This is a genomic window from Ectothiorhodospira lacustris, from assembly GCF_022227785.1.
Classification (GTDB): Bacteria; Pseudomonadota; Gammaproteobacteria; order Ectothiorhodospirales; family Ectothiorhodospiraceae; genus Ectothiorhodospira; species Ectothiorhodospira lacustris.
Map to the genome: position 1 here is coordinate 1 of NZ_JAJNQM010000007.1, position 57,671 is coordinate 57,671.

47 protein-coding genes are annotated in these 57,671 nt (G+C 64.5%); 20 read left to right on the forward strand and 27 right to left on the reverse strand.

Going from position 1 to position 57,671, the window contains the following annotated elements:
* Both glyS and glyQ read right to left on the reverse strand, forming a co-directional pair.
* Positions 1-1,170: glycine--tRNA ligase subunit beta (gene glyS / locus LQ952_RS02485; protein WP_238621083.1), on the reverse strand; the 1,170-nt coding region annotated here is incomplete at its 3' end.
* 19 nt (positions 1,171-1,189) lie between these two features.
* Positions 1,190-2,110, reverse strand: coding sequence for a glycine--tRNA ligase subunit alpha (gene glyQ / locus LQ952_RS02490; protein WP_238621127.1), 921 nt, complete (start codon positions 2,108-2,110; stop codon positions 1,190-1,192).
* Positions 2,111-2,329: 219 nt separating this feature from the next.
* Here glyQ and LQ952_RS02495 point away from each other — a divergent pair, with 219 nt between their 5' ends.
* The 5 genes from LQ952_RS02495 (at position 2,330) to ntrC (ending at position 8,462) form a co-directional block, all read left to right on the forward strand.
* Entirely contained in the window at positions 2,330-3,481 is a 1,152-nt protein-coding gene (locus LQ952_RS02495; RefSeq protein WP_238621084.1) for a cation diffusion facilitator family transporter, read from the forward strand.
* Between the two features lie 255 nt (positions 3,482-3,736).
* Positions 3,737-5,146 (forward strand): glutamate--ammonia ligase, encoded by a 1,410-nt coding sequence (glnA, locus tag LQ952_RS02500; RefSeq protein WP_238621085.1) that lies wholly within the window; start codon positions 3,737-3,739, stop codon positions 5,144-5,146.
* 103 nt (positions 5,147-5,249) lie between these two features.
* Positions 5,250-5,789, forward strand: coding sequence for a DUF4124 domain-containing protein (locus tag LQ952_RS02505; RefSeq protein ID WP_238621086.1), 540 nt, complete (start codon positions 5,250-5,252; stop codon positions 5,787-5,789).
* A 197-nt stretch (positions 5,790-5,986) separates the two neighbouring features.
* Positions 5,987-7,054, forward strand: a complete 1,068-nt coding sequence (gene glnL, locus LQ952_RS02510; protein WP_238621087.1) for a nitrogen regulation protein NR(II) — start codon at positions 5,987-5,989, stop codon at positions 7,052-7,054.
* Positions 7,047-8,462 carry a nitrogen regulation protein NR(I) gene (gene ntrC, locus LQ952_RS02515; RefSeq protein WP_238621088.1) on the forward strand — a complete coding sequence of 472 codons (1,416 nt, stop codon included), beginning with the start codon at positions 7,047-7,049 and terminating at the stop codon, positions 8,460-8,462. Before glnL ends, ntrC begins: the two co-directional genes overlap by 8 nt.
* Positions 8,463-8,468: 6 nt before the next feature.
* Here ntrC and LQ952_RS02520 read toward each other — a convergent pair whose 3' ends face one another.
* A complete protein-coding gene (locus tag LQ952_RS02520; protein WP_238621089.1) occupies positions 8,469-9,416 on the reverse strand; it encodes a dihydroorotate dehydrogenase in 948 nt (315 codons plus the stop codon).
* On the opposite strand from LQ952_RS02520, the gene LQ952_RS02525 reads away from it, so the two are divergent.
* Entirely contained in the window at positions 9,415-9,882 is a 468-nt protein-coding gene (locus LQ952_RS02525; protein WP_238621090.1) for a tRNA (cytidine(34)-2'-O)-methyltransferase, read from the forward strand. The two genes, LQ952_RS02520 and LQ952_RS02525, sit on opposite strands and share 2 nt — an antisense overlap.
* 277 nt (positions 9,883-10,159) lie before the next feature.
* Here LQ952_RS02525 and LQ952_RS02530 read toward each other — a convergent pair whose 3' ends face one another.
* From LQ952_RS02530 to LQ952_RS02550, 5 genes are all read right to left on the reverse strand, one after another.
* Positions 10,160-11,161, reverse strand: a complete 1,002-nt coding sequence (locus LQ952_RS02530) for an NAD(P)H-dependent glycerol-3-phosphate dehydrogenase (RefSeq protein WP_238621091.1) — start codon at positions 11,159-11,161, stop codon at positions 10,160-10,162.
* 12 nt (positions 11,162-11,173) lie between these two features.
* Positions 11,174-11,698: a protein-export chaperone SecB gene (gene secB, locus LQ952_RS02535; protein WP_238621092.1), complete on the reverse strand. Its 525-nt coding sequence runs from the start codon at positions 11,696-11,698 to the stop codon at positions 11,174-11,176.
* Positions 11,699-11,804: 106 nt separating this feature from the next.
* Positions 11,805-12,095 (reverse strand): glutaredoxin 3, encoded by a 291-nt coding sequence (grxC, locus tag LQ952_RS02540; RefSeq protein ID WP_347402040.1) that lies wholly within the window; start codon positions 12,093-12,095, stop codon positions 11,805-11,807.
* A gap of 9 nt (positions 12,096-12,104) precedes the next feature.
* A complete protein-coding gene (locus LQ952_RS02545) occupies positions 12,105-12,533 on the reverse strand; it encodes a rhodanese-like domain-containing protein (protein WP_238621093.1) in 429 nt (142 codons plus the stop codon).
* Positions 12,534-12,630: 97 nt separating this feature from the next.
* Complete coding sequence (locus LQ952_RS02550; RefSeq protein WP_238621094.1) at positions 12,631-12,936, reverse strand: ArsR/SmtB family transcription factor; 306 nt, start codon at positions 12,934-12,936, stop codon at positions 12,631-12,633.
* A gap of 167 nt (positions 12,937-13,103) precedes the next feature.
* Here LQ952_RS02550 and LQ952_RS02555 point away from each other — a divergent pair, with 167 nt between their 5' ends.
* The 5 genes from LQ952_RS02555 to LQ952_RS02575 all read left to right on the forward strand — a co-directional run bounded on the left by LQ952_RS02555 (position 13,104) and on the right by LQ952_RS02575 (position 17,558).
* Entirely contained in the window at positions 13,104-14,261 is a 1,158-nt protein-coding gene (locus LQ952_RS02555; protein WP_238621095.1) for a murein hydrolase activator EnvC family protein, read from the forward strand.
* Positions 14,262-14,358: 97 nt separating this feature from the next.
* Positions 14,359-15,666 (forward strand): S41 family peptidase, encoded by a 1,308-nt coding sequence (locus LQ952_RS02560; RefSeq protein WP_238621096.1) that lies wholly within the window; start codon positions 14,359-14,361, stop codon positions 15,664-15,666.
* A gap of 20 nt (positions 15,667-15,686) precedes the next feature.
* Positions 15,687-16,505: a divergent polysaccharide deacetylase family protein gene (locus LQ952_RS02565; protein WP_238621097.1), complete on the forward strand. Its 819-nt coding sequence runs from the start codon at positions 15,687-15,689 to the stop codon at positions 16,503-16,505.
* Entirely contained in the window at positions 16,445-16,996 is a 552-nt protein-coding gene (locus tag LQ952_RS02570) for a DJ-1 family glyoxalase III (protein ID WP_238621098.1), read from the forward strand. The genes LQ952_RS02565 and LQ952_RS02570 overlap by 61 nt, the downstream gene beginning before the upstream one ends.
* A 112-nt stretch (positions 16,997-17,108) precedes the next feature.
* A complete protein-coding gene (locus LQ952_RS02575; RefSeq protein ID WP_238621099.1) occupies positions 17,109-17,558 on the forward strand; it encodes a cytochrome c in 450 nt (149 codons plus the stop codon).
* Positions 17,559-17,886: 328 nt separating this feature from the next.
* On the opposite strand, the gene LQ952_RS02580 is transcribed toward LQ952_RS02575, so the two are convergent.
* Positions 17,887-18,258, reverse strand: a complete 372-nt coding sequence (locus LQ952_RS02580; RefSeq protein ID WP_238621100.1) for a DUF6746 family protein — start codon at positions 18,256-18,258, stop codon at positions 17,887-17,889.
* 63 nt (positions 18,259-18,321) lie between these two features.
* Positions 18,322-19,374 (reverse strand): LbtU family siderophore porin, encoded by a 1,053-nt coding sequence (locus LQ952_RS02585; protein WP_238621101.1) that lies wholly within the window; start codon positions 19,372-19,374, stop codon positions 18,322-18,324.
* A gap of 314 nt (positions 19,375-19,688) precedes the next feature.
* On the opposite strand from LQ952_RS02585, the gene cobF reads away from it, so the two are divergent.
* Positions 19,689-20,465: a precorrin-6A synthase (deacetylating) gene (gene cobF / locus LQ952_RS02590; protein ID WP_238621102.1), complete on the forward strand. Its 777-nt coding sequence runs from the start codon at positions 19,689-19,691 to the stop codon at positions 20,463-20,465.
* Positions 20,466-20,475: 10 nt separating this feature from the next.
* On the opposite strand, the gene LQ952_RS02595 is transcribed toward cobF, so the two are convergent.
* Positions 20,476-21,510: a GGDEF domain-containing protein gene (locus LQ952_RS02595; RefSeq protein WP_238621103.1), complete on the reverse strand. Its 1,035-nt coding sequence runs from the start codon at positions 21,508-21,510 to the stop codon at positions 20,476-20,478.
* A 106-nt stretch (positions 21,511-21,616) separates the two neighbouring features.
* Here LQ952_RS02595 and LQ952_RS02600 point away from each other — a divergent pair, with 106 nt between their 5' ends.
* Positions 21,617-22,045, forward strand: a complete 429-nt coding sequence (locus tag LQ952_RS02600; protein WP_238621104.1) for a cobalamin biosynthesis protein — start codon at positions 21,617-21,619, stop codon at positions 22,043-22,045.
* Here the strand turns inward: LQ952_RS02600 and LQ952_RS02605 are convergent.
* The gene (locus LQ952_RS02605; RefSeq protein ID WP_238621105.1) at positions 22,013-23,941 is read right to left on the reverse strand and encodes a methyl-accepting chemotaxis protein; all 1,929 of its coding nucleotides are present in this window, start codon (positions 23,939-23,941) and stop codon (positions 22,013-22,015) included. The two genes, LQ952_RS02600 and LQ952_RS02605, sit on opposite strands and share 33 nt — an antisense overlap.
* 192 nt (positions 23,942-24,133) lie before the next feature.
* On the opposite strand from LQ952_RS02605, the gene LQ952_RS02610 reads away from it, so the two are divergent.
* From LQ952_RS02610 to LQ952_RS02630, 5 genes are all read left to right on the forward strand, one after another.
* The gene (locus LQ952_RS02610; RefSeq protein WP_238621106.1) at positions 24,134-24,487 is read left to right on the forward strand and encodes a hypothetical protein; all 354 of its coding nucleotides are present in this window, start codon (positions 24,134-24,136) and stop codon (positions 24,485-24,487) included.
* A gap of 154 nt (positions 24,488-24,641) precedes the next feature.
* A complete protein-coding gene (locus LQ952_RS02615) occupies positions 24,642-25,895 on the forward strand; it encodes a TolC family protein (RefSeq protein ID WP_238621107.1) in 1,254 nt (417 codons plus the stop codon).
* Entirely contained in the window at positions 25,892-27,352 is a 1,461-nt protein-coding gene (locus LQ952_RS02620) for an efflux RND transporter periplasmic adaptor subunit (RefSeq protein ID WP_238621108.1), read from the forward strand. Before LQ952_RS02615 ends, LQ952_RS02620 begins: the two co-directional genes overlap by 4 nt.
* Positions 27,349-30,486, forward strand: coding sequence for an efflux RND transporter permease subunit (locus LQ952_RS02625; protein ID WP_238621109.1), 3,138 nt, complete (start codon positions 27,349-27,351; stop codon positions 30,484-30,486). Before LQ952_RS02620 ends, LQ952_RS02625 begins: the two co-directional genes overlap by 4 nt.
* A gap of 32 nt (positions 30,487-30,518) precedes the next feature.
* On the forward strand, positions 30,519-30,866 hold the full coding sequence (locus LQ952_RS02630; protein WP_238621110.1) for a copper-binding protein: 348 nt from the start codon (positions 30,519-30,521) through the stop codon (positions 30,864-30,866).
* Between the two features lie 12 nt (positions 30,867-30,878).
* On the opposite strand, the gene LQ952_RS02635 is transcribed toward LQ952_RS02630, so the two are convergent.
* The 5 genes from LQ952_RS02635 to LQ952_RS02655 form a co-directional block, all read right to left on the reverse strand.
* Positions 30,879-32,312: an efflux transporter outer membrane subunit gene (locus tag LQ952_RS02635; protein ID WP_238621111.1), complete on the reverse strand. Its 1,434-nt coding sequence runs from the start codon at positions 32,310-32,312 to the stop codon at positions 30,879-30,881.
* A gap of 5 nt (positions 32,313-32,317) precedes the next feature.
* The gene (locus tag LQ952_RS02640; protein WP_238621112.1) at positions 32,318-34,252 is read right to left on the reverse strand and encodes a MacB family efflux pump subunit; all 1,935 of its coding nucleotides are present in this window, start codon (positions 34,250-34,252) and stop codon (positions 32,318-32,320) included.
* The gene (locus tag LQ952_RS02645; RefSeq protein ID WP_238621113.1) at positions 34,252-35,574 is read right to left on the reverse strand and encodes an efflux RND transporter periplasmic adaptor subunit; all 1,323 of its coding nucleotides are present in this window, start codon (positions 35,572-35,574) and stop codon (positions 34,252-34,254) included. Before LQ952_RS02645 ends, LQ952_RS02640 begins: the two co-directional genes overlap by 1 nt.
* A gap of 65 nt (positions 35,575-35,639) precedes the next feature.
* Positions 35,640-38,126 (reverse strand): PepSY domain-containing protein, encoded by a 2,487-nt coding sequence (locus LQ952_RS02650; RefSeq protein WP_238621114.1) that lies wholly within the window; start codon positions 38,124-38,126, stop codon positions 35,640-35,642.
* Positions 38,127-38,319: 193 nt separating this feature from the next.
* Positions 38,320-40,575, reverse strand: a complete 2,256-nt coding sequence (locus tag LQ952_RS02655) for a TonB-dependent receptor domain-containing protein (protein ID WP_238621115.1) — start codon at positions 40,573-40,575, stop codon at positions 38,320-38,322.
* A 236-nt stretch (positions 40,576-40,811) separates the two neighbouring features.
* Between LQ952_RS02655 and LQ952_RS02660 the strand changes: the two genes are divergently transcribed.
* Positions 40,812-41,552, forward strand: a complete 741-nt coding sequence (locus LQ952_RS02660) for a response regulator (protein ID WP_238621116.1) — start codon at positions 40,812-40,814, stop codon at positions 41,550-41,552.
* Positions 41,553-41,604: 52 nt separating this feature from the next.
* Here the strand turns inward: LQ952_RS02660 and LQ952_RS02665 are convergent, their stop codons facing one another.
* Complete coding sequence (locus LQ952_RS02665) at positions 41,605-42,270, reverse strand: DUF4198 domain-containing protein (protein WP_238621117.1); 666 nt, start codon at positions 42,268-42,270, stop codon at positions 41,605-41,607.
* Between the two features lie 45 nt (positions 42,271-42,315).
* Positions 42,316-44,733 carry a TonB-dependent receptor domain-containing protein gene (locus LQ952_RS02670; RefSeq protein ID WP_238621118.1) on the reverse strand — a complete coding sequence of 806 codons (2,418 nt, stop codon included), beginning with the start codon at positions 44,731-44,733 and terminating at the stop codon, positions 42,316-42,318.
* Positions 44,734-44,989: 256 nt separating this feature from the next.
* Between LQ952_RS02670 and LQ952_RS02675 the strand changes: the two genes are divergently transcribed.
* Positions 44,990-46,405 carry an ATP-binding protein gene (locus tag LQ952_RS02675; RefSeq protein ID WP_238621119.1) on the forward strand — a complete coding sequence of 472 codons (1,416 nt, stop codon included), beginning with the start codon at positions 44,990-44,992 and terminating at the stop codon, positions 46,403-46,405.
* 476 nt (positions 46,406-46,881) lie between these two features.
* Here the strand turns inward: LQ952_RS02675 and LQ952_RS15965 are convergent, their stop codons facing one another.
* The 8 genes from LQ952_RS15965 to LQ952_RS02720 form a co-directional block, all read right to left on the reverse strand.
* Positions 46,882-47,940 carry a peptidylprolyl isomerase gene (locus LQ952_RS15965; protein WP_347402041.1) on the reverse strand — a complete coding sequence of 353 codons (1,059 nt, stop codon included), beginning with the start codon at positions 47,938-47,940 and terminating at the stop codon, positions 46,882-46,884.
* Between the two features lie 242 nt (positions 47,941-48,182).
* Positions 48,183-48,563 carry a hypothetical protein gene (locus LQ952_RS02685; RefSeq protein WP_238621120.1) on the reverse strand — a complete coding sequence of 127 codons (381 nt, stop codon included), beginning with the start codon at positions 48,561-48,563 and terminating at the stop codon, positions 48,183-48,185.
* Positions 48,560-48,769 carry a hypothetical protein gene (locus LQ952_RS02690; RefSeq protein ID WP_238621121.1) on the reverse strand — a complete coding sequence of 70 codons (210 nt, stop codon included), beginning with the start codon at positions 48,767-48,769 and terminating at the stop codon, positions 48,560-48,562. The genes LQ952_RS02685 and LQ952_RS02690 overlap by 4 nt, the downstream gene beginning before the upstream one ends.
* Positions 48,770-49,018: 249 nt before the next feature.
* Entirely contained in the window at positions 49,019-49,366 is a 348-nt protein-coding gene (locus LQ952_RS02695; protein ID WP_238621122.1) for a hypothetical protein, read from the reverse strand.
* 23 nt (positions 49,367-49,389) lie between these two features.
* On the reverse strand, positions 49,390-50,190 hold the full coding sequence (locus tag LQ952_RS02700; protein WP_008930851.1) for an undecaprenyl-diphosphate phosphatase: 801 nt from the start codon (positions 50,188-50,190) through the stop codon (positions 49,390-49,392).
* A gap of 530 nt (positions 50,191-50,720) precedes the next feature.
* Entirely contained in the window at positions 50,721-54,395 is a 3,675-nt protein-coding gene (locus LQ952_RS15835) for an AAA family ATPase (protein ID WP_274521938.1), read from the reverse strand.
* Between the two features lie 11 nt (positions 54,396-54,406).
* Entirely contained in the window at positions 54,407-55,642 is a 1,236-nt protein-coding gene (locus tag LQ952_RS02715; protein WP_238621123.1) for an exonuclease SbcCD subunit D C-terminal domain-containing protein, read from the reverse strand.
* Positions 55,643-56,130: 488 nt separating this feature from the next.
* The gene (locus LQ952_RS02720) at positions 56,131-57,381 is read right to left on the reverse strand and encodes a NupC/NupG family nucleoside CNT transporter (RefSeq protein ID WP_255721755.1); all 1,251 of its coding nucleotides are present in this window, start codon (positions 57,379-57,381) and stop codon (positions 56,131-56,133) included.
* Positions 57,382-57,671: the final 290 nt, after the last annotated feature.

A 57,671-nucleotide genomic window follows, 5' to 3' on the forward strand; every position in this document is an offset into this window, starting at 1 on the left:
GGCCCGGCGGGCCTGAGCGGCATCGGCACCCACGGCCTGGGCCAACAGGCCCGCCAGACGGGCCACCCGCTGGGTCTTGTCGTACAGGCTGCCCAGCTTGTGCTGGAACACCACCGTCTTCAGGGCCTCCAGATGGCTCTCCAGGGGGCGGCGACGGTCCTGGTTCCAGAAGAATTCCGCATCGGCAAAGCGTGGCCGAATCACCCGCTCATTCCCTTCCCGCACCCGCTCGGGCTGCCGGGAATCCACGTTGCTGATGGTGATGAAATGGGGCATCAGGCGCCCTTCCCCATCCACCACGGGGAAGTATTTCTGGTTGTCCTGCATGGTGGAGATCAGGGCCTCCTGAGGCACGTCCAGGAAGCGGGCCTCGAAATGGCCCACCACCGCCACCGGCCACTCCACCAGGGCGGTCACCTCATCCAACAGGTCCGCCTCGATGACCGCCCGGCCGCCCAGTGCCGCGGCGGCGGTCTCCACCTGGCCGCGAATGGCGGCACGGCGGGCCTCGAAATCCACCTTCACCCAGCCCTGGGTCTCCAGCAGCGAGGCATAATCCGACGGTGCGGACAGGGACAGGGCGGCAGGATGATGGAAGCGATGCCCGCGGGTCTCGCGGCCCGCCGGGATGCCCAGGATGGAGGCCTGGATGACCTCCGTGCCGAACAGCATCACCACCCAGTGCACCGGACGCACAAACTCCGCGTCGCCGTCACCCCAGCGCATGCGCTTGGGGATGGGTAGGGCCGACAGGGCGGCCTCGACGATGGCGGGCACCAGGGCGACGGTGTCACGGCCCGGTTCCAGGTGGCGGTGTACCAGCCAGGCACCCTTGTCCGTTTCCAGGCGTTCCAGGTCACCCACCGCCACGCCGCAGGAGGCGGCAAAACCCTGGGCAGCGCGGGTGGGGTTGCCGTCCCGGTCGAAGGCGGCGGCCAAGGCCGGCCCCCGCCGTTCCATGGCCTGATCCGCCTGGCCCGGCGGTAGCCCCCGCACCCACACCGCCAAGCGGCGGGGCGCGGCATAAGCCACGTGGTCGACGGGGCCAAGGCCGGCATCCGCCAGGCCCTTGACGACCCCGTCCGCAAAGGCATCCCGCAACCCCTTGAGGGCCTTGGGCGGCAGCTCTTCGGTGCCGATCTCGATCAGAAGATCCTGTGTCTTACTCATGTTTTGATCCAGTCCCAGGTCAGGTGCGCTCGGCCTTGGCCGCGGCGGGGAGCATGGGGAAGCCCAGCTGTTCGCGGGCGGCGTAGTAGGCCTCGGCGACGGCGCGGGCCAGCTCACGCACCCGCAGGATGTAGCGCTGCCGCTCGGTGACGGAGATGGCGCGCCGGGCATCCAGCAGGTTGAAGGTATGGGAGGCCTTGAGCATCTGCTCGTAGGCCGGCAGGGGCAGGCCCTGCTCGATGAGATATTTGCTCTGCTGCTCGCAGGTCTCGAACCAGCCGAACAGGGCTTCTACATTGGCGTGTTCGAAGTTATAGGTGGACTGTTCCACCTCGTTCTGGTGGTAGACGTCACCGTAGGTGACCACACCCTGGGGTCCTCGGGTCCAGACCAGATCGTAGACGCTCTCCACACCCTGCAGGTACATGGCGATGCGCTCCAGGCCGTAGGTGATCTCACCGCTCACCGGCCGGCAGTCCAGGCCACCCACCTGCTGGAAATAGGTGAACTGGGTCACCTCCATGCCGTTGAGCCACACCTCCCAGCCCAGGCCCCAGGCACCCAGGGTGGGAGACTCCCAGTTGTCCTCCACGAAACGGATGTCGTGCACCAGCGGGTCGATGCCCAGGGCCTGCAGGGAGCCCAGGTAGAGCTGCTGGATGTCCGGCGGCGAGGGCTTGAGCAGCACCTGGAACTGGTAATAGTGCTGGAGCCGGTTGGGGTTTTCCCCGTAGCGGCCGTCGGTGGGCCGGCGGGAAGGCTGCACATAGGCGGTGCGCCAGGGCTCCGGGCCGATGGCCCGCAGGAAGGTGGCGGAGTGGAAGGTACCCGCCCCCATTTCCATGTCGTAGGGCTGGAGCAGCACGCAGCCGTGGCCTGCCCAGTAGTCCTGCAGGGCCAGGATCAGGCCCTGGAAGGTAGAGACATCGTGAGAAGACATGAGGATCGACCCGAGTGATTCGTGGATGGCGCGACCCTGATCGTGGGTCACGCAAAGCTCGTCAGTATAACGGTGCCTCGCCGTGGGCGCCCAGCCCCGCGCGTGTTCGGTCCCGACCAAACGCCCGATGACCGACGGGACTGGGCGCACGTGTCACCAGGGTTTACAATCCCGCTTCCCCAAGCCGTGCCCACCCGGGCCATGATCAACGAGGCCCCCATGTCAGCCGGGCTCCCCAGCGAACAGCGTTATCAGGCCATGCGTCGCGTCACCCTCATCGGCGCCATGACCAACGTGAGCCTGGCGACGGCGCAGATCGTCGGCGGCTGGATGAGCCACTCCCAGGCCCTGATCGCCGACGGCGTCCATACCCTCTCCGACCTGATCAGCGACATCATGGTCCTGTTCGCCGCCCGCAAGGCCAACGAAGCCGCTGACGCCAACCATCCCTACGGTCACGGCCGCATCGAGACCCTGGCCACCGTGGCGGTGGGACTGATCCTGGCCGGGGTGGCTGTGGGCATCATGGCGGACGCAGCCCGGCGCCTGCTCAATCCGGCAGAACTCCTGAACCCCACTCCCCTGGCCCTGGTCCTGGCGGCGATCGCTATCATCAGCAAGGAAGCCCTGTACCACTACACGATGCGCGTCGCCAAAAAGGTTCGCTCACGCATGCTGGAGGCCAATGCCTGGCACCACCGTTCCGATGTGATCTCGTCGGTGGTGGTGCTGGTGGGCGTGGGCGCCACCCTGGCCGGCATGCCCTTCATGGATGCGGTCGCGGCCATCCTGGTGGCCCTGCTCATCGGCCACATGGGGGTCAAGCTGATCTGGAACAGCGCCCGGGAACTCATCGACACCGGGGTGGAAGCGGAAGAACAGGAGCGCATGCTGGAAGCGGTCCGTCGACTGGACGGCATCCAGGGAGTCCATGACCTGCGCACCCGGCGCATGGCGGGCACCCTGCTGGCGGACGTCCATGTCCAGGTCGCGCCCCGCATCAGCGTCTCCGAGGGGCATCACATCGCGGATGCCGTCTGTGTGGCGATGCACGGGGTCCAGGACGAGTTGGGCGACATCCTGGTCCACATCGACCCCGAAGACGACCAGCAGAGTGCCCCCAGCAGCCATCTGCCCAACCGCACGGAGATGCTCAAACGCCTGCAGGCACAATGGCATGACTTACCGGCATCGCGGCATGTAGACCAGGTGATCATCCATTACCTGCAGGGACGGGTGCATCTGGAACTGCAACTGCCTCTGCAGGCGCTCGACAACCTGACCGAGGCCGATAGCATTGCCCGGGCCCTGGTAGCGTCCAGCCTGCAAGCAGAAGACGTCGGCCAGGTACAGGTCCTGTTCCGGCACTGAATGGTCTGCGGGCAAGCCGCGCGGACACCAGGGCCCACACCGCTCGCCCCATAACAGCGCAAAATACTTAAAAACGCACTAAGATTGTGCGTGCATTGATGGGCCGGACCCGAAAATCCGCCCCAAAAGGCCGCATCATCCCACTCAAACCCATGGCATGCTTCATGCTTGCTATGGATCGACCGAATTGAACGCCCGCTCAGGCGGGGATCCGTTTCAACAGGCCTCTCTCATTCAAGCCCTGGAGGAGTACGCATGTCAGCAGCAGATGTTCTGAATATGATCAAGGAAAACGGCGCGAAATTCGTCGATTTCCGCTTTGTGGACAGCCGTGGCAAGGAACAGCACGTGACCGTGCCCGCCCACGCCGTCGATGAAGACGTGCTGGAAGGCGGCAAGATGTTCGACGGCTCCTCCATCGCCGGCTGGAAAGGCATCAATGAGTCAGACATGATCCTCATGCCCGATGTGGACACCGCGGTCATGGACCCCTTCTTTGACGAGCCCACCCTGAATCTGCGCTGCGACGTGGTGGAACCGGCCACCATGCAGGGCTATGACCGTTGCCCCCGCTCCCTGGCCAAGCGCGCCGAGGCCTACCTGGCCAGCACCGGCATCGCCGACACCTGCCTGTGGGGCCCGGAAAACGAATTTTTCGTCTTTGACGACATCAAGTGGGGCAACTCCATTCAGGGCGCCTTCTTCAAGATCGACGCCGACGAAGCCTCCTGGAACTCCGAAAAGGTGTTCGAAGACGGCAATATCGGCCACCGCCCCTCCGTGAAGGGCGGCTACTTCCCGGTACCCCCGGTGGACAGCCTGCAGGACCTGCGTTCCGCCATGTGCCTGGTGCTGGAAGACATGGGTCTCAAGACCGAAGTTCACCACCACGAAGTGGCTACCGCCGGTCAGTGTGAGATCGGTGTCGGCCCCGGCACCCTGACCCGCAAGGCCGACGAAGTGCTGATGCTCAAGTACGTGGTGCAGAACGTGGCCCACAACTACGGCAAGACCGCCACCTTCATGCCCAAGCCCCTGGTGGGCGACAACGGCAGCGGCATGCACGTGCATCAGTCCCTGGCCAAGGACGGGCAAAACCTGTTTGCCGGTGACAAATACGGCGGCCTGTCCGAAACCGCCCTGTACTACATCGGCGGCATCATCAAGCACGCCCGCGCCCTGAACGCCTTCACCAACGCCTCCACCAACAGCTACAAGCGTCTGGTGCCCGGCTTCGAAGCTCCGGTGATGCTGGCCTATTCCGCCCGCAACCGTTCCGCTTCCATCCGGATTCCGTGGGTGTCCAGCCCGAAGGCCCGTCGCATCGAGGTGCGCTTCCCCGACTCCACTGCCAACCCCTACCTGGCCTTCGCCGCCATGCTGATGGCCGGCCTGGACGGCATCCAGAACAAGATCCACCCGGGCGAAGCCATGGACAAGAACCTGTACGACCTGCCCCCCGAAGAGGAAAAGCAGATCCCGCAGGTTTGTCATGCCCTGGACCAGGCCCTGGAAGCCCTCAACAAGGACCGCGCCTTCCTCACCGCCGGCGGTGTGTTCACCGACGACATGATCGATGCCTACATTGATCTGAAGATGGAAGAAGTCACCCGTCTGCGCATGACCACCCACCCGGTGGAGTTCGATCTGTACTACAGTCTGTAAGTACAAGACGGGTCAGCAGTCCGGAAGCACCGAACCCCCGGCTTGCCGGGGGTTCTTTTTTCCGTGCAAGCGACCTGGAACAGAGGATACAAAGGACACCGCCATGCCCCTGTTGCTCCTGCTGCTGATACTCGCCGTGCCCGTCCAGGCCCAGATCTACCAGTGGACTGACGAGCAGGGACGCCCCGCCTTCGGCGACACGCCACCGGACGGGGTCGATGCACGCCCGATCCGGGTTGACCGGCCCGCGACCCTCCCCGGCTTGCCCGATGCCCGACAGATCCTGCAGCCGCCCCCCCCTTCCGCAACAGAGGAATCGGAGGACGCCTATCAGCGGCTGACCATCAACCAACCGGAACAGGACGGCGTGGTACGCACCAACCTGGGGCAGGTCGACATCGCCGTGAATCTAAGCCCCACTCTCAAGACGGACCTGGGACACCGAATCCGGATCCGCCTCAACGGCGACGCCGCCGTCACCACCCAGGCCACCCAGACCACCCTGGAAGACGTGCCGCCGGGGACGCACACCCTGCAGGCAGAGGTCCTGGATGAGGGCGGCAGCGCCCTGATCCGCTCCGACACGATCACCTTCCACCTCCTGCGCACCACCGTACAGCAGCAATCCCGACCACGCCCCTGAAGCCCGCGCGCCAATCGCCGGCCCGGACCCGGCGCGCACCATCATGGTGCATACTATGCTCCAAAGGCGCCGGAACATCCCTCACGCCCTGACCGCCGATGCCCCGGAAGCGGCGCCCCGAAGCCGTCTTGCGGGATGAATGCGCGATTCCCGCGGGCGGCATCATTCTGGTTTGTTTCTTGCATTAGGGAATCCGTATGCCTCACGATCACAGCCTGCACCGACAACTGCTGGAGACCCTGACCACCGCCGTCCTGGTGGCAGATGATCAGCTGCGCCTGGTCTACATGAACCCGGCGGCGGAGATGCTGATGGAGATGAGCCTGAACCGGATCCAGGGCCTACCCATCCAGGGACTGTTCCGGGAAGACGAAACCTTTATCGCCAGCCTGAGGCAATCCCTGGACACGGGCCACCCGTTTACCGAGCGGGAACGACTCCTGGCCCTGCATTTCGCCCGGGAGGTGACCGTGGACCTGACCGCCTCCCCCCTCTCCGAGCCGGGGCACGCCAGACAGTTGCTGGTGGAACTGATCCAGGTGGACCGGCAGTTGCGCATCACCCGGGAAGAGCAACTCCTCAACCAGCAATCCGCCACCCGGGCCTTGGTCCGGGGCCTGGCCCACGAGATCAAGAATCCCCTGGGAGGGCTGCGCGGCGCGGCCCAGCTCCTGGAACGGGAGCTGCCGGACCCTGAGCTGCAGGAGTACACCCGGATCATCATCGGCGAGGCAGATCGCCTGCAGAATCTCGTCAACCGGATGCTGGGACCCAACAGCCTGCCCCACTCCCGCCCCCTCAACATCCACCGGGTGCTGGAGCATGTCCGCAGCCTGGTGAGCGTCGAAGCCCCGGAAGAGATTCACATCCGCACCGACTACGACCCCAGTATCCCCGATGTCAACGCCGACCAGGACATGCTGATCCAGTCGGTACTCAATATCGTGCGCAACGCGGTGCAGGCCCTGGATGATGGCGGAGAAATCCGCCTGCGGACCCGGGTGCGGCGCCAGTACACCATCGGCCAGATCCGTCACAAGCTGGTGGCCCTGATCCAGGTCATCGACGATGGGCCGGGTATCAGCGAGGACATCCGCGAGCGCATCTTCTTTCCCATGGTCTCGGGCCGCGCCGGGGGTACGGGGCTTGGGCTTTCCATCGCCCAATCCCTGCTCAACCAGATGGGCGGCCTGATCGAGTGTACTTCCCGTCCGGGGCAGACGGTGTTTTCACTGCTGATCCCCGTGGAGCTTATGGATGACTAGACGTGAACATATATGGGTCATTGATGACGACCGATCCATCCGCTGGGTGCTGGAACGGGCCATGAACAAGGCCGGCATCGAGGTCACCTCCTTCGCCTGTGCCGCCGAGGCCCTGGAATGCCTCGAACGCGACGTACCGGACGCGCTGGTGACGGACATCCGCATGCCGGGCATGGACGGCTTGGAACTGCTCAGCCGGCTGCAGCGGGAACACCCGGAACTGCCGGTGATCATCATGACCGCCCATTCGGACCTGGAAAGCGCGGTCTCCGCCTACCAGGGCGGCGCTTTCGAATACCTGCCCAAGCCCTTCGACGTGGACGACGCGGTCTCGCTGGTGAAACGGGCCTGTCAGGCACGGCGGGAGCGAGGCCGGGAGGAACCCTCCGGCAACAGCAAGACCCCGGAGATCATCGGCGAGGCGCCGGCCATGCAGGAGGTATTCCGCGCCATCGGTCGACTGTCGCGCTCCAACATCACCGTTCTCATCAACGGCGAGTCGGGCACCGGCAAGGAGCTGGTGGCCCACGCCCTGCACCGCCACAGCCCCCGGGCACACATGCCCTTCATCGCCCTGAACACCGCCGCCATTCCCAAGGATCTGCTGGAATCGGAACTGTTTGGTCACGAGAAGGGGGCTTTCACCGGTGCCCAGAGCGCCCGTCGCGGACGCTTCGAACAGGCGGACGGCGGCACCCTGTTCCTGGACGAGATCGGTGACATGCCGGCGGAACTACAGACCCGGCTGTTGCGGGTACTGGCGGACGGCGAGTTCTACCGGGTCGGCGGGCACATGCCGGTGAAGGTGGATGTACGCATCATCGCCGCCACCCACCAGAACCTGGAAAGCCGGGTCCAGGAAGGCCTGTTCCGGGAAGACCTTTTCCATCGGCTGAACGTGATTCGCATTCATGTCCCGGCCCTGCGGGAACGGCGCCAGGACATCCCCCTGTTGCTGAATCACTTCCTGGGGACGGCAGCGGCCGAGCTGAACGTGGAGCGCAAGGTCCCGTTGCCGGAGGTGATGGAGTATCTCTCGGCCCTGGACTGGCCCGGCAATGTGCGGCAACTGGAAAACCTGTGCCGCTGGCTCACGGTCATGGCCTCGGGCCGGGAGATCCACACCAACGACCTGCCGCCGGAACTGCACGAGCGCTCCGGCAACAGCCACGGCGGCGGCTGGGAGGAAGAGCTGGCTCACTGGGCGGAACAGGAACTGGCGCGGGGCAATGCCTCCCTGCTGGACCGGGCCACCCCGGCCTTCGAGCGCATCATGATCAAGGCCGCCCTGAAGAAGACCGGCGGGCGACGCCAGGATGCGGCAAAACTACTGGGCTGGGGGCGCAACACCCTCACCCGCAAGATCAACGAACTGAACATGGATGAGGGTGAGGATCTGGGGGCCTGATGCCCCTCAGTTCAGCTGCAGGGTCCCCGTCAGCTCCGACACATGGCCAAACCCGTGGCGCTTCAGGTAATCCTGAATACCCTGGTTGATCTTTTGGCACAGCAACGGATCATAGAACAGCCCCGTCCCCACCCCGACCGCTGTGGCCCCCGCCAGCAGGAACTCGATGGCATCGGTGGCACAGGCCACCCCGCCCTGGCCGATGATGGGCACCCCATGGGGCTTGGCCACCTGATAGACCTGATGCACCCGCAGCAGGGCCACCGGCTTGACGGCCGGACCGGACAGGCCGCCCTGGTTGTTGCCGATCACGGTGCGGCGACGCTCGGCATCGATGGCCATCCCCATCAGGGTGTTGATGGCGGAAAAGGCATCGGTGCCGGCCTCGATGCAGCGCCGGGCATTGGCGGCGATGTCCGTCTGATTGGGAGAGAGCTTGGTGATCAGCGGCTTGCCGGTGGCCTTGCGACAGGCCGCCACCACCCGGGCGGACATGTCCGGATCATTGCCGAAGGCCACCCCACCCTCCTTCACGTTGGGGCAGGAGATGTTGATCTCGATGGCATCCACCGGAGAATCATCAAAACGGCGGGTGACTTCGATGTATTCCTCGATGGTGGAGCCGGAAACATTGGCGATGAAACGGGTCTCGTCATAGTCCAGGCCGGGCAGGATCTCGTCCACCACGAAGTCCACCCCCGGATTCTGCAGGCCGATGGCATTGAGCATGCCGCCGGGGGTCTCGTAGACCCGATGAGGGGCGTTGCCCGAACGGGCCTGACCCGTGGTGCCCTTGAGACAGACGGCGCCCACATGACGATTGGAGAAACCCGCCACACGGGTATACTCCTCGCCGAACCCCACGCAGCCCGAGAGCAGCACCAGGGGAGAGGCCATGGAAAGCCCGCAAAAATCGATCGCAAGGGCCTGTTTAGGGGAAGTGTCGACTGGCATGTTTCATATCGTCCTGTATCAACCGGAGATACCGCCCAACACGGGTAACGTCATGCGCCTGGCGGCCAATAGCGGCTGCCGGCTGCACCTGATCCACCCGCTGGGGTTCACGCTGGATGACGCACGCCTGCGGCGCGCAGGGCTGGATTATCGGGATATGGCTCCGGTGACGGAGTATGACAGCCTGGGGGCCTTCTCGGAAGCCATACAGCCGCAGCGGCTGTTCGCCCTGTCCACCCGAGGCAACCGGGTCTACAGCGAGATCCCGTTTCAGACGGGGGATGCCTTCCTGTTCGGCCCGGAAACCCGGGGCCTGCCGGAGGTGGTGCTGGAAACGCTCCCCGCGGAGCAACGCCTGCGCGTCCCCATGATGCCGGGGAGCCGCAGCCTCAACCTGTCCAACTCGGTGGCCGTGGTGGTGATGGAGGCCTGGCGGCAACTGGGCTACCCCGGTGCCGCCACCTGAAGATGTGCAGAGCAAGACATACCCCTGCCTATCCCGTCATTCCCATGCCCTATCCCGTCATTCCCGCGCCCTATCCCGTCATTCCCGCACCCTATCCCGTCATTCCCGCGAAGGCGGGAATCCAGTGACGAACTGAAAACCCTGGACTCCCGCCTTCGCGGGAGTGACGATGTTTTCCTGCGGAAACGACGCTGCTTTCCAGCGGGAGCGGCGATGTTTTTCAGAACGACGCCTGACGTGACATGCACAAGCCCGTGTCAAAGGGGCCGTCAGACAGCTAGAACTCCGGCTTGGGGTCCCGGCTCAGCAGCTCTTCCACCGCAGCCATCGGCGCCAGCCCTTCATAAAGGACCCGGTACACTTGCCGACAGATGGGCATGTCCACCTTCAGGGCGGCGGCCTTGGCCACTGCCACCCGGGCGGTGCGCACACCCTCCACCGCCTGGCCGATGGCCGCCACCGCTTCATCCATCCCCTGCCCCTGGCCCAGGGCCAGGCCGAGGCGACGATTGCGGGACTGGTTGTCGGTACAGGTGAGCACCAGATCCCCCAGACCAGACAACCCCATCAGGGTCTCGTTGCGGGCACCGGTGGCGGCCCCCAGACGCATCAGCTCCGCCAGCCCCCGGGTGATCAGTGCGGCACGGGCATTGGCCCCAAAACCCAGGCCATCGGACACCCCGGCGGCAATGGCCAGCACGTTCTTGAAGGCACCGCCCAGCTGCACACCCACCACGTCGTCACTGGTGTATACCCGCAACGTACCACCTGCCAGCCAGGCACGGGCATCCTCGGCAAAGGCCGGATCCGGCGCAGCCAGGGTCAGTGCGGTGGGCAGGCCCCGGCCCAGCTCGGAGGCAAAGGAAGGACCGGAGGCCACCCCCCAGTGCACATCACCAGGCAGATCCTCCAGCACCAGCTCATGGAGCCAGCGGGTGGTTTCCAGATCCAGACCCTTGGTGGCCCACACCAGCCCACGCCCCGGCAGTTGCGGGGCAATGCGGCGCAGAATCTCGTGAAAACCGCTGCTGGGCACGGCCAGCAGGACCCGATCGGCCACGGACACAAGGGCATCGAGATCATCAACGGGCGTCAAGGTCGCCGGGAACGGGGCATCCGGCAGATAGCGGACATTGCGACCGGCGGCCCGCATTTCCGCCATCCGCTCCCCGTCACGCCCCCACAGGCCGACCTTCAGACCCTTGCGGGCAAGATGAATCGCCAGCGCCGTCCCCCAGGAACCGGCGCCCAGCACCGCCACATGACCCACGACACCCATGGAGGCCGGAGCTCAGTTCAGCGGGGTGGGCGCGGCATCACCACCGCCACCCTGAGCCGCCTGCTGCTCATTACGCAGCTTCTGCGTATAGAGGGCATCGAAGTTGACCGGAGCCAGCAGCATTTGCGGGAAGCCACCGCGGGTGACCAGATCGGAGATCGCCTCGCGGGCAAAGGGGAACAGCAGATTGGGACAGTAGGCCGCCAGCAGCGGACCCATCTGGTCCTGGGGGATGCCCCGCAGCACGAAGGCGCCGGCCTGCTTCACTTCCACCAGGTACGCCGCCTTGTCCTGGGATTTGGTGGTCACGGTCACCGTCAACTCCACTTCGAAGAGTCCGTTCTCATCCAGGGACCGGGCCTGGGAGTTCAGCTGCACCTGGGTTTCCGGCTTCCACTCGCGGGTAAAGACGGCGGGAGAATTGGGCGACTCGAAGGAGATATCCTTCACATAGATCTTCTGCAGCCCGAACTCCTGCTGCGGCTGTCCCTGGGCAACGCCGTCGGCGTTGGGTTTCGGTGCCTGATTTTCCGTCATGCTGACTCCGTGACTGGTTGGGTACGAGGTGATCGAGCGGACAATGATAGGGGGGGCGGCCCAGGGGCTGCAAATGACAGGATGATAACGGGCGGGAAAGCAGGTCTCAGCCCCCATCCAGCCCTAGCAGGGCGTCCAACTCACCCTGTCGATCCAGCGCCACCAAGTCCGTATAGCCGCCCAGATGCCGGTCCCCGGCAAACACCTGAGGTACCGTCTCCCGCCCCGAGCGCTGCTCCATCACTTCACGCTGGACCGGGTCCCGGTCTACCCGGATCTCCTCGAAGGAGACGCCTTTGCTCCTGAGCAATCGCCGGGCCAGCATGCAGAAGGCGCAGGAGTCGGTCCCGTAAATCACCACGGTGGTGCCGCCCGTGGGTGGCGATGAATCCGCCACGGGGCCGCCTTATTTCTTGCTCAGGGGCAGACCGGCGGACTCCCAGGCCAGGACGCCACCCTGAAGATTGACCACATTCTCGAAACCGTTCTTGACCAGGGTGTTGCAGGCCTGACCGGAACGGGCGCCGGTCTGGCAATAGACGACGACGGCCTTGTCCTTGAACTTGTTGATCTCGGTGAAACGGTCCTTGAACTTGGTCAGGGGGATGTGGCGGGCACCGGCAATCTTGCCGGTCTGGCGGGCCTCGCCCTCCTCACGCACATCCACCACCACGGTCTGATCCTGGTTCATGATCCGAACCACGTCAGCTGGCCCGAGCACCTTGTATTTCCGCGTCAGGCGAGTGTATTCGGTATAGCCGATGGCACCAATGACCGCCGCCAGCAGACCGAACAGGAGGGGGTGATTGGCAACAAACTCCAGGTATTGGTCCATGGATCGCTCAAGACTCGTGAATCATTGGAAAGGGCGCATTCTGAAGCCATGCGCCCCCGCGGGCAAGTCAGTCAGGCCAGCCCGTGAGCAGGGGGACTCACGCGGAGCGGCAAAAGACGTCCTGCATCATGCTGATCAGACGCAGGGTTCTGGCATCACTGACCCGGTAATAGACCCGATTGGCATCCTTGCGGGAGGCCAGGATCCCCTTGTCGCGCAGGATGGCCAGGTGCTGGGATATATTGCTCTGGGAGGTCCCCACATGATCGACGATCTCCTGCACGCTCACCTCTCTGTCACCCAGAACGCAGAGGATCTTCAGGCGCAGCGGATGGGCCATGGCCTTGAGGGAGCGGGAGGCACGCTCGATATCTTCTTCCTTGTTCAGGAGATCAGGGATCATATCGGATACTGTATTCATGGGGGCTTGCGGCTCGAAGGGGGCCACCTTAGCCATGGGCCGGGGGCTGATATATTAGAATTGGATGATTCGATTATGATCTTTATCAAAAATATTTCAACGATTTTCCGTATCCGCCGCCCATGATACCCCGGCCGCGTCATCTTGTTATGGCCCTGCTCATTCCCCTGCTGGGTCTCCCCTCTCCGATCCCGGCCGCCACGGAACGGGAAGAGGCCACACGCCGCCTGGAGCAGGTACAGCGGCAGATCCAGCAGGTTCGGGGACGCCTGGAAGCGGCTCGGGGCGAACAGGGCCGGCTGGAAGGACAACTCCGGGAGACGGAGCGCGCCATGGACCGGACCGGCCGCGACCTGGCCGCCGGCGAGAGCGCCCTCAAGGCCACGGAAACCCGCCTGCGCGAGTTGGAGCGCCGCCGGCGTGACGAAATGGCCCGACTGGCGGAGCATCGTACCGCCCTGGCCGCCCAGCTTCGCAGCGCCTATCAGACCGGCCGGCAGGACCATCTGAAACTGCTGCTGAATCAGGAAGATCCGGCCCGTATCGGCCGCATGCTGGTCTATTACGAGCACTACAATCGGGCCCGGCACGCCCGCATCGAGGCCGCCACCCAGGCCCTGGCGGCGCTGGCCGAGACCCACCACCAGCTGGACCTGACCCGCCTGCAGCAGACAGAGCAGCGCCGGACCCTGCTGGCGCACCGGGAACAACTGGAACAGCAGCGCCGGGAACGGGCCCAGGTGCTGGAAAAACTGCGCCGGGAAATCACCCAGGCAGGCACCTCGCTTTCCCGCCTGCAGGCGGACCAGGAGGGTCTTGAAGAACTGCTCAAGGCCCTGGACCAAGTCCTGAGCGACATCCCCGACGACGCCCTGCCAAATCAGGCCTTCGCCGAACGCCGCGGCAAGCTGCCGTTCCCCGTCCAGGGGGAAATCATCCACCGCTTCGGCAGCACCCGGGACAGCGGTACCGGCCGCCGCTGGCAGGGCTTGGTGATCAGCGCCCGCGAAGGAGAACCGGTACAGGCGATCCATCACGGCCGAGTCGCCTTTGCCGACTGGATGCGCGGCTTCGGCATGCTCCTGATCGTCGACCATGGCGGCGGTTACATGACCCTCTACGGCCATAACCAGGCCCTGTACAAGTCACCGGGGGACTGGGTACAGGCCGGTGATCTGATTGCCCGGGTGGGAGACAGCGGCGGTAGCGAACGTGCGGGCCTGTATTTCGAGATTCGTCACAAAGGCAACCCGGTGAACCCCTCCCAATGGTGCGACTCTAAGCTCCCAGTGGTAGGCTCTCGCTAATAAGCGCACCATAGGGGCCATCCGGACACATGATCCGCACCGATCAAGCCCTCAATCTCCCGCTCAAGACGGAGAGAATCATTTGGAGTTCAAGGCTATGAGTACCCAAACCCGCGTCGGCGCCGGCCTGTTGATGGGCCTGATTCTGGGCGTTGCGCTCAGCATCTCCTTCAGCGTCATGGCGGACCGCCAGCAGCATGAGGCCGACGCCCTGCCACTGGAGGACCTGCGCGCCTTCACCGACGTCTACATGCGCATCAAGCGCAACTATGTGGAAGAGGTCGAGGACTCCAAACTGCTGGAGAATGCCATTCGAGGCATGCTCTCCGGGCTGGACCCCCATTCCTCCTATCTGACCCCCAGCGAATTTTCGGAACTGCAGATCGGGACCAGCGGTGAGTTCGGCGGCCTGGGCCTGGAGGTGGGCATGGAGGACGGCTTCGTCAAGATCATCTCCCCCATCGACGACACCCCTGCCAGCCGCGCCGGCATCCAGGCCGGCGACCTGATCATTCGCCTGGATGACAACCCGGTGAAGGGCATGACCCTGAACGAAGCGGTCAACAAGATGCGCGGCCCCCGCGGCAGCAAGATCACCCTCACGGTGGTCCGTGAAGGTGTGGATCGTCCCTTCGAAGTCACCCTGACCCGGGACACCATTCGTGTGCGCAGCGTGCGCAGCGAGATGCTGGAGCCGGGGTTCGGCTATCTGCGCATCACCACTTTCCAGTCCAAGACCGCCCAGAACCTGGTGGAGGAAATCCGCAAGCTGCAGCGGGACAGTGGTGGTCTCAAGGGACTGGTGCTGGATCTGCGCAACAACCCCGGTGGCGTCCTCAACGGCGCCGTGGGTGTTTCCGACGCCTTCCTCACGGAAGGCCTGATCGTCTACACCGAGGGCCGGGTCAGTGATGCCCAGTTCCGCTACACCGCCTCACCCGGCGATGTGCTCAAGGGTGCGCCGCTGGTGGTCCTGGTGAACCAGGGCTCCGCCTCCGCCTCCGAAATCGTCGCCGGTGCCCTGCAGGATCACCAGCGCGGCATCATCATGGGCACCCCCACTTTCGGCAAGGGTTCGGTGCAGACCATCCTGCCCCTGAACCAGGGCAAGGCGCTCAAGCTGACTACCGCCCGTTACTACACGCCTGCCGGGCGCTCCATCCAGGCGGAAGGCATCGAGCCGGACATCAAGCTGGAGCCGGTCACCGTGGCTCGGGCGGAAACCCCGGACGTCAGGCCCATCACCGAGTCCCAACTCAACCGTCACCTGCAGGGCCGCGAAGGGGCCACCGAGACCAGCACAACAGATGACGATGAGAAGGAACCGCTGGCCCAGCGGGACTTCCAGCTCTACGAGGCCCTCAACCTGCTCAAGGGCCTGGACATCCTCCAGGCCCGCCGGTAGTAAAGGCAAGGCCGCTCCCCGTGCACGTCTCGGGCCTGTGTGCCCTGACATTGTGCCTGTGCCTTCTCACCGGCCCCTTAGGGGCCGGTGAGCGCCTCCCCTTCATTGCCATCATCATTGATGATCTGGGCAATGACCTGCGGGAGGCCCGGCGCACCACGACACTCCCGGGCGCCGTCACCTGCGCCGTGCTGCCCCATCTCCGCTTCTCCGAGGCCTCGGCGGAACTGGCTCATGAGAGGGGCAAGGAAGTGATGCTGCACCTGCCCATGGAGGCGGACAACGGCAGCAACCCGGGTTCGGGGGCGATCCTGAGCCACCTGGATGAACGGGAAACCCGGTCCCGTGTGCGCCAGGCCCTGGCCTCGGTGCCCCATATACGGGGCGTGAATAACCACATGGGCAGCCGCCTCTCCCGGGAATATCATCACTTGGCCTGGGTGATGTCGGAACTACGCGCCCATGACCCCGATCTTTACTATGTGGACAGCCGCACCCACGTGGAGACCCTGGGGCGCCATGTGGCCGAGTGGGCACGCCTGAACACCACCCAGCGGGATGTCTTTCTGGACTCCCGACCCCATGACGTGGAATTTGCCCGCATGCAGATGCAGCACTTGATCCGGCTGGCCCGGACCCAAGGACATGCCCTGGCCATCGGCCACCCCTACCCGGCCACTCTCCAGGTGCTGGAAGAAGTGCTGCCCACCCTGGCGTCCCGGGGTATACGCCTGATAACGGTCAGTGAATATCTCAAGCAGAAGGAGGAAGTTCGCCAATGGCACGCATCCTTATCCCCCTCGCCAACGGCTGCGAGGAACTTGAAGCCGTCACCCTGATCGACCTGCTGCGCCGGGCCGACTTCGACGTGATCACCGCCGGCCTGGAACCCGGCCCCGTCACCGGCGCGCACGGCATCGTACTGATGCCGGACACGGAACTGGAACAGGCTCAGCACGAGTCATATGACCTGATGGTGCTGCCCGGCGGCCTGCCCGGCGCGGACCATCTCAATGACGATCCCCGCATCCACGCGCTGCTGCGCAAGCTCCATGATGAAGGACGCTATGTCGGGGCCATCTGCGCCGCGCCCAAGGTGCTTGCCAAGGCCGGGCTGCTGGCGGATCGCCGGGCGACCGCCTACCCTACCGTACTGGAAGGCATGGGGCTTACCGATACCCAGCTCACCGGACAGCCGGTGGAAGTGGACGGCAACGTGGCCACATCCCGGGGTCCGGGTACCGCCATGGAATTCGCCCTTGCCCTGGTCGAACTGCTGGCCGGCACCGACAAGCGCAAACAGGTGGAAGACCCGCTCTGCCGTTGCTGAAGCCATTGCGGGGCCACCCCGGGGATTGCCGGGGTGGTCACCGTCGCCGCCTTTCTTGCGCTGCGGCATGGCAAGGGGTAGTGTGGGGAAGGATCATTCTCCGGTGAACGTCATGCCCCGCCCTTTCCTTGCCTTCATCCTGCTGTTCATCCCCACGCTGACCCTGGCGCAGGCGCCGGAACCACCCCCGGACCACAGACACCTGGTGGAAATGCCCACGCTGCAAAGGGAACTGCTCAGGGAGGAAATGCAGGAACACCTGATTGCCTATCAACGTATCCTTGATCTGCTGGCTCGTGGAGAGTTGGCACAGGCGGGAGAAATGGCGGAGAACACCATGGGCATCAGCACCATGGGCAAGCATGCCGCCGCCACGCGGGGCCTGGGAGGACCGGGACGATTCATGCCCGACGGCATGCGGCAGATGGGTTTTGCCATGCATGAATCCGCCACCGAATTCGCCAAGGTGGCCGAACAGGGGGATCTGCAGGAGGCCTTAAAGGCCCTGCATGAACTCACGGCCACCTGCGTGGCCTGTCACATGTCCTTCCGGACACGCTGAGAGTTGCGGGATTGCCGGGTACCCCACCGTCACTCCCGCGAAAGCGGGAGTTCAGGGGGTGTCATTGCCTGACTGGATTCCCGCTTGCGCGGGAATGACGCAGATAGAAAGCCTGGATTTCCGCCTGCGCGGGAATGACGGCTTCAAACTTGCCGTCACTCTCAAATTTGCCGTTACTTTCAACCCCACCGTCACTCCCGCGAAAGCGGGAGCCCAGGGAGGCATTGTCCGACTGGATTCCCGCTTGCGCGGGAATGACGCAGATAGAAAACCTGGATCCCCCATTGCACGACGGGAGTGGCGGCGGCACGAAAGGGAATCGTAAGGCTTACTTGATGACCTTACGTGACACGGACAGATACTCTTCACCCTTGGCCTTCACCAGAGCAAAGTCATTCTCCTCGGAAGCCACGTGCAGCTCCTCCAGGGTCTCGGCCAGTTCTTCCAGTTCTTCATTGATCTTTTCCAGCGCCACTTCCAGGGTATAGGTCAGCTCATGGACCTCAGCCACCTTTTCGGAGGTCAGCTCGCCGGCCAGCACGGCCTCCAGCTTGGCGTTATATTCGCTGAAATTCTTGACCGCCTGCTCCAGGGTTTCCGAGGGCGTCCCCTTGAAGTGCTCGACGCGATCGGCCATGACACTGCCGGAAGCCAGACCCAGGCCGGCGGCCAGGGCAACGGTGAGGAGGGTCTTTTTCATGATTTGCTCCAAAAGCTTACAGGTTGACGTGGATTGAAAGGGTGCAGGTCGAAACCTGCGGACTTAGAACTCTGCCGCCAGTTGCACCAAAAAGGCATTGGCGGAGTCGCCGGTACCACCATCGCGCTCACGGTAATCGCGGTCATGGCTGTATTCGAAGGACAGGGATAGCTGATCCATCAGGGCGATGGACACACCGGCCAGATAGCGGTAGCGCGGCAGTTCCAGCGCATCCTCAATGAATGCCTCGCTGCTGCCCTGAGCGGCGGCGGCCAGGGTCACCGGACGCTGCAGACCATCCAGCTCATAGGCCAGCTCCACCCCCCAGACGCTGGGACGAGCACCCTTGCCGTTAAATTCAAGCTGCCCGGCATCAAAGCGCTTCTCCGCCACCACATATTCGGCGGCCAGGGTAAAGGGGCCATGGACGGCGGTGATATGGGCGTTGTAACCGCCCACGCGCTTGCCTTCGACCACGGTTTCCACTTCCTGCAATGCATCGGAATCGCCCAGGGTGCTGGTGTAGGCGACGCCCAGATCCATCTCCACAGGACCGACATCGAATGCCACCCCCAGGTTCAGGCCCACGCTGCTCAGGTTGTCACGGGTGTCGCCGCTGAACAGCCAGGCCGCCCCATAGAACTGCTCGCCCTCCCAGCCCAGCAAGGCGGCGGTCTCACGGGTTTCCGCCAATTCCAGGGCCAACGGGTCGGAGACCAGGGCGGTCTCGAACCGACCGAACGGGACGTACCGGCGTCCCACCTCCAGGTAAGCACCCGGCAGGGCCGGCAGCCCCAGGGAGATCACAGCCTCGTCCACCTCCACTTCCGACTCTTCGCCATCATCTTCGTAGAGCAGCAGGATGCGGGCAGACAGGAGTTCATTGAACCGGGCCTCAAGCCCCAGTTCCACGGTTGCCAGATTCAGATCACTCTCGGAGCCGCCGTCATAGTCCTCGGCCCAGCCCGCCTCGATCTCCAGCAGACCGGACCAGGTCAGTTCCGGCATCTGTGCCTGGGCACTTGTCGCGGTCACGGCCAAGGCACTCCCCAGTGCCAGCGCCAGGCCGCGGGTCAGCCTGTTTTGCCCACCCCGCACGATGATTTCACCCTTCATGAAATTCCCCCATTTCAAGATAATGTCGTCACAATGAACGCCGAAGTCGTCATTCCCGCGCAGGCGGGAATCCAGTCACGCACTAACACCCGCTGGACTCCCGCTTTCGCGGGAGTGACGGCGACGTGCCTTTGCCGGTTCGAAAACATGACCGCAATGGCAGTGACCGGAACGCAGTGTAGCAATAAAAAATACAAACTTGAACGATAATCTATCTTATTCGCATCATATTTCCTGAAATTATTTACTTATCGCGAAACAGACGAAAACCGTACCGAAAGACTTCCTGCTACACTGCCCTCCCCGACCTGACCATGACGCCCATGAGAGAATTCCTGCTGATCGGCATCGGCGCCGGCGACCCGGACTATCTGACCCTGCAGGCCATCAAGGCCATCAACCGCGTGGATGTCTTCTTCGTCCTGGACAAGCGAGCGGAAACGGCGGAGCTGACCCGCTTCCGTCGGCAGATCTGCGAGCAGTTCGCCACCGACCGCCCATGGCGTTTCGTCACCCTGCAGGATCCGGTGCGGGATCAGAGCCGGGGGGGATACGCCTCGGTGGTGGAAGAGTGGCACGATGCCAGGGCAGTCTTGCTGGAGCAGGCCATCCGGAACGAACTGGAGGAAGGGCAGTGCGGCGCCCTGCTGCTATGGGGCGACCCCGCCCTCTATGACAGCGCCATGCGGCTCATGGAGATCATTCAGGCACGGGGCAATCTGGCGCTGGACTACCGGGTCATCCCCGGCATCACCAGCGTACAGGCCCTGGCGGCGGGTCACCGCATCCCCCTCAATCGCATCGGTGAGCCAGTGCATGTCACCACGGGCCGGCAACTTGCCAAGGGCCTCCCCAAAGACCTGGATGCGGTCCTGGTGATGCTGGACGGGGATCTGAGCTATCGGAAGGTACTGGAAGAGGACATGGAGATATTCTGGGGGGCCTATCTGGGGACCGAGGACGAGATCCTGATCTCAGGTCCGGCGAAAACCGTCACGCCGCAGATCGAACAGGCTCGCCAGGCGGGCAGGGCCGCCAAGGGGTGGATCATGGACACCTACCTGCTACGGCGCCCCCGACGCTCGGATTAGGGCTGCATTTTCAGCCCGAGGCCACCACCACCCGGTTACGTCCCGCATGCTTGGCCTGGTAAAGGGCCTTGTCCGCCCGAGCGAACAGGGTTTCTACCGTGTCGCCCGCCGTTGCCGGCGCCACGCCTGCGGAGATGGTGAAGCCTTCCACCACCGTATCATCCTGCCGGTTCACCAACCTGAGGCGCTCCACCATCGTCCGTGCCTGCTCGGCAAGGGCGACGGCCTCCTGTACGGTATAACCCGATAACAGGGCGACGAACTCCTCGCCGCCAAAACGCACCAGCACCGCATCGGGCGGCAGGACACGGCGCAAGGAGACGGCCACCTTGCGGATGACCACATCACCGACGGCATGGCCATAACGATCATTGATGGACTTGAAATGGTCAATATCCATCACCAGCATGGTATTACGGAGCTCATCCGAAGCCATGAGAACACGGGCCATCTCCGTTTCCATGCCCCGACGATTGAACAGGCCGGTCAAGGGATCGGTCATGGAAGCCTTCCGATGCTTTTCCAACTCATTGCGCAGATGCCGAGCCTCCAGCTCCGCCTCTTCGAGGTTCCTTTGCAGCGCAAGATTATCGGAACTGGCCGTGACCACCGCGGCCGCCAGGCGTTTGGCGATGGCTTTCAGGCCTTCAGGGTTTTCCGTTTGATCCAGGGCCTGCAGATTGTCCGTCAGACATTCATGAAAGCCCGCCGTACTGCGTTCAGCATCTCGGAGCAGACTGATGACGCCCCCCAGCAACGCCTCCAGTTCATCCCCCATGCCGCTGAAACGGGACAGACTCTCGCCGGCCACGTAGCGTTCGAACAGATGATGCAGGGCAAAGGAGTCCAGCTTCCTGCCCGTACTGAGCTGTTCACTGACCGCCTGCACCAGCTCTTCGTTGGCGGCCTGTAGATACTCGTGAAAAATCCAGTAATGGATGGGAGAAGGATCCAGGCCATGCCCCTCAAGCAGCTTGAGAATGCGATACCCGAAGTTGGGCTGCAGATCCGGGCGCGAACCCCGGGGCGTGTTTCCTGAAGTCATGGAGTGGGTCGATTCCTGTGCGCCGTCGGGCTACGGCATGGAGACCGTGGTCTGGTAAAGTAGCGCCTCAAGCCGTGCAGAACAAGGTCATGGCGGGGTCATCTTCATGAAACATGCGTTTTTAGGGGTGGGCTGTACCCCCGGCCTTCATCCCGACGCCATGATGGTTGCGGTACACAGGGCACTGGAAATGGCGGCACTCGCACCGGATGCCGTCGGCGGCTTGGGGACCATCGTACAACGCCGGCACGAGCCGGCCATCCTCTTCGTGGCAAAACACCATGGCTGGAACATCCAGGTGTTTTCCGCCCAAACCCTGTCCCAGGTACCCGTCCCCAATCCTTCCGAGCGGGTCAGACAGATAATGGGCACACCGGCCGTCGCCGAGGCGGCGGCCCTGCTGGCGGCCGGAACGCGGGACCCAAGCCACCTGCTGCTGGAAAAGCTGATTCACCGTGACGGAGCGCACAAGGCCGCCACCATCTCCATCGCTCGACAACGATCACATGCGAAAGCGCCGCACCAGCCCCTGTAGCTGGTCCGCCAGAGCGGAGAGGTCTTCCGCGGCATGGGAAGTTTCGTCCATACAGCGCCGGGTCTGCTCGGAGACCGCATGGATCTGCTGAATGCCGCCATTGATGTCCCGGGCCGTCGCACTCTGTTCCTCGGTAGCGCCGGCAATCTGCCGGATCACGTCGCTGATATGGGTCACTGATGCGGTGATCCGGTCCAGGGATTCCCCCGCCCGGGCCGCCTCATCCACGCTCCGCACCGCCTGCTCACGACTGACCACCATCACTTGGGCAGCATTCCTGGCGCTGTTCTGCAACCGGTCGATCATGCCCTGGATGTCGGCGGTGGATTTCTCGGTACGGCTGGCCAGGGTCCTGACCTCGGCAGCCACCACGGCAAATCCCCGCCCCTGCTCCCCCGCACGAGCAGCCTCGATGGCCGCATTCAGGGCCAGCAGGTTGGTCTGCTCTGCGACATCGCGGATCACCTCCAGTACGGTACCGATGCGCTCGGCATCCTCCCGCAGGGAGTCCATGGCCTGGGCCGAATCGTTGACGTTTTCCGCCAGGGATTCGATGGTGGCCATGCTGCGCCCCACTTCCGTCTTGCCGGCCTGCACCTGTGCCAGGGTGTCCTGGGCCAGATGGGCCGACGACTGGGTGTTCCTTGCCACCTCATCCACCGTGGCCACCATCTGGTTCATGGCCACCACTGCGCCGTCCACCTGCTCAGTCTGACGCCGCAGACCCTCGTCCGTATCCATATTCACCCGGGAGAGACGGGAAGCAGCGACGCTCAGGCGTCCGGAGACATCGACAATCTCCCCCACCATTTCACGGAGCCGGACCTGCATGGCACCGATACCGGCCGCCAGACTGGAGGAGTCGCCCGTCCGCCCCTGGACCGGCACGCTCAGATCTCCCCCGGCCACCCGCTGCACTGCACCGGCCACATCGGCAGGTTCACCGCCGATGATGGCATTTACGGTGCGCACCACCAGCAGAGTCAGCGCCATGGCCACGACAATCATCAGACCGGCAATGACGACCAGTCGGGCCAGCATGGCACGCATGTCCGCAAAGGCAGGACCTGCCTCCCGCTCCAGGACCAGCCCCCAACCCAGCAGGGGGATGTGGGTATAACTGCCGATCACATCCGCCCCGGCCGAATTAGGGTAGCGGCCCACCCCGCTACCGCCCTCGCGAATGGCCCGGACCGCCTCGGTATCCAGGGGCGTATCGATATCGCGGATGGAGCGTGCCGGGGTCACCGGTCGACCGTCGGCACCGTCCACCAGAAAGATCTCCCCGTCCGCATCCGAAGACAGTTCCCGCACCCGCTCAAACACGCTTTGCAGCCGGACCGCGCCCCGCACCACCCCCACCACCTGGCCATCCCGGTGGATAGGGACCGCCACGGGGCTCACGTGATAACCGGTGAAGCGGGAATGCACCGGCTTGCCGATCACCTCCGTTCCGGCCACTACCTGGGTAAACCAGGAACGGTTGTCCAGACGGAAGCCGGCCACCTGTTCCGCCGGCAACGTCCGAGCCTGACCGTCGTGGGATACGCCGGCAATACCATACCCCCGGGGATCCACCACCATGATGGTGTCGTAATAGCCGTTGGCGACCATGGCCAGCAGCAGGGGCGTAAGTCCGGCCGGATCCATGTCCGCGGCCTCTTCCAGCCTTGCCAGATAACGCATCTCGTCCTGCCGCACCCGAAGCCAGTCCATGAAGGACTGGGTGTTCATGGCCGCGGCGGACTGGAGCTGCTGCAGCGTCCCCTGGGTATAGGCCTCCCGGTACTGCATGAAAACCATCCCGGTCACCACCAGGATGCTGGTCAGGACCAGTGTTCCCATCAGCATGGTCAGCCCTCCGGCAAGACCGGTCCGTTCCAGCAAAACTTTCATTCAGGCACTCCTATAGACCTGGGTGTTATGCCATTTCAAATTACTAAATGAGAATAATACTGGATATCGGTTTTAAGACGATGACTTAAAAGATCGCCATACCCTCCGCCGATCGTCCGCACCTGACCGGTCATCCGAAGCCGTCGGACCAGAGTGCTTGCCCGTCCCCGACAGATGTGCCAGCATCGTTTCATGCTGCACGTCCGTGCCATCATCCTGCTGGTGATCGCGTCCCTTCTGGCGATGCCGATGCACCATGTGCTGGCGGCCTCGCCTGCCGCCAAAGGCGATGCCTGGATGCACCAGGGTCATCATCAGGATCACGTCCCCGCTGCCGACACGGGCCATTGCGGTGAAACCGGGGACGAGCAGGCCGAAACCAGCCAGGAGCAGTGTGCCTTCTGTGCCGCCTGCGCCCTGGCAATGGCCCAGGAGCCACCCGTCGAACAGCGTGCCTGCCAGCCCGCCCCGGCCGGCATCATTCATGGCCTGCACTCCCGGATTCCCCAGCTGGAACACCGACCTCCCAAACCCCACCTCGCCTGACCCCCGGGCGGCCACGGGCCGCCGGATACCGGTCGTCCCTCCGGCCCTCGTCACGCGCAGCCGGCCCATACGGGTTCTGCCACGCGTCTGAACGTCGCCGGGTCGACCCGATGCAACGGGGTCCCGCGCGACCCCAAGGCGAGGACGTCAATTCATGCCATCCCAGAACCCCGGCAGGCTGCCCGGCCTGCTGCTGCTTCTGCTGCCGGGGGCACTCCCGGCGGCCCCTCCACCCCTGCCATTGAGTCCGGCCGAGGCCGAAACCCTGGCCCTGGATCAGGACCCCCTGACCGCCCGCTACCGGGAACAGGCGGCGGCACGGGCGGAATCCGCGGTCAGCGCCGGTGCCCTGCCGGATCCCATGCTGATCATCGAATGGATGGATCTGCCCGCAGAGCGTCTGCAACTGGAAGGCGATGACATGACCCAACTCCGGCTGGGCCTGCGCCAGACCTTCCCCCGGGGGGACAGCCGGGCGCTGCGTCGTGAACGGGAATGGCTGCGCGCCATGACTTTCCACGCCCGGGCGGAGGCGGCCATGCGGGAAACCCGCGCCCAGGTCCGCCAGGCCTATGTGGAACTGCATTACCAGCGTCGGCTCCTGAGTCTGCTGGAGGCCAGCCGGGATCAGTTGCGCGAACTGCTGGAAGTCACCGAACGGGAGTTTGCCGCCGGACGGGGCATACACCAGACGCTCCTGGAGACCGAACTGGCGCTGGAAAACCTGGCAGACCGCCTTGACGCCAACCGGGCCGACGCCACCGGGGCACAGGCCCGCCTGGCCCGATGGATCGGCGCGGAGGCCGCTCGCCGTCCGCTTCCGGACAGTCTGCCCGAACTGCCGACCCCGAACCTGACCGACGACATTGATCAACACCCCCTGCTGCGTGCCCAGGACCTGATGGTCACCGAGCAGCAACGGGGCGTAGCCCTGGCCAGACAGGGCTATCGACCGGAATGGTCGGTGGAACTCACCTACGGTACCTCGACCCGCTCAGGCATGAACGACGCGGACCGGCTCTCGGCCATGGTGATGCTGGATCTCCCCCTGTTCACCCGCAATCGCCAGGACCGGGATGTGGCCGCCAGCCTGCGGGAGGCGGCCGCCGCCGGGCACGACCGGGAGGCCCAACACCGCGAACTGCGGCAGTCTCTCACGACCGATCACGCCACCTGGCAGCAACTGACTGAACGGGAGCGGCGCTACCGGCAGCGCCTGCTGCCCCTGGCCGAGGCGTCCATTCGAGCCGCCGAAGAAGCCTACGCTGCCGGCACCGGGGACCTGCCCGGCCTGGTGCGCGCCCGCATCAACCACCTGGCGTTGCAGATCACCACCGCCGACGTCACCCGGGACCGGTGGATCGCCCAGGCCCGTCTGCTGTCCCTGCTGGGGGAGGACCCGTCATGAAAATCATGCCCCTGCTGCTGAGCCTGTCCCTGGGCATCACCCTGGGTGCCGGCGCCATCCTCTGGCACCATGGAGAGACCGCCTCCCGGGCCGAAGACGGTGGCGGCCGGACCGTGCTCTACTACCGCCACCCGCACAACCCTGCCATTCGTTCGGACGAACCCCGCAAGGACGAGATGGGCATGGACTTCATTCCCATCTACGCCGGAGACACGGACCCTGCAGATGAGGGCGGCGTACGCATCAGCCCTCGGGTGATACAAAACATGGGGGTGCGCACCGCCGCCGCAGAACGGGGCGAACTGACTCGGGAGATCCGCACCGTCGGCTTCGTGACCGAGGATGAAGCCGGTCTGGCCCACGTCCACCTGCGCACCGAGGGCTGGATCGAGGATCTGCGGGTGCGCACCACCGGCGAGGCGGTGCGGGCCGGTCAGATACTGTTCCGGATCTATTCCCCCCTGCTGGTGAACGCCCAGGAAGAACTGCTGCAGATCCTGCGCCGGGGCGGCCCGGCGGAACCGGCCCGGGAACGGCTGCGGGCCCTGGGGCTGAGCCGGGACACCATCCGTGAGGTGGAATCCCGGGGACAGGCATTGACACGGGTGCCGGTCACGGCCCCACGGGACGGCATCGTCACCGCCCTGAATGTCGCCGAAGGGATGTTCGTCACCCCGGGCACCGAGGTGATGCGGATCAGCGACCTGTCCCGGGTCTGGGTCATGCTGGACCTGTTCGAACAACAGGCCGCGGCCGTCTCCCCGGGAAGCCATGTCACCCTGCGACTACCCGCCCATCCGGACGAGGTTCTGGAAGGCCGCCTGGACTACCTTTATCCCACCCTGACCCAGCCCACCCGCACGGTGCGCGCCCGCCTGGGACTGGATAATCCGGACGGCATCCTCAGGCCCGGCGCCTGGGTTGAGGCCCGTCTCGCGGCCATCCCCACCGGCGAGGTGGTCCATGTCCCGGTGGAGGCGGTGATCCGCACCGGCCACGAGAATCGCGTCGTGCTCGCCCTGGAAGAAGGCCGCTTTCAGGTCAGGCAAGTGGCGTTGGGGCGACGCGCCGGGGATCGGCTGGAGATCCTGGCGGGTATCGAAGCGGGGGACAAGGTGGTGGTCTCAGGCCAGTTCCTCATCGACTCGGAGGCCGCCGTGAGCGTGGCCCTGGCCCGCCTGGAGACGCCTGAAGACGGCGGCGACACCCACGACGACAGCGTCCCCGCCGAAGGCCGCATCAACCGGGTGGACCGGGAAGCGCGCCGGGTGAACCTGTACCACGAGCCCATTCCCGTCCTGGGCTGGCCCGCCATGACCATGGACTTCGAGGTGGCGGACGGGGTCAGTCTGGAAGGACTGTCCCCCGGCGATGCCGTGCATATTCGCATCCGGGAACGGGAGGAATACGTCTATGAACTGACCCACGTGGCCCCCCGTCCGGGAGATGCACCATGATCGACCGCATCATCCAGGCCTCCCTGGACAACCGCCTGCTGGTCCTGCTGCTGACGGCGATCTTCATCACCTGGGGCCTGTTCTCACTGCGGGACATGCCCCTGGACGCCATCCCGGATTTATCGGACGTGCAGGTGATCGTCCATACCGGCTATCCGGGCCAGGCCCCCCAGATCGTCGAGGACCAGGTGACCTACCCCCTGTCCACCGCCATGCTGGCGGTGCCCGGCGCCCGGGACGTGCGAGGGTTTTCCATGTTCGGGGATTCCTACGTCTACGTGATCTTCGAGGACGGCACCGATCCCTACTGGGCCCGGTCCCGGGTGCTGGAATACCTGAGCCAGGTCGCCCCGGATCTGCCGGACGGGGCCCGTCCGGCCCTGGGGCCGGACGCCACCGGGGTGGGCTGGGTCTACCAGTACGCCCTGGTGGATCGGAGCGGCACCCATGACCTGGCGGACCTGCGCAGCCTGCAGGACTGGTTCCTCAAATACGAACTGCAGTCGGTGCCCGGCGTGGCCGAGGTGGCCACCCTGGGGGGCATGGTCAAGCAGTACCAGGTGGTGCTGGACCCGAACCGGGCCCGGGCCTTCGACCTCACCCTGGAGCAGGTCCGCAGCGCCATCCAGGCGGGTAACCGGGAGGGGGGCGGCTCGGTGCTGCAGATGGCCGAGGCCGAATACATGGTGCGGACCCGGGGTTATCTCACCGGCGCGGCGGATCTGGCCCACATCCCCGTGGGCCGGACCGCCGACGGCACCCCGCTGCTGCTGGAGGACGTGGCCGAGATCCGCCTGGGTCCCGAGGCCCGGCGCGGCCTGGCGGACCTGGATGGAGAAGGTGAAGTGGTGGGGGCCCTGGTGGTGATGCGCCACGGCGAAAACGCCCTGGCCACCATCGAACGGGTGAAACAGCGCCTGGACGCCCTGCGCCCCAGCCTGCCGCCCGGTGTGGAGATCGTCGAGACCTATGACCGCTCCACCCTGATCCGGGAATCGGTACACAACCTGTCCAGCAAACTGTGGCAGGAGTTCCTGATCATCGCCGCCGTGTCTCTGGTGTTCCTGCTGCATCTGCGTTCGGCCCTGGTGGCCATCGTCAGCCTGCCCATCGGCATCCTGGCGGCCCTGATGATCATGCAACAGCAGGGCATCAACGCCAACATCATGTCCCTGGGGGGCATCGCCGTGACCATCGGCGCCATGGTGGACGCGGCCATCGTCATGGTGGAGAACCTGCACAAGCGCCTGGAGCGGGCCCGTCCCGAGGAGGACCGCTGGGCCCTGGTGGCCGAGGCGGCCAAGGAGACCGGCCGCCCCCTGTTCTTCGCCCTGCTCATCATTACCGTGAGTTTCCTGCCCCTGTTCGTGCTGGAAGGGCAGGAGGGCCGCATGTTCAAGCCCCTGGCCTTCACCGGCACCTATGCCATGGCGGCCGCCGCCGGGCTGGGCATCACCCTGGTGCCGGTACTGATGGGCTACTTGGTACGGGGGCGCATCCGGCCCGAGGCCGGGCACCCCTTGAGCCGGCTGCTGATCGCCCTCTATCAACCCCTGCTGCGGTTGCTGCTGCGCCACCCCTGGGCCACCGTGGCGGCGGCCCTGCTGCTGGCCCTCACCATGTTGTGGCCCGGCACCCGGTTGGGCAGCGAGTTCATGCCCGAACTGGACGAGGGTGACCTGATGTATATGCCGTCCCTGAACCCCGGGGTCTCCCTGGACAAGGTGCGGGAGTTCCTGCAGCAGACCGACCGGCTGATCGCCTCGGTGCCCGAGGTGGAGCAGGTATTCGGCAAGGCGGGCCGGGCGGATACCGCCACCGACCCGGCCCCCATCGGCATGCTGGAGACGGTGATCCGTTTCAAGCCCCGGGATGAGTGGCGGGAAGGCATGACCAAGGCGGACATCATCCGGGAACTGGACGCGGCAGTGCAGTTTCCCGGCGTGGCCAACGTCTGGGTGCCTCCCATCAAGACCCGCATCGACATGCTCTCCACCGGCATCCGCTCCCCGGTGGGGGTGAAGATCTCCGGTCCGGACCTGGCCGGGATCGAACGCCTCGGCCGGGAGATCGAGGCGGTACTCGCCCAGGTGCCCGGCACCGCCTCGGCCTTCGCCGACCGGGCCGCCACCGGCCGCTACGTGGAGGTGGAGATCCATCGGGAGCGGGCGGCGCGCCATGGGGTGAGCGTGGCCGAACTGCAGTCCCTGGTGCAGACGGCGGTGGGCGGCATGGGGGTCACCGAGACCGTGGAAGGCCGGGAACGCTACCCGGTGAACCTGCGCTATCCCCAGGACTGGCGGGACAGCCCCGAGGCCCTGGAGGCGCTGCCCGTGATCACCCTTGCCGGTGCCCACGTGCCCCTGGGCAGTCTGGCCACCATCCGCATCGTGGACGGCCCGGCCATGATCCGCACCGAAAACGCCCGTCTCAACGGCTGGGTGGTGGTGGACATCCGCGATCGGGATCTGGGTTCCTACGTGGCCGAGGCCCGCCGGCTGGTGGCCGAACAGGTGACGCTGCCCCCCGGCTATGCCATCGCCTGGTCTGGCCAGTACGAGCACATGGAACGGGCCCGGGAGCGCCTGGGTTACCTGATCCCGGTGACCCTGGTGCTGATCTTCCTGCTCCTGTACCTGTGCTTTCGCAGCGGCCCGGAGGCGCTGATGCTGATGGGGGCCCTGCCCTTCGCCGCGGTGGGGGGGATCTGGCTGGTGTACTGGCTGGGCCACGACCTGTCGGTGGCGGTGGCGGCGGGTTTCATCCTGCTGATGGGGTTGGCGGCGGAGTTTGCGGTGGTGATGCTCATGTACATCCGCAATGCCGTGGCCCGGCAACGGCCCACCGACCGGCAGGCCCTGGAGGAGGCCATCATCGCCGGGGCGGTGATGCGGGTACGCCCCAAGGCCATGACCTCGCTGACGGTGGTGCTGGGGCTCTCCCCCCTGCTCCTGGACAGCGGCCCCGGCTCCGAGGCCATGCAGCGCATCGCCGCCCCGGTGATCGGCGGCATGATCACCGCCCCCCTGGTCTCCTTGCTGCTGATCCCGGTGCTGTACTGGCTGTGGCAACGCGGGCCTCTGCCCGACAACCCCGCCCCGGCAAGGGGGCGGACCCATGACGTCCATCCATGAACCATTGCATGAAACCAAGAAGGAGTTCCATCATGTCCCACGCACGTCCCGTATCCACCCTCATCCTGACCTGTGCCCTGGGCCTGTCGGTCCCGGTGCTGTCGGCCGCCGACAACCACCACCATCATGGCCATACCGGCCACGCCGCCCTGACCGCCCAGGCGGAAGGGGTGCTGGAGGCCATCGACCGGGACGCGGGCACGGTCACCCTGAGCCACGGCCCCATCCCGGCCCTGCGCTGGCCGCCCATGACCATGGACCTGCGTCTGCGGGATACCGCGCTGGCAGACGGCGTGGCGGCCGGTGATCGCATTCGCTTCACCCTGGAGCAGGTGGGGCCGACGGACTATGAAATCATCGAGCTGAAGGCCCTGGATTAACGGTACCGAGGCTCAGGTGGCCGGGCCGGGCATGTCGGAAGGCATGTCCGGCGCCGCCTCCCGCTGCCAGCCCCCGCCCAGGGCCTTGTACAGATCCACGGCGGCCACCAGGCGGGACAGACGCAGCTGGACCGCCTGCTCCTGGGCCTGGAACAGGGTGCGCTGAGCATCCAGCACGCTGGTGAAATCCCCCGCCCCTTCCCGGTAGCGCAACTCCGCCAGCCTCAGGCTGCGCTCGGCCTCCTGAATGGTGGCCTCCTGCACCCGTTCCTGTTCCCCATGACGGGCCACATCTCCCAGGGCGTCCTCCACTTCCTTGAGGGCGGTGAGCACGGTGCGGCGGTAGCTCTCCAGCCCCTCCCGGCGCCGGGACTCGGCAGTGCCCACCTGGGTCCGCAAACGGCCGCCGTCGAACACCACCTGGGCGAGGCTGGCCCCCAGGCTCAGGCTCTGGGTGGGATCGGCGAGGGAAAACAGCGCCGTACTGGCCAGACCACCGGAACCGGTGAGGCGGATGCTGGGCAGCAAAGCCGCCCGGGCGACCTGCAGGTTGGCGTCGTTGGCCAGTAGCTGCGCCTCCGCGGCAGCGATATCCGGGCGCCGGACCAGCAGTTCCGAGGGCAGCCCCGGCCCCACCTCGGGGACCGCCAGTCCCTGGATGGACTCGGGTTCCATCTCGAAACCCTGGGGTGCCCGACCACTGAGTACCGCCAGGGCCGCCAGGGCCTGCCGTGCCTGCACCTCCAGAGGCACCAGGGCTGCCTGCTGGCTGAGCACCGCGGTGCGCTGGCGGCTCACGTCCAGGGCCGTGGCCACCCCATGGCGATGACGGGATTCCACGATGTCCAGCAGGCGCTCGGCGGTTTCCAGGTTCCGGCGGCCGATACGCAGCCGCTCGTTCAGGGACAGCCACTGGAAATAGCCACTGGCCACCCCCGCCACCAGGCTCAGGCGCACGGCTTCCTGGTCATGGCGGGTGGCCTGTAGACCGGCCTGGGCGGCGTTCACGCCGGCACTCAGCCGACCCCACAGGTCCACCTCGTAACCCACCCCCAGGGACAGACTGCTGGAACGGCTGGTGGCGGTATCGCCCTCATCCGCCCGCGTCTCGCGGAAGGTGCTGCCGCCGGACAGATCCACCGACGGGAACAGGGAGGCACCGGTGCTGCGCAGTTGCAGTTCCGCCTGCACCACCCGTTCCCGGGCAATGGCCAGGTCGGGACTGTATTCCAGGGCCTCCAGCACCAGGGATTCCAGCAACGGAGACTCAAAGGTCCGCCACCAGCCGGGCTGGACCTGAGCCGCCTCCGGGGCATCGCGGCCGTAGACCTCGGGCATGTCCAGAACCGGCCCCGTCAGCGGCGCCGTGCCGGCGCATCCGCCCAGAAACAGCCCGACCACCACCATCGCGCCCGCGGCAAAACGTTTATCGGTATTGACCGTCATGAAGTTCACTCCGAGGCCAGGGCCACCACCGGGTCCAGCCGGGCGGCCTTGCGGGCGGGCAGGTAACCGAACACCAGACCGGTGGCAAAGGCACAGCCGAAGGCCAGCGCCACCGGTGTCGGACTGTATTGGATGGGCGTGCCCAGATGTCCGATCAGGGCCGCCACACCCAGCCCGATCACCACCCCGATGGCCCCGCCCAGGGCGGAAACCGTCACCGCCTCGATCAGGAATTGCTGCTGGATGTTGCGCATGCGCGCCCCCGTGGCCATGCGGATGCCGATCTCCCGGGTCCGCTCGGTGACGCTCACCAACATGATGTTCATCACCCCGATCCCGCCCACCAGCAGGGAGATGGCGGCAATGGAGGCCAGCAAGAGAGTGAGGGTGTTCTGGGTTTCGCTGGCGCTGTCCAACAGAGAGGCCATGTTGCGGATCTGGAAGTCTTCCACTCCATGGCGCTGCAGCAGCAGGGCATGCACCGCCGCCTGGGTCTCGTCGATGCGGGAGACATCCTCCACCGCCACGGTCACGTTACGCAAGTTGCGCTGGCCGAACACCCGCAGGCTCCCGGTATGAAAGGGCATGAACACCACATCATCCTGATCCTGGCCCATGGGCGAGGCGCCCCGTGGCGACATCACGCCGATCACCTGGAACAGGATGTTGTTCACCATCACGAACCGGCCCAAGGGGTCCTCTCCGGGAAACAGCGCCCGGGCCACGGTATCGCCCAGCACCGCCACGGTGGCATAGCTCTGCTCATCCATCTCGTCGAAGAAGACCCCGTGGGCCACCGGCCAGTTGCGGGCCGCGACGAAGCTGGCGGAGGTGGCAGTCACCGAGGTGGACTGATCCCTGCCGGCGTATCGCAAGGTCACGTTGCCCGTCAGTTCCGGCACCGCGGCAATGATGTTATCCAGCTCGTTGATGGCCACCACGTCCTCGTGGACCAGGGTGGTGATGCCGAAGCCGCGCATGTTCGGCGCCCAGGGGCGCACCAGCAGCAGGTTGGTGCCCATGGCACTGATGCGGTCCACCACCACCTGCCTTGCCCCGTCGCCGATGGCCAGCATGGAAATCACCGAGGCCACGCCGATGACGATGCCCAGCAGGGTGAGGATGGAACGGAACAGGTTGGCACTCAGGGCCCTGAAGGCGGTACGGGTGGCCTCAAACACCTCTCCCGGAAGAGATTCGTGCCCATTGTCGGCGGGCTCCGGCAGTACCTCGGCCACCCGCCGTGTGCCGGTATCGGACAGCACCCTGCCATCACGCACCTCGATCACCCGGTCCGCATAGGCGGCCACTTCCGCCTCATGGGTGATGAGGATGATGGTATGGCCCTGGGCCGACAGGTCCTTGAGCAATGCCATCACTTCCTTGCCGCTGCGACTGTCCAGGGCCCCGGTGGGTTCGTCGGCAAGGATGATGCGGCCCCCGTTCATCAGCGCCCGGGCAATGGACACCCGCTGCTGCTGACCGCCGGACAACTGGGCGGGACGGTGCTCCAGACGCTCCCCCAGCCCCAGTCGGGTGAGCAGGGATTCGGCACGCTCATGGCGCGTCACGGGTGCCATGCCCGCATACAGGGCGGGCACCTCCACGTTCTCCCGTGCGGACAGCCCCTGGATCAGGTGGTAGCTCTGGAACACGAAGCCGAAGGCCTCCCGGCGCAGGGCCGCCAGATCATCCGGGCCCAGCCCGGAGACGTCCTCTCCCATGAAGTGGTAATGCCCCCCGGAAGGCCGGTCCAGGCAACCGATGATGTTCATGAGGGTGGACTTGCCGGAACCGGAGGCGCCGACGATGGCCACGAATTCCCCGGCCTGGATCTCCAGGTCGATGCCATGGAGTACCGGCACCTCCAGATCCCCGTTGACGAAGCAGCGGGTGACGCCGGAGAGCCGGATGAGCGGGTGCATGCCGGCGGTCGTCATCAGCGCAGCCCCGGCCCCATACCGGTGGGACCCAACCCGGGGATGCGGTCACTGCCGGCCTGACGGGTAGTCGTGGACGAGGCCATGGGTGCGCGACCGGCCAGCACCACCGTCTCGTCCTCCTCAAGGCCGGACAGCACCTGGGCCTGCACCCGGTTGCTGACCCCGATCTCGACCACCCGTTCCTCAATGCGTCCATCGTCCTTGAGCACCGTGACCAGACCGCGACGCGCCCGGACGACGGGGGGTTCTTCGTTCCCGGACCCGGAACGGGCCTCCCGCATCTCCGGGGGGCCCTCGCGTCCTTCGGGACGCCCCGTGCGACCCGCGGCCGGACCGGTCAGGGTCAGCGCCGACATGGGCACCAGCAGGGTGTCCCGCGCCGCCGATTCGATGAAGAAGACCTGCGCCGTCATCTGGGTCATGAGGAAGTGGCGCGGATTGGGCACATTGAACAGGGCGTTGTAAAGCACCACGTTGTTGGTGACCGTCGGCGTGGGTTCGATGCGTTCCAGACTGCCGTGCCAGCGGCGATCCCCCCCGCCCAGGGTGGTGAAATAGACCGCCATGCCGGGCTGCAGGCGGGAGACATCCGCCTCCGAGACCTCGGTCTGCACGGTCATGGTGGACAGCTCCGCAATCCGCAGGATGATGGGGGCCTGCTGATTGGCATTGAGGGTCTGTCCCTGACGGGCAGTGACGGAGACCACCGTCCCGGCCATCGGCGCCAGGATCCGACTGTACTCCAGATTGGCCTCGTCGGCCCGCAGGCTGGATTCGGTCTGCTCGATCTGGGCCTGGAGCATCTCGATCTGGGCCTGGGCCGACTTCAGACCGGCCTCGGCGGTCTGCAGGGACTCCAGAGTGGTGGCGTCCTCCGCATACAGGTTGCGCTGCCGGGTGTGGGTGATTCGGGCCAGGGCCAGCTGGGCCTCCCGGTCCTGCAACTGGGCACGCTGGTAACGAAGCTGGGCGCGGCTGGCATCCACCCGGGCCAGATAGACCGTGGGATCGATCTCCGCCAGCAACTGCCCCTCCTCCACCTGGCTGCCCACCTCCACATGGATGGCCATCACCTGACCGGAGATCTGCGCCCCCACATCCACATAACTCCTGGGCTGCAGGGTGCCGGTGGCGGTCACCAGGTTCTCAATGTCACCCCGGCTGACCTTGGCGGTCAGCCGGGTGGTTTCCTCATCCTTGCCACCGCCGAGCCAGCTCCAGGCGCCATAGGCCCCACCGGCCAGCAGGAGCAGAACCATCAGCAGGATGAAGGCACGGCGGCGCGGCCAACGCCGTTGGGAACGGTTGGGCGGATTCATGGGACGGTTCAGGCTCCGGATGGCGACGGGGTCATCGACTGGGGGGGGGGGGAAGCATCCCCCCTTCAGTACACATCACGCCGATAGCGGGCATCCGTTGACAGGGTTTCGAACCTTTCTTCGCCCAGAATCTCCCGGAGGGCCTCATCCACCGCCGGCGCCATGGTCAGGGCACTGCCGCAAACCAGCACCACCGCCCCCTCGTCCACCCAACGGATCAAGTCCTCGGCATGGTCCCGCAACTGATGCTGGACATACTCCCGCTGTTCCCCGTCCCGGGAAAAGGCCAGGGATAGCATGGGTAGTCCACCCTGGGCCTGCCAGCTTCGGATCTCGTCCTCGTAGTAGAAATCATAGGCCCGCTGGCGCTCCCCGAAGACCAGCCAGTTGGTTTGCTGCCCGGCGGTGATCCGCGCCACCAGGTGGGCACGCAAGGCGGCCAGGCCGGTCCCGTTGCCGATCAGGATCAAGGGACGGGTCTCCTGGTCGAGACGGAAATTGCGATTGGGACGAAGGCGCAGGGACACCAACTGCCCCGGCTCCAGCGTGGCCGTGAGATAGCCCGATCCCAGGCCCAGTCGACCGTCCTCGCCACGGACCTGCCGCACCAGCAGGTTCAGACAGCCTTCGGCGGGCACGGAGGCGATGGAATACAGGCGAGTGACTTCGTGTCCCCCGGTGACGGCGGCGGGGACATGCACCGCCACCAGATCACCGGCCTGCCAGTGTGCATCCGCCCCCGGGTCCGGCCTGAAGGACAGGTGAAAAGTGGAACCGCCCACGGAACCGGGATTGAGTTCCCGCCGCTCCGTCAGGGTCCAGGAAGTCGGTGGCGACATTTCCCCATTCATGTCCATTTCCGCAGCTCCCAGGGAACGGAGCAATACCTGCCACTGGCCCAGGGCGGCGGGCTCGGTACTGTCCACCTCCACCCGGGGGGCCACGGCGATGGCGTCGCAGGATCGCAGCCATTCATCCAGGGCGCGGCCGAAGGCGCAGAAGTGGCAGTAACCCCGGTCGCCCAGAGCCAGCAGGGCATATTCCATTGCGCTCAAATCCGGATGCTGCCGGTCCATCAGGCGGGCAAAGGGACGGGCCGGATCGGGGGACTCACCTTCCCCGTAAGTGGAGGCGATGAACAGCACGCGCCCCATATCCTTGAGGTCATTCGGGGTCAGGGTGCCCAGTGGGTGGACTGTCACGGCAAGACCGGCGGCCTGGAACGCACCGGCCGTCTTCCAGGCCTGGGTCTCGGCGTTGCCGGTCTGGCTGGCGAAGACCACGTGGATACGCTCGCCCTCCCCGGCCCCGCTGTCACCCGCGGGCTTCAGACCGGCCTGAAGCAGGGCCGACCGGGCCACACCGGCCTTGCGACGGCGATCGATATACAGCACCAGTCCCGTGATGGCGAACAGGGGCATGATCAGACTGGCCACCATCATGGCGATGCGGCCGGGCATGCCGAAGAACGAGCCGCTGTGCAGCGGCAGCATGCTGGACATGAGCTTTTCATTCAGGGGACGGTCCGCATAGCGGACATGGCTTTGCACGTCGCCGGTACCGGCCGCCAGGGTCAGGCGGTTCCAGGCCCGATCATGGGCCGGCCGGGGGTCGAAATACATGAACGGGTACTCCCCCCCTGGCTGGGGCAGACGCAGGGTGGCGGTGGAATAGCCCAGAGGTGCCGCCTGCTCGAAGGCCTGCCAGATGGCGTTCACCTGTGCAAAGCGGTCAGCCGCCGGCTCCCGGGGCGAAGACGCCTCACGGCCCATGCGGCCACGGGGAGCCTCTTCCCCGCTCCGGGCACCGCCGGCCCGGGCCTCGGCGTTACCCTCCTGGGCGGGCTGCGGCGGACCCGGGCGCACCGGCATGGGGACACCGCTGAGCTCATGCAGACCCGCCCGGTACCAGTCATAGGACCAGTACAGCCCCGTCAGGGCTGCCAGCAGGTAGAGGGGCAGCACCCAGGTACCCACCACCCCGTGCATGCTGGAGACGAACCCGCGCCCCGAGCGGCGAAAACTGAAGGTGAACCAGCCGGCCAGGGCCTTCCAGGACCGGGGCCAGCGCAGGTAGATGCCCGACAGCACCAGGATGATCAGCATGATGGTGGCCGCCCCGGTGATCTGCTTGCCCACGTCCCCCATCAGCAGCCAGCGATGCAGGCGCTGCAGGGTGAGGAAAAAGGCCTGTCCCTTGAGTTCGGCGCCGATCAGTTCCCCGGTGTAGGGATTGAAATAGTGATTGACCCCGCGGCGGGCCTGCGGCCCGTCACCGGCCACGTTCACGGTGGCCGCATCCCGGGGATCGGAAGACAGGCTCAGGGCATTGATCTGCCGTTCCGGCAGGGCCTGCTGGGCCTGTCGCAGCAGGGCTTCCGGGGACAGGCGTTGTGTGTCCGGGGGCTCCACCCGCAGGACATCACTGTTGATGGCGCGGATGATCTCCCGCTCGAAGGTCAGCATTCCCCCGGTCACGCCCAGGATGATCAACACGACACCGACCGTGATGCCCATGAACCAGTGAAGCTGGAACCAGAGTTTGCGTAGCATGGAAGAATGTGCCTGTGCATGGAGAAGGAAAGGCGAAGAAAACACGGCCGAATACATGAGTCCCGTGGGCGCCGGCCTGCGGGCGAAGATCGCCGTCGGTGCCCTCAGGCAAGGTCCTTCGCCGTCTTGGGCCGCTCCCACAGGGATGGCCCCCGGGGATTGACTCCCATCGGGGGCCGGCATCCGCTTTGGATCAGAAGTCGTAGGTGGCGGACAGCCACAGACTCCGCCGGTCCAGATACACCCCGCTGGTGGCGGCAGCGGTCTGGGTGTACCGGTAGGCGTGGTAGATCTGACCGTCGTGGACATAGGTGTCCGATTTGCCGAAGTCCTTGTCCAGCAGGTTGTAGACGGTGCCGGTCAGACGTACCCGATCGGACATGCGATAGGTGGCGCCCAGATTGAACACGGCGTAGCTGTCCAGCTTGTTACCCAGTTGCTGATACAGGGAAAGGTTCTGACCGGAGGTGGGCAGCCCGCCGCTAAACCGCTCCCTGGATGAATAGAGCTCCCCGTCCAGGCGGGCTGACAGCCGGTCGCTGACATCCCACAGCAATCGGGTGGTCAGGGCGTGCTCCGGCGTGTTGGTCAGCAGCAGGCCCTTCTGGTCACCGGAACGGATCTCGGTGTCCGTGTAGGTATAGCCGCCACTGATCTCCCAGGCCGGTGCAAAGCGATAACGGGCGCTCAGTTCCACCCCCTGGGAGATGGCGCGATCGATGTTCACCGACTGGGAGAAATCTTCCTGCTCGGTGAAGTTGCCGATGCTCAGACAGCCCGGTGTCCCGGCATGCGGCTGGTTGCCGTTCCCATCCACATACTGGCAGTTGAGGATCCCTTCACCGCCGGCAATCCGATCGGTGAAGCGGGTATGGAAGAGAGTGGCATCCGCGGACAGGCCGGCCCGATTGTCAAAGCTCGCGCCCAGCTCATAGTTGGTGGTCTTTTCCGGCTTGAGATGGGGAGAACCGATGGTGATGGTCCGCCCCTGGTTGGTAAAACCGGTAATGCCGTCATGGAGCTGGTTCAGGGTGGGGGTCTTGTACCCCCGGCCGACGCCGCCCTTCAGGGTCCACTGATCATCGGTCTTCCAGACCAGGTAGGCGCGGGGACTGAAGTGTGCGTCGAAGGCGTCATGATTTTCATAGCGGGCCCCCAGGGTGAGGGCCAGATCATGTCTGAGCCACCACTCGTCCTCGACGAAGACCGACCAATTGCTCTGCTCGAAGGCCTCGCTGCCTGCCGCGCCGTCTTCCAGCCTGGAATCCACATACTGTCCACCCAGGGTCAGCATGTGATCCCCGGCGGGCATCACCCACTTGCCGTCCACCACCAGGTCGCGGTTCTCCAACAGCCGGGGTTCGCCACCCACGGCCTCATAGCCATAGTCCGGCGCACTGCCCGCAGGCAGGGTGCGCCCCAAGGTCTCCGTGGTGATGCGGGTCACGCTGCCTTCCAGGGTACCGGCCTCGAAATGACCGCGATAACCCAGCACGGCCTGGTCCCGATTGAAGCGCAGCTCATCTTCATAACCCCAGACCGTACCGGGTTGAGGGGCGCAGGTATTGCGGTTGGTGCCATCCAGGGTGCCCAGACGACAGTTTTCGTTGGAATAGGTCTGACGGGCACGTTCCAGATCCAGCCAGACCTGCTGATCGTCCACAGGCGTCAGGGTCAGACGACCGCCCAGGGAGTGGATCCGCGCCTCCGGCGGGCGGGGATCACGCCCGGCACTGTTTTCGATCAACCGGTCCGAGGCATCCCGGTCGAACAAGCGCCCACGGACCTGCAGACCCAGCCGGTCTTCCACCAGCGGTCCGGTGGTGAAGACGCTGATGCTGGAGCTGTTGCCGGCACTCCGATCTTCCTGGAAGGTGTTTTCCACCGTGACGCTGCCCCCCCACTGTCGGCTGACCGGGCGGGTGATGATGTTGATCACCCCGCCCATGGCGTCCGATCCATACAGGGTGGACATGGGGCCACGGATTACCTCGATGCGCTCAATGGCCGACAGCGGCGGCAGGAAGCTGGTGGAGGTCTCGCCGAAGCCATTGGGGGTGACATTGCCTGAGGTGTTCTGGCGGCGACCATCGATCAGGATCAGGGTGTATTCACTGGGCAGGCCGCGGATACCGATGTTCAGTCCGCCGGTCTTGCCCACGCCCGCCCGCACATCCACCCCCGGCACATCCGCCAGGGCCTCGGCCAGATTGGAAAAACGTTTCTGCTCCAGATCCTCCCGGGTCACCACCGAGATGCTGGCGGGGGCATCCCGCAGCGCCTGCTCAAAACCCGCGGCACTGATGACGGTGATCTCGTCCAGCTGGAGGGTTTCCGAAGCCAGGACGGAACCGGCCATACTCCCCAGGGCCAGGGCCACGGCGGTCCTGAGCATCCGGGGGCGAAGGGTCGGAAATGAAGATGCCGAGGGTCGAGCGGGTGAAACCATGACGTGAAAACTCCCATTTCATGCGGGTTGAACTGTTCTGGCAGGCTGCATGCCCTGACCTGGAGACATCCCGCGTCAGGGACAGGACTGGCTGGCTGACAGCAACAGGAGGAAGAAATAAGGGTGCGAATGCTAATCGATATCAATTAATATTATCAGCAACCGTCCCCCTTCCTGCGGCTCGGGCGGCGCACCTTCACACAATCTCCACAATTGACGAGACTCCTGCCCGCGGCATGCCTGCTTTCCCTGACCCCCACCCCAACATTCCTCCCGTGACCACCGCCCATGTGCTGGTGGTGGAAGACGAACCCAAGATCGCCGGCCTGCTCTCGGATTACCTGCATCGGGACCACTACACGGTCAGCCTGCTGGACAGCGGGCAGCCGGTGATGGACAGGCTTCGTGCCGCCCCCCCCAACCTGATCCTGCTGGACATCATGCTGCCCGACATGGACGGGATGCGCCTGTGCCGGGAGATCCGGCAGATATCCACCGTACCCATCATCATGCTCACCGCCCGGATCGAGGAAGCCGATCGGCTCAGGGGCTTTGAACTGGGCGCGGATGACTATGTCTGCAAGCCGTTTAGCCCCCGGGAGGTCATGGCCCGGGTCCGGGCCCTGCTGCGCCGGGCGGGACAGGAGTCGATACCATCGACGATGAGTACCGGAGACACCCGGGGACTGTATCTTGAACCCACCTGTCACCGGGCCGTATTCAACGGCCGGGAGCTCACGCTCACCCCCGTGGAATTTCGTCTGCTGCAACAGCTCCATGGCCATCCGAACACCGTCCTGAGCCGGGAAAGCCTGCTCGACAGTCTCTACGATGACCACCGGGTGGTGACGGCGCGCACAGTGGACAGCCACATCAAGAACCTGCGCAGGAAACTGCAGGTCGCCGCGCCGGGACATCGCCTGATCCAGGCGGTCTATGGTGTCGGCTACCGCTTCAAGCCCCCGCAAGCCGGCTGATGCCCGCCGCCGTCCATGGCAGGGGCATTACCCGACCGCGATCAGGGCGGCGTCAGTCCGCCTCGGACCAGCGGATACCCTCATCCACCGAGAAACTCAGCACCAGGTTGTAGCGGGAGGCATCGAAGCTGACGCCGGCCACTTCACCGCCCTCTTCCACCGCATGATTCACGCCCACCAGGTACTGGCCGGCCCAGGGGGTTTCCAGTTCGACGCGCCCATCCTCATCCGTGGCCAGGGACTTCTCCCAGCGGGGCGGTCCATAGACGGTGACGCGAGTACGGGCCAGCGGCTCGCCACGGAACAACAGGGTGAAGCGGTTGCTGCCGGGCGCATCGGGGACCAGATCCAGTTCCAGCAGGGACTTCACCTCGCTGCGTCCGGCCCTGGCCAGCAAGGTGGTTCGCGTCACCGAAGTGGCCTGACGCATGGCACGGGGCACAATGGGTTCCACCACCGCCAGATCCCCCTGATGGGTAGTGGCAAGTCGGATATGGTCCGGGCGACGCTCGGCACGCACCTTCACGCTGTCGGGCAGTACGATGGCAGCCTGGATGTTGTCCAGGCGACCGCCGGTCTCTTCGATAATGCCCCGGTGCCAATAGCCGAAATAGACCTTTGCGGCACCGGTTGCCTCCCGCTCCACCCAGACGTAGTGGGCATGGGCCGGGGCCAGCAGCATCATGCCCAGTAACACACCAATGATCGTAAAACGCATGATATTCATCTCCAGTCAGTGATTAATCGATGGGGCGAACCCGGCTCAGAAGGCCACGTTCATGCTGACCCAGTAGTTCCGGGACTTGGCCTTGATGTTGTAGTCATCGGTATAAGTGGGGGTGTAGGTGCCGTCATCCTGCTCCACGAACCGGACTTGATAGGAGGTAAAATCCTGGTCCAGCAGGTTGTTGATGCGGCCATTGAGGGTCACGTGCTTGCCCAGGCGATAACCGGCGCCCAAGTGCAGGATCTCGTAATCCTTCCAGTACAGGGCGCACTCGTTCTCGCTGTCCCAGCTGCGATAGCGGTCCGAACGGGCCTCCAGGGTCAGGAAGGTGTTGAAGTGCTGCGTCACCTGCCAGTCGAGGGTGGCATTGAGCATGTGCTTGGCGGTACCGGTGAGCGGCTGCCCCTCCTGCGGCCCGCTCTTTTGCTCGGAGTCCGTATAGGTGTAGTTGCCGCGCAGGGAGACCGCCGGGGTGATCCGGTAGCGCCCGGCCAGCTCGATACCCTGGATATCCGCCCGGTCGATGTTGTAGCGCTGGCTGAAGGTGGTGTAACCCAGGTCCGCCCAGCCTTCGCCGATATCGGCGCAGCGCTCGCCCGGCGCCGCGATCTCGCAGTTGGGGATGCTGTCGCCGGAGGCAATCTTGTCCTTGAAGCGGTTGGCGAACACAGTGGCATTGAAGCTGTGGCCCATCGGGCTGCTGAAGTACACCGCCAGCTCACCGTTGAGGCTGGTCTCCGGCTGCAGGTCCGGACTGCCCACAAAGGGATTCACACCCTGCCCACCGAATCCGGTGATCCCCGGGAACAGATCGCTGGCCTTGGGCGTCTTGTAACCGGTGCTGACACCCCCCTTCACGGTCCAGTCGGGGTTGACGGTATAGACCGCATAGAGACGGGGACTGGTCTGCCCGCCGAAACGGTTGTGATCGTCGTAGCGCACCCCGCCCGTCAGGGTCAGACGCTGGGTGACGTCCCAGTTGTCTTCCACGAAGACCGCCCACTGGCGATGGGGCTGCACCGTGCCGGAACGGAAACCGTCGCCGTACATCCCGAACACACCGTCTTCCATCTCGGCATCGATGTACTGGCCGCCCACCACCAGGTAGTGACCTTCCAGCGGCACCTCCAGCTTGGCATCCAGGGTGGTCTGACGGGTTTCCATCACCCGGGTATCCCGGGGCAGAAAGCCCTGGAATTGTGCCAGTTGATCGGCGGTCAGCAGGGTTTCCAGCAGCGCCAGCTTCTGGGCTTCATCATGATTGTTGTTGGTGCCCATCTGGGCCGGCGAGCAACCTGCGGAGCGGCCGGCAGCCTCGCAGGCGGCATCCCACAGCCCCTGCATCTCGGCACGCTCTTCCACGGTAAAGGGCAGGGAGCGCCCCTTGTTCCGGGTATTCACGTGAGACAGGATGATATCGCTGCGCCCGATATCCCAGTGCCCCACATGGCCCATGGACCACTGATCCCGGGTAAACCGCTGATCATCCGTGTAGCCCACCCGCGGCTGGACCACGCCCGCATTGGACGCGCGCCAGAGGGTGCCGTAATCGTCCAGGGTGCCCAGCTGACTTTCGTCGTTGTCGTACTTCTGGCGGGAAGCATCCACGTCCAGCGTGAACTCGTGGCGCTCGCTGGGGGTGAAGGTCAGCCGCGCACCGGCACTGTAGATGGTGTTGTCCACGGTGCGGCCACCGCCGCCAAAGCCCAGGGTGCGCTCATGGACCACGCCGGACGGGTCGCGGACCGATTCATAAGTCGGGCTGGAGGCATCCCGCTCGTAGTGGTTACCCCGCACACTCAGCCCCAGCGTGCCCGGCACCAATGGACCCATCACGACGAAGTCGGTGGTCCGGTCATTGCCGAAATCCGAATTCTCCTCGATGGTCCGGCCGTGGGTGATGGAGCCGGTCCAGCGATCCGGGGTCTTGCGGGTGATGATGTTGATCACGCCGCCGATGGCATCCGCCCCGTAGAGGGTGGACATGGGTCCGCGGATCACCTCAATGCGCTCGATCATCTCCAGTGGCGGGATGTGATTGAACTGGTTGCCGCCGAAATTGTTCGGATACAGATCGCCGATGTTGTTCTGCCGCCGACCATCAATCAGGATCAGGGTGTAATCCGCCCCCATGCCGCGGATGCTGATGGTGCCCTGGCCGGTTTTATCGGTGGTTTCCCCCACATCCACACCCTCCATATCACGCACGGCATCCAGCAGGGTGATGTAGGGCCTGGAGGCCAGTTCCTCGCGGGTGATCACGGAAATACTGGCCGGGGCATCAATGATCTTCTGCTCGAAACCGGCCGCGGTGGTCACCGTGATCTCGTCCAGACGAACCACTTCGGAGGCATGGGCCACGGACGAGCCGAGCAGCCCCATGGCCATACAGACGGCGGTGCGCAGTTTCAGGGGACGGACAGGACATAGTCGGGATCGACAGGCTTGCGCCATGACGCAAAACTCCTTTCGTAATGAGAATGGATTGGCGTTGGCGGGCTTGTCGATCCGGTCTCTCCCCCAGTGTCCGGGCTTGATGGATTCAGACTGGCTGGCTACAAATAAGAAAAATAAATAAATTGCATAAATAAAATAATTATGCAAATGCTAATCGTTATTGATTGAGACGCGCAAGGTGCATCCCTGCTCGAATCCATGGCGACGCCCGAGTTTCACAATCTCTCCACATTTCCCAGGGAACCATTGCCTCATGCACGCATTCCACCCACCCGCCCCTGGGCTGCGCACCAAGCTGTTTCTCGCCATGGTGATCACCTTCGCCATCCTGACCCTGGCCATCATGGGCGCCACGCGCCTGAGCTTCCAGCAGGGACTGGCGGGTTATCTGGCGCAGGTGGAGCAGGAACAGGCGCACAATTTCACCCGCACCCTGGCGGCGTATTACCGGGTCAACGGCAGTTGGGAGTCCCTGGTACAGAATCCGCGCCTGTGGGGGCGCCTGCAGCGGATGGCCGACGGCGCGCCGCCGGCCTATCCGTCCGAAGACGCGGTACTTCAGGATCTGATCCGGCGACCGGGACGTCTTGCCCTGCTGGATGAGACGGGCCGCAGGCTGATCGGGCCACCCCTGCCGTTCCCGGACGAGGGCAAGCGTTACCCGGTGCAGGTGGACGGCACCACCGTGGGCATCCTGTATGTGATGCCGTCCACCCACATCACCGACGGGCTGGCCCAGCAGTTCGAGCGCCAGCAGGAACGGATTCTGGGTCTTATCGGCCTGATCGCCCTGCTGGTGGCCGCCATCGCCTCCTACCTGCTGGCCAACCGCCTGCTGGGTCCGCTGCAGGCCCTGACGAGCGGCACCCGCGCCCTGACCACGGGCGACTACTCGGCCCGGGTACGACTGCGCACCCGGGATGAGTTCCAGACCCTGGCCGAGGACTTCAACCAGCTGGCCCTCACCCTGGCGCGGAATGAAGCGGCCCGGCGCCGCTGGATCGCCGACATCTCCCATGAACTGCGTACCCCCCTGTCGGTACTGCGGGGAGAAATGGAGGCGCTGGAAGACGGCATCCGCACGCTGGACATGCAGGCACTCCAGTCACTGCAGGCGGAGGCGGCCCTGCTGGGAAAACTGGTGGATGACCTCTATCAGCTGGCCCTGTGCGATGTGGGCTGCCTGGACTGTCACCGGGAAACCGTGGACATGATCGCCCTGCTGCGGGAGACCGCGGCCCAGCACCAGACCCGTTTCACCCAGCAACGTCTGGCCATCATCCAGGTACTGCCGCCCGCCCCGGCCTTCGTCCAGGCAGACCCGACCCGCCTGAAGCAGTTGCTGAACAACCTGCTGGAAAACACCCTGCGTTACACGGACCCCGGCGGCAGACTGCATGTGGAGGCCCGGCAACGGGATCGGCAGCTCATCATCACCCTGGATGACACCGCCCCCGGCGTGCCCGCGGACGCCCTGCCCCTGCTGTTCGAACACCTGTTCCGGGTGGAGCCCTCCCGCAGCCGGCGCCACGGCGGCGCGGGTCTGGGTCTGGCCCTGTGCCGGCGCATCGTGGAAGGTCACGGGGGACGGATCACCGCCGCGTCCTCCCCCCTGGGCGGACTGCGGATCAGCGTCTGCCTGCCGCTTTTTCTATGTCAGCGGGACTGATCCGATTGCAGAACCTTCACTATGAACTCTCGCATGCAGAACAGCATCGCAAAGAGCTCAACGTGAAGAAGCTTTTGCCGCGTGAAGCAGCACATAATCGAGCCATGCGCCAGAGGGTGTCGATGATCAGGAAACCATGGAAATGAACGCGCTGCCAGCAGGGGGGCACTTTATACTTAGCCATCGACAGAGACCGTCCCCGGCGAGCCCGCAGACGTACTGTTCCTGCTGTCGAACATCTGTTTCGGGTGAAGTCCTCCCGTAGCCTGCGCCATAGCGGCACGGGCTTGGGCTTTACCGACACATCGGGCCATGCCAAGCAATCCGGAGTTCGAGTGAGTGATGGCGAATCGAGTTAGGTAACGCGGTCAGGCGCCATCAAAAAAATTATCGCGACCTTTGCCAAAAGCGACAGGATCCCCCTTATCTTTCATCATCGGGGGTAATTTACCACCTTAACAGCCGCCGCATGAAATTTAATCTACTATAACAGTCCTGATTAGGACGGTTTCACGGGGAACATCCCTATGCTCTCCACGTATGCCAGTAGGAGTGTTGGCGATATTTTGTACGACATCCATCCCTTCAATCACGCTTCCGAATACAGTGTAGCCCCATCCTCTTCGCGTTTCAGACTTAAAATCTAAAAACTTATTATCACCAACATTAATAAAGAACTGGGCAGCACCAGAATGAGGATCAGAAGAGCGTGCTAACGCAATTGTCCCTGCCTTGTTGCTAAGACCGTTATTTGCTTCACTACGAATTGGTTCATGAGTGGGCTTCTCCTGCATCTGAGGATTGAATCCACCGCCTTGAATCATGAAACCAGGAATCACCCGATGAAAGATCGTGTTATTATAAAACCCTTCACGCGCATAGGCTATAAAGCTGGCAACAGTCTCTGGGGCTTTAACGGAATAAAGTTCAATAACAACGTCCCCTTTACTTGTCACAAGGGTAGCTCTTGAGATTGCGCCATTATCAAGGGCCGACCGCACGGAGTTATTACCACATGAATTTATGTATCCCCTTGCAAACAGATCGCCTAAATCACCCCCCGTGTAGTGTTTACTTGTTCCATCCATAAATGTGACGGTTACTGCCTTAATAGCCCCGCACGCAATTGTTGTGTTGTACCAAACGTTCTGCCAATATTCTTCCGAGCTTGTAGAGCCGCGATAGTATGGACCAGTAGATCTAACCCGAGCATCACCTCGTCTATTTATCGCAGATAAAACTGCATCGTGCACAGCATTATACGGTGTAACCACGAAATCCACATATTTCACCGGCAAATCACTGACTGAAATAAAGTCAATATAAAGATCCACCCCACCAGCGGCGTTAGGCCTAGAGGTTCTAATGCCTTTTATCACTAAGGGAGAACCCCGTCGCTCTGCCTCTTCAATTTCAGCCATATATGGCTGGGACAGACTTTGCGGGGCACGTATTTCAGCCATCGAACACCCGGCGACTAATAACAGCAAAAATAAAAAAACAACACCTTTTAAAATTTCATCAAGGTAACCCACGCCCCCTCCTTTAGCCCAATGAAATCTACAGATCCACAATCTCTTTATAGGGCTTTTCACAGAAACCCACCCTCAACCACCCAACAGCCCAACAGCCCAACAGCCTAAATATCTACGACATTAACCTAGCAATCAAACATCTTTATTTTGACCTGCACAGTTCACTGACTTGATGGCAAATAAAATAAAAATAAGCTGATTTTTAACCACCGGGTTAATAGCACGCCCTATTTTTAGACAGGTCACTTGCGTTCAAACAAACATCTGAGCAAATCTTCCGCGTCATCAGCTGTCTTGATGACGACACGCAACTCACCATTGAGTATATCGGCTTCTGGAAATGCGCTTAAAACCCGCTGCTTTCCCACTGGCCCGAGAAGCGCCAACCCCGGCTTTCGTATGTAGCACTTTATGGAATAAAGGTTGACAGCAAAATCATAAGGCCGCTTTGCTTCAGCACTTCCTACTGGCAATACTCCGTAAGCTTTCATGTACCCGCGCTTGAATGATCTACCCTGGTAGTCTGGAAGTTTGTCAATGTATTCTCGGATTACACGCAAAGCAACAAGTACTGCATCCTCACGGATGTACCCCTCAAGAACAGAATCTGGAATAATATTCATTGGCCACCCGACTCGAAAAGTGCCCGCATATCCTCATGGGAGACGAGCTGACCACCCTGGTAACTTGTCAGCCGATCTCTTGCAACCGCCTCAATGCGCAAATCTTCGAGTTCATCGAAGAAGTCTTGATACGCCTGTACGTTCATCATGATGGCAACGGGGTTGTTATCCTTGAAAATCAAAAGCCTGCCGGTATGTCGGAACAAGATTTCCTTAAGGTGAGCACTGAAGGGAACCTCTATTAATTGCTCGCCACCAACAGTAACCCATTGATTTTATTAGGCGTAAATTCTAAAAAATCGAATTACTAGAGGCTCCCTGAAGTTTCGTGCCATGGCGGTAACAGAGACTGCATCTTCAGGACTCTGCAAAAGGAGCGCCATCAGATGCCTCTATCAGGCTCGCAAGACAATATGGATATATCATACACAAAATCATTATTAACGTTCCCTCGATCAGTCCACCACACCGTGCTCCGGCAACAGGCGATAGCGCCGTTTGCCGTCCGGGTATGCCGACTCCAGCAGTATGACGGCATCACCCACCGCGGGCGGACGGCCCAGACCCTGGACCCGGATTTCCTCGCCGGTTTCCAGACGGACCCGCAGGGTCACCAGGGTGACGGACTGACCGGAGCGCAGCCCGGTGGCGGTGCCTTCGTTGACCTCCAGCACCGTCGCGCTCACCTGTCCCGTGACCGGGGCACCCCGGGGCAGCAGCCACAGCCCGGCCACCAGGGCAAACCCCATGACCACCACCAGAAACCTCAGGCGGTTGCTCACATAACCAAACCCATCGGCCATGGCCATCCCTCCCCGGGCAGGATTTACCAGAACATGAAGATCAGGAATGCCCCCAGCAGCAACCGGTAGATGACGAAGGGCAAAAAGCTCATGCGGGCCAGCAACTTGAGGAACAGGTGAATGCACAGATAGGCGCTGACCCCGGCCACCAGGGCGCCGATCAGAATCATCGACCAGGCGACGTTTTCCTCCGGAGCCTGGATGAGCCCCCAGGTCTCATAGCCACCCGCCAGGGCGATGATGGGAATGGAAAGCAGGAAGGAGTAGCGGGCTGCCGCCTGACGGTTGAACCCCATGAACAGGGCGGCGGTCATGGTGGCACCGGAGCGGGAGACCCCGGGGATCAGCGCCAGGGCCTGGGCCAGGCCGATCACCAGCACATCCAGCCAGCCGATCTGGTATTCATCCCGTCGCCGCCGACCCACCCAGTCCGCCAGCCCCAGCAGCAGGGCGAAGGTGATGGTGGTGAAGATGATCACCTCCACCGAACGCAGGCTGGTGGAGATCACGTCGTGGAACAGGAGTCCCGCCAGGCCCGCCGGAATGGTCCCCAGACCCACGGCCCAGGCCAGCTTGGCATCCGGGGTAAAGCCCCGCCCCACCAGCGAACCGGCCCAGTGGGTGGCCATGCGCCGCAGCTCGGCGCGAAAGTAGAAGATCACGGCGGCCAGACTGCCCACATGGGTGGCCACGTCGAAGGTGAGCCCCTGATCCTCCCAGGCGGTGAGCTCGGGCACCAGGATCAGGTGGGCGGCGCTGGAAATGGGGAGAAATTCCGTCAGGCCCTGTACCAGGGCAAGGACCAGGGTCTGGAAGAGATCCAAGGCGAGGCTCCATTCGTGGGTTCCGGGGGAACATTATCCGTGCCACGCCCCGTTTGAACAGCCCTTCTCTCTGCTTGTCTTTCTTCCATGGGGCCGGTTGCGCAACGCACCTGTCGTCACACCCATGAATCTCCCGCCGTCACTCCTGCAATCTCTTGCTGTCGCTCCTGCAAATCTTTGCCGTCGCTCCCGCGCAAGCGGGAGCCCATAATGCCCAAGTCCGTCCCTGGATTCCCGCTTGCGCGGGAATGACGTCATTGAAAACCAGCATCAATGTTGGACACCCCCCGGGTTCCTGCTTGCGCGGGAATGACGTCATTGAAACCAGGCATCAATGTTGGCCCCCCGGGTTCCCGCTTTCGCGGGAATGACGTCACTGAAACCAGCCATCCAAAACGCCCAGAGCGCCATGGACATCGCCACCGCTTGCGATGGGCTCGCGGGAACGGCTACATCGCTGCACAAGCAGGTCCAGGGCTACAAGACATGAGTTCGGGCCGGCGCTTACCTGACGAGGCGCGACGGCAGGATCATGGGCCGTTTCGACACCCCGGACCGCTGATCCGGCTCGTGCCGCCGGTCTGGGGGGTCACCTGGATGCGGGTGGCGATGCGCTCCTTCAGCGCGGGTACATGGGAGATCAGGCCTATCAGCTTGCCCTCCTCCCGCAGACCCGCCAGGGTCTGCAGGGCCGTATCCAGGGCATCGTCGTCCAGGGTGCCGAACCCCTCGTCCAGGAACAGGGAATCCACTCGCACCTGGCGCCCCGCCATGTGGGACAGCCCTAGGGCCAGGGCCAGACTGACGATAAACCCCTCGCCGCCGGAGAGGTTCTTGGTGGAACGGATCTCGCCCCCCTGATAGCTGTCGATCACGTTCAGCTCCAGCGGCTGGGCCTCGTCACGGATCAGCAGATAACGGTCCGTCATCTTCTGCAACTGCCGGTTGGCGTGACCGATCATCATGTCGAAGGTCAGCCCCTGGGCAAAGTTGCGGTACTTCTTGCCGTCGGCGGACCCGATGAGTTCATGCAGCTGATCCCAGCGGTCACATTCCTGCTGCTGCGCCTCGATGGCCGCCGCCTGGTCCTGATACTGCTTCCGAAGAGTGTCATTGTCCGCCAGGCGCTGACGCAGCCCGCCGATCGCCTGCTGCAGCGCCTGATGGGCGCGGACCTGATCCGCCAGCTGTTCCCGCAGCATCGCCAGGGGCTGATCGGTCAGGGCCCGCTCCCGGGCCGTCGCCAGCTGACGGCGGGTGTCCTCCGCGCGAGCGCCCAGGGCCGCCCGCTCCGCCTCCAGTGTCTGGGCCTGTCCACTCAGTGCCCGGCGCTCGGATTCCGGCAGACCGGCGGCCTGAAAGTCGGCCTCGTCTGCAAGGCCCAGTGCCTCCAGGCGCTGTCGGAAGGCCATCTCCGCCTCCCGCAGCCGGGGCTCCCGCTCCGCCAGGGCCGCACGCAGATCCTCCAGCCGGGTGCGCAGCTGCCGGCGCTCATCGCCCGTCCGGCGAGCCTGCTCGCGAGCCGACTCCAGCGCCCCTTCCGCCGCTTCCACGGCGGCCTCCAGCTGTTGCTGTTCCGTCTCAGGAGACTGCTCGCCCAGTAACCGCTGGCGCTCGGCCCGCAGGGCCTCGGCCGACTGTTTCAGGGTGTCGGCCTGGACGGATCGCTGACGCACATCCTCTGCGCTGTCCCGGATCTGCCCGGCACGGTGGGTCATGCCGATCTCCAGGGTCTTGAGCTCTCCCTCCAGGGTCGCCAGGGCCTGCTGACGGGACTGCCATTGAGCGTGACGCTGCTCCAGTTGTTCCAGCAACGCGGGCAGGGATGCCCGCTCGACGGACCGGATGCCCAGCGGCTGCACCGAACCCAGCAGCAGATCCTGCTGCCGGGCCAGTCGCGCCCGCAGATCCGACAGTTCCCCTTCCAGACGCCGGACCGTCGCCGCTTCCCCATCCCGGCGATGACCGGCGGCCATCAAGGCCTTTTCCGCCTCGACCAGCGCCTCCCGAGCCCGTTCCAGCGCCTGTCGACGCCCCTCCAGCACCGTCTGGTCCGCCTCCACCGCCTCAATGCGCGAGGCGACGGCATTCAGTTGATCGGCATTGTCCCCGGCCAGGATCTCCAGTCGCCCGGGCCACTCGGGGGCTGCCATCGCCGGTGCCAGGGCCGCCCCATGGCGGACCAGCTCGGCGGACCGGGCATCCAGGGCCGCAGTCTGGGTCTGCCGTTCCCTGGAAATCCGCTCCAGATCCTTCCCCACCTGAGCCCGCCGAACCTGCAGATCCGTGTCCTGTTGCCGCAGGGTCTTCAGTTCGGCCCTGACCCGGTCAAGGGCTTCCCGGGTCTCGCCCGCCGCGGGCACATTGCCTCGTGCATAGGGGTGGTCCAGGGCACCGCACAGGGGGCAGGGTTCATCGTCCCGTAGCTGTCCGCGGGCCGACTCCAAGGCCTCGATGCGCTGCAACAGACCCTGCTGGGTCTCCAGCAATGTCGCCTTCTCCTCCAGCCCATGGAGCCGTTCGGACAGGGTTCCGGCCTCCCCGCCCAGGCGCTCAAGGTCTGCGGACAGTCCCTGCTCCTCCACCACCAGGGCCGCCAGCCGGGTACGGGCCTGATCCCGGGCCGCCAGGGCCTCCCCGGCCTGCCGGATCCGCGTCTCCCGCGCCTGCAACGCCGCCAGATCCGAGCGCCAGTCGGCCAGGGTCCGGCCCTGCAGCCGGGTTTCCATGACCTGGTGGATCTCCTGCCACCCGGCCTGCAGATCCTGCTGCGCCAGGGTCAAGGCTTCAAACCGCTCCTGGCAGGCCTGTCGCTCCGCCTCGGCCCGTTCCTGGGCCTCCCGATGCTGCCGAAACGCGGTGATCCCGTCATCCTGCTGTCGATGCAGGGCCTCCAGGGCGCTGGCCTGCTCCCGGATGCCGGTCAGCCGGCCCACCAGGGTTTCATCGGCGCGGGTCCGGTCCAGTTCACCACGCAATACCCCGGTCTGTTCCCGAACCGCCTGCAACCGCGCTGCCGCCCCGGTCTGTTCCGCCTGCAGCGCCTGCAGGCGCTGTTTCGAGGCGGTCAACACCTCACGAGAGTGCGTCAGGGCCGTGAGACGGTCGGCGATCTGCAGATCCAGTTCCCGTACCTTCTGCAGCACCGGCAGACGCGCCCGCAACGTCCCGCGGGCGGCATTCAGTTGTGCCAGTGTTTGCTGCTGAGCGGCTTCCGCCTGCCGGGCCGCCGCCTCGGCACCGGGCAACTCGGCCTCACCGGCAACCTGCCGCGTCCGATCCTGTGCCTGACCCTGGCGCAACTGGATCAAGGCGGCATGATCACCCGCCAGCTCCAGAGCTTGCCGGGCCCGGTGCAGCCGCTGCCGATCCGGGGCGAAGGCCCTGATACGGTCCTCAAGATCCACTGCCTCCTGTTGGATCTGCAACTGGGCGGCCTCCAGTGTCGCGATCCCCTCCAGCCAGTCGACGGCCTTGCGGTGCTGTTCCACCTGTGCGTGCAAGGCCGTCTCCTGGGTCTGCCGCGCCGCCAGTTCCGCGGACAACTGCTGCTCTTCCTCCGGACTGAGCAGACGCATGCCTTCCAGTGCCGTCCGTAGATGCTCAAGGGTGCGGCGGGCCTCGCCGCGGCGCTCATGCACGGCCACGGAGATGCGACTGTAGATCTCCGTGCCGGTGATCTGCTCCAGGATCGGCGCACGCTCATCCGGCGGCGCCTGCAGGAAGGCCGCAAAACCGCCCTGGGCCAGCAGCATGGAGCGGGTGAAGCGCTCGAAATCCATGCCCGTGGCCTGTTCGATCTGTTCCGCCACCCCCCGAACCTTGGCCTCAAAGATCTCCCCGGTGTCCGCATTGGCGATCTCGTGGCGGGGGGCCTGCAACTCCCCGTCGGGCCGCCGTCTGGCCCGATGCTGACTCCAGTGGCAACGATAGCGCCCCGCCGGCGTCTCGAAGGTGACTTCGGCAAAGCAGTCGCCCGTGTGCCGGGACATAACTTCGTTGCCGCTGCGGTTGACCCGGTGCAGGCGCGGTGTGCGGCCGTAAAGGGCCAGGCAGATGGCGTCCAGCAACGTGGTCTTGCCGGCGCCGGTGGGGCCGGTGATGGCAAAGATGCCGTCGGCGGTGAAGGCGGGGTGGGTCAGATCAACCGACCATTCACCGGCCAGGGAGTTAAGATTCTTGAAGCGTATCTGCAGGATGCGCATGGGGCAGATTCCTATTCCGCGAGCGGGTCGGCATCATCAAGGGCGGTCACGGTCTCCCGATAAGCCAGGCGCAGGGACGGCCGCTGCGTGTCCGGCACTTCATGCCGGGTCAGGCAGCGTTCGAAGACATCATGGACATCCAGATCATCCAGGGTTTCCCGGTCGTGGCACTGCGCCAGCACACGGTCGATGACCCGGGCATTCTTCAGCCGCAGGACCTCCAGACGGCTGCCCGCCAGGATCTCGTCCAGCCGCGCCCGCAGATCACCGATCACCGCCTCCCCCTCGTAGATGACCTCCAGCCAGGCCCGCGAATCGGTGGCGACCAGCTCCCGCAACCGGGCCTGGATCGCCGCCCAGTCGCCACGCACCCGGGCCAAGGGCTGGAACACCGGCACCTCCGGACAACGCACTGTCAGAGTGCCGCCCGCCTCCAATTCCACCAGGCAGACGCTCTTGCGCTGCCCGGCCTCGCCAAAGCCCATGGGCAGGGGCGAGCCGCTGTAGCGCACCCGCTCCGAGCCCTGCACCGTCTGCGCCACGTGCAAATGGCCCAGGGCCACATAGTCCAGACCATCAGGGAAGATATCGCGACCCACGTGGGCCAGGGACCCCACATACAGATCCCGCACGCCGTCGCCGTCCATCGTCCGGCCACCGGCGGTGAACAGATGGCCCGTGGCGAGCATGGGCGGATGCCCATCCAGTGCCGCCCGGCGCCGACAGGCCAGTTCGACCACGGCGCGGTAATGGTCACGGATTCCCTCGATCAGCTTGCGGTCCTTGTCCTCCAGGCTTTCCCCCGCCTCCACCCGACGGATGTCCCGGTCCCGCAGATAGGGCACGGCACAGACCACCAACTCCGCCGCCCCCGTCTCCGGGTGATGTAGCGTCAGCACCTCGTCGGCAAGGTCGTCGGGAGCGGCGCCGATCACGTGCACATCCAGCACCTTCAGCAGTTCGCGGGGGGCATCCAGAAAGGTGGGGGAGTCATGATTGCCGGCCACCACCACCACATGTCGACAGCAGGAACCGGCCAGCCGGCACAGAAACCGGTAATACAGGGACTGGGCCCGGTTGCTGGGGGTACTGGTGTCGAACACATCCCCGGCCACCACCAGCACATCCACCCCGGCGTCCTCGATGAGCACGGCCAGCCAATCCAGAAAGGCCTCGAATTCGTCATAGCGCTGCCGGCCATAGAGGCGTCGGCCCAGATGCCAGTCGGAGGTGTGAAGGATTTTCATCCACGCCCCCCTCGCGCTACCGGTGTCGCCCCGATGCCGGCAATGGCACGGTGGTCCGTCGGCACCATGGGGCCGACATTGTTGAAGAAATGCTCCATCGGAAACTCCGCCACACGCCGCTCCATCACTCCCGACTACTTCATCACTCCCGACTACTTTTTTGTCACTCCCGCGAAAGCGGGAGCCCAGGATTTCCGGCACGCAGCCCCTGGATTCCCGCTTGCGCGGGAATGACGATTATGGCAACAAAGGCATATTTCCTTTCCTTCACAAACCCTACCCCGTCACCCCTAACCACTCCATCACCCCCAACCACGCCGTCACTCCCGCGAAAGCGGGAGCCCAGAATGTCCAGCACGCGGCCCCTGGATTCCCGCTTGCGCGGGAATGACGGGGTGCCGGTGAAACAGACGAAATAGCATGCCCTATGGATTCCCGCGTTCGCGGGAATGACGCGCGCGGCAACAGGAGCCCATTGCCTTCCCCACTCACCCCAACGGCGTCAGCAACCCCACCACGGATCCGGTCATCAGGGTGGCCAGTGTCCCGGCCACCAGGGCTCGCATCCCCAGGGCCACCACCTCGCCACGCCGCTCCGGCACCATCGCCCCCAGACCACCGATGAGGATCCCCAAACTGCCCAGGTTGGCAAAGCCGCTCAGGGCATAGATCAGGATGAGCTCGGAACGCGGGGAAAGCACCTGCGGATCCAGCTGCGCCAGTTGCAGGAAGGCCAGCATTTCATTGAGGATGGTCTTTACCCCCAGCAATGTCCCGGCCACCCGCGCCTCCGACCAGGGAATGCCCATCAACCATGCCAGCGGCGCCATGATCCAACCCAGCAGGCGTTCAAGACTCAGGGCCTCTCCCCCCACCGCGGGCAGCAGGCCCAACAGGCCGTTGGCCAGGGCCACGAGGGCGATCAGCACCACCAGCAAGGCCACGATCTGCAGCAACAGCTCCAGGCCGCGCAGGGTGCCCCGGGTGATGGCGTCCATGGCCCCGGCCGCCGGGTCCAGCCCCTCGCCCAGCGCCCCCTGAGTGGCCGGGCCGGTGGAGGGGACCATCACCGCCGCGATCAGCAGTGCTGCGGGCAGGCTGATCACCGAAGCGATGATCAGATGCCCCAGGGCGTCGTCCAGCACATGGCCGATGAAGGTGGCATAGAGCACCAGCATGGTGCCTGCCAGGGTGGCCATGCCCACGGTCATCAGGGCAAACAGCTCGCTGCGGGTCATGCGCGCCAGATAGGGGCGCACCAGCAGGGGGGACTCCACCATCCCCAGAAAGACATTGGCCGCCGTCCCCACCCCCAGGGCCCCGCCGATGCCGAAACTGCGCTCCAGCACCCGGGAGGCCCCGCGAATGATCAGCGGTAACACCCGCCAGTGAAAAAGCAGGGCCGACAGGGCACTCATGACCAGGATCAGCGGCAGGGCCTGGAAGGCGAAGACAAAGGCCTGCCCTGCCCCTTCGGCCTCGAAGGGCAACTCGGCCCCACCCAGATAACCGAAGACAAAGGCCGTGCCCGCCTGAGTGGCCTGACTCAGGGCGATGACCAGTTCGTTGGCCCAGAGAAACAGGTGACGCCCTCCCGGCACCCACAGCAGCAACGCCGCCAGACCGAATTGCAGTCCCAGGCCCGCCGCCACTGCCCGCCAGGGCATGCGCCATCGATCCTCGCTCAGCAGCCAGGCGATGCCGATGAAGACCACCAGCCCGGCAATTCCCTGCACCATCAACACGGGTGCACTCCCCCAGGGTCAAATGCCGGGAAGAATAACCCGCGGATGGCGAATCTGGATATCCGAAGGCGCAGCTCCCTTTTCCCGGCCCAAGCCGACCACCTGCGAACCATTAATAAAAACTATTGTAGAAATGCAAACCATTCATTTGAATATATCACCCATAACCTCTATAACTTAATAACGAAAGCAGGGTGAATGGATCGGCGCGAGTCGCTCCCGGCAACAATGGCCGGGGAGCGTGGCCTCGCACAGGCCGCCTGAGCGGGTTGCCCTGCCCCGAA

What these genes read in the sequence shown, in the direction of transcription:
- glyQ (WP_238621127.1), bottom strand. Translation starts at nt 2,110, where the DNA reads ATGTCTTCTCACGATGTCTCTACCTTCCAGGGCCTGATCCTGGCCCTG.
- LQ952_RS02495 (WP_238621084.1), top strand. Translation starts at nt 2,330, where the DNA reads ATGTCAGCCGGGCTCCCCAGCGAACAGCGTTATCAGGCCATGCGTCGC.
- glnA (WP_238621085.1), top strand. Translation starts at nt 3,737, where the DNA reads ATGTCAGCAGCAGATGTTCTGAATATGATCAAGGAAAACGGCGCGAAA.
- LQ952_RS02505 (WP_238621086.1), top strand. Translation starts at nt 5,250, where the DNA reads ATGCCCCTGTTGCTCCTGCTGCTGATACTCGCCGTGCCCGTCCAGGCC.
- glnL (WP_238621087.1), top strand. Translation starts at nt 5,987, where the DNA reads ATGCCTCACGATCACAGCCTGCACCGACAACTGCTGGAGACCCTGACC.
- ntrC (WP_238621088.1), top strand. Translation starts at nt 7,047, where the DNA reads ATGACTAGACGTGAACATATATGGGTCATTGATGACGACCGATCCATC.
- LQ952_RS02525 (WP_238621090.1), top strand. Translation starts at nt 9,415, where the DNA reads ATGTTTCATATCGTCCTGTATCAACCGGAGATACCGCCCAACACGGGT.
- LQ952_RS02520 (WP_238621089.1), bottom strand. Translation starts at nt 9,416, where the DNA reads ATGCCAGTCGACACTTCCCCTAAACAGGCCCTTGCGATCGATTTTTGC.
- LQ952_RS02530 (WP_238621091.1), bottom strand. Translation starts at nt 11,161, where the DNA reads ATGGGTGTCGTGGGTCATGTGGCGGTGCTGGGCGCCGGTTCCTGGGGG.
- secB (WP_238621092.1), bottom strand. Translation starts at nt 11,698, where the DNA reads ATGACGGAAAATCAGGCACCGAAACCCAACGCCGACGGCGTTGCCCAG.
- LQ952_RS02545 (WP_238621093.1), bottom strand. Translation starts at nt 12,533, where the DNA reads ATGGACCAATACCTGGAGTTTGTTGCCAATCACCCCCTCCTGTTCGGT.
- LQ952_RS02550 (WP_238621094.1), bottom strand. Translation starts at nt 12,936, where the DNA reads ATGATCCCTGATCTCCTGAACAAGGAAGAAGATATCGAGCGTGCCTCC.
- LQ952_RS02555 (WP_238621095.1), top strand. Translation starts at nt 13,104, where the DNA reads ATGGCCCTGCTCATTCCCCTGCTGGGTCTCCCCTCTCCGATCCCGGCC.
- LQ952_RS02560 (WP_238621096.1), top strand. Translation starts at nt 14,359, where the DNA reads ATGAGTACCCAAACCCGCGTCGGCGCCGGCCTGTTGATGGGCCTGATT.
- LQ952_RS02570 (WP_238621098.1), top strand. Translation starts at nt 16,445, where the DNA reads ATGGCACGCATCCTTATCCCCCTCGCCAACGGCTGCGAGGAACTTGAA.
- LQ952_RS02575 (WP_238621099.1), top strand. Translation starts at nt 17,109, where the DNA reads ATGCCCCGCCCTTTCCTTGCCTTCATCCTGCTGTTCATCCCCACGCTG.
- LQ952_RS02580 (WP_238621100.1), bottom strand. Translation starts at nt 18,258, where the DNA reads ATGAAAAAGACCCTCCTCACCGTTGCCCTGGCCGCCGGCCTGGGTCTG.
- LQ952_RS02585 (WP_238621101.1), bottom strand. Translation starts at nt 19,374, where the DNA reads ATGAAGGGTGAAATCATCGTGCGGGGTGGGCAAAACAGGCTGACCCGC.
- cobF (WP_238621102.1), top strand. Translation starts at nt 19,689, where the DNA reads ATGACGCCCATGAGAGAATTCCTGCTGATCGGCATCGGCGCCGGCGAC.
- LQ952_RS02595 (WP_238621103.1), bottom strand. Translation starts at nt 21,510, where the DNA reads ATGACTTCAGGAAACACGCCCCGGGGTTCGCGCCCGGATCTGCAGCCC.
- LQ952_RS02600 (WP_238621104.1), top strand. Translation starts at nt 21,617, where the DNA reads ATGAAACATGCGTTTTTAGGGGTGGGCTGTACCCCCGGCCTTCATCCC.
- LQ952_RS02605 (WP_238621105.1), bottom strand. Translation starts at nt 23,941, where the DNA reads ATGAAAGTTTTGCTGGAACGGACCGGTCTTGCCGGAGGGCTGACCATG.
- LQ952_RS02610 (WP_238621106.1), top strand. Translation starts at nt 24,134, where the DNA reads ATGCTGCACGTCCGTGCCATCATCCTGCTGGTGATCGCGTCCCTTCTG.
- LQ952_RS02615 (WP_238621107.1), top strand. Translation starts at nt 24,642, where the DNA reads ATGCCATCCCAGAACCCCGGCAGGCTGCCCGGCCTGCTGCTGCTTCTG.
- LQ952_RS02620 (WP_238621108.1), top strand. Translation starts at nt 25,892, where the DNA reads ATGAAAATCATGCCCCTGCTGCTGAGCCTGTCCCTGGGCATCACCCTG.
- LQ952_RS02625 (WP_238621109.1), top strand. Translation starts at nt 27,349, where the DNA reads ATGATCGACCGCATCATCCAGGCCTCCCTGGACAACCGCCTGCTGGTC.
- LQ952_RS02630 (WP_238621110.1), top strand. Translation starts at nt 30,519, where the DNA reads ATGTCCCACGCACGTCCCGTATCCACCCTCATCCTGACCTGTGCCCTG.
- LQ952_RS02635 (WP_238621111.1), bottom strand. Translation starts at nt 32,312, where the DNA reads ATGACGGTCAATACCGATAAACGTTTTGCCGCGGGCGCGATGGTGGTG.
- LQ952_RS02640 (WP_238621112.1), bottom strand. Translation starts at nt 34,252, where the DNA reads ATGACGACCGCCGGCATGCACCCGCTCATCCGGCTCTCCGGCGTCACC.
- LQ952_RS02645 (WP_238621113.1), bottom strand. Translation starts at nt 35,574, where the DNA reads ATGAATCCGCCCAACCGTTCCCAACGGCGTTGGCCGCGCCGCCGTGCC.
- LQ952_RS02650 (WP_238621114.1), bottom strand. Translation starts at nt 38,126, where the DNA reads ATGCTACGCAAACTCTGGTTCCAGCTTCACTGGTTCATGGGCATCACG.
- LQ952_RS02655 (WP_238621115.1), bottom strand. Translation starts at nt 40,575, where the DNA reads ATGGTTTCACCCGCTCGACCCTCGGCATCTTCATTTCCGACCCTTCGC.
- LQ952_RS02660 (WP_238621116.1), top strand. Translation starts at nt 40,812, where the DNA reads ATGCCTGCTTTCCCTGACCCCCACCCCAACATTCCTCCCGTGACCACC.
- LQ952_RS02665 (WP_238621117.1), bottom strand. Translation starts at nt 42,270, where the DNA reads ATGCGTTTTACGATCATTGGTGTGTTACTGGGCATGATGCTGCTGGCC.
- LQ952_RS02670 (WP_238621118.1), bottom strand. Translation starts at nt 44,733, where the DNA reads ATGGCGCAAGCCTGTCGATCCCGACTATGTCCTGTCCGTCCCCTGAAA.
- LQ952_RS02675 (WP_238621119.1), top strand. Translation starts at nt 44,990, where the DNA reads ATGCACGCATTCCACCCACCCGCCCCTGGGCTGCGCACCAAGCTGTTT.
- LQ952_RS02685 (WP_238621120.1), bottom strand. Translation starts at nt 48,563, where the DNA reads ATGAATATTATTCCAGATTCTGTTCTTGAGGGGTACATCCGTGAGGAT.
- LQ952_RS02695 (WP_238621122.1), bottom strand. Translation starts at nt 49,366, where the DNA reads ATGGCCGATGGGTTTGGTTATGTGAGCAACCGCCTGAGGTTTCTGGTG.
- LQ952_RS15835 (WP_274521938.1), bottom strand. Translation starts at nt 54,395, where the DNA reads ATGCGCATCCTGCAGATACGCTTCAAGAATCTTAACTCCCTGGCCGGT.
- LQ952_RS02715 (WP_238621123.1), bottom strand. Translation starts at nt 55,642, where the DNA reads ATGAAAATCCTTCACACCTCCGACTGGCATCTGGGCCGACGCCTCTAT.
- LQ952_RS02720 (WP_255721755.1), bottom strand. Translation starts at nt 57,381, where the DNA reads ATGGTGCAGGGAATTGCCGGGCTGGTGGTCTTCATCGGCATCGCCTGG.